The sequence below is a fragment of the Amycolatopsis sp. NPDC051372 genome (genome assembly GCF_040682095.1).
GTDB lineage: Bacteria > Actinomycetota > Actinomycetes > Mycobacteriales > Pseudonocardiaceae > Amycolatopsis.
In genome coordinates this window covers 1-56,709 of record NZ_JBFBAF010000050.1, presented here as the reverse complement: position 1 = coordinate 56,709, position 56,709 = coordinate 1, and the positions used below count along the sequence as shown (strand labels likewise).

General features: G+C 67.1%; 54 protein-coding genes and 3 pseudogenes (1 of these 57 only partly in view). 35 read left to right on the top strand and 22 right to left on the bottom strand.

Annotation, left to right across the window (positions count from 1 at the left end):
* The 8 genes from AB0M56_RS46490 to AB0M56_RS46455 all read left to right on the top strand — a co-directional run.
* Positions 1-434, top strand: partial view of a transporter substrate-binding domain-containing protein gene (locus tag AB0M56_RS46490; protein WP_364188844.1) — the 3' portion only. 367 nt of this gene lie to the left of the window's left edge; the window shows 434 of its 801 coding nt (coding positions 368-801); its start codon lies beyond the left edge, outside the window; it ends in the stop codon at positions 432-434.
* A gap of 22 nt (positions 435-456) precedes the next feature.
* Positions 457-1,116 carry an amino acid ABC transporter permease gene (locus tag AB0M56_RS46485; protein ID WP_364188841.1) on the top strand — a complete coding sequence of 220 codons (660 nt, stop codon included), beginning with the start codon at positions 457-459 and terminating at the stop codon, positions 1,114-1,116.
* Positions 1,117-1,133: 17 nt separating this feature from the next.
* Positions 1,134-1,928 carry an amino acid ABC transporter ATP-binding protein gene (locus AB0M56_RS46480; protein WP_364188838.1) on the top strand — a complete coding sequence of 265 codons (795 nt, stop codon included), beginning with the start codon at positions 1,134-1,136 and terminating at the stop codon, positions 1,926-1,928.
* A 2-nt stretch (positions 1,929-1,930) separates the two neighbouring features.
* Entirely contained in the window at positions 1,931-2,830 is a 900-nt protein-coding gene (locus AB0M56_RS46475) for an NAD(P)-dependent oxidoreductase (RefSeq protein ID WP_364188835.1), read from the top strand.
* The gene (locus AB0M56_RS46470; protein WP_364188898.1) at positions 2,820-3,596 is read left to right on the top strand and encodes an SDR family NAD(P)-dependent oxidoreductase; all 777 of its coding nucleotides are present in this window, start codon (positions 2,820-2,822) and stop codon (positions 3,594-3,596) included. The genes AB0M56_RS46475 and AB0M56_RS46470 overlap by 11 nt, the downstream gene beginning before the upstream one ends.
* A 50-nt stretch (positions 3,597-3,646) precedes the next feature.
* Positions 3,647-5,056 carry an allantoinase AllB gene (allB, locus tag AB0M56_RS46465; RefSeq protein WP_364188832.1) on the top strand — a complete coding sequence of 470 codons (1,410 nt, stop codon included), beginning with the start codon at positions 3,647-3,649 and terminating at the stop codon, positions 5,054-5,056.
* A gap of 224 nt (positions 5,057-5,280) precedes the next feature.
* A complete protein-coding gene (locus AB0M56_RS46460) occupies positions 5,281-5,913 on the top strand; it encodes a hypothetical protein (RefSeq protein ID WP_364188829.1) in 633 nt (210 codons plus the stop codon).
* Between the two features lies 1 nt (position 5,914).
* The gene (locus AB0M56_RS46455; RefSeq protein WP_364188826.1) at positions 5,915-6,160 is read left to right on the top strand and encodes a YrhB domain-containing protein; all 246 of its coding nucleotides are present in this window, start codon (positions 5,915-5,917) and stop codon (positions 6,158-6,160) included.
* Positions 6,161-6,696: 536 nt separating this feature from the next.
* Here AB0M56_RS46455 and AB0M56_RS46450 read toward each other — a convergent pair.
* From AB0M56_RS46450 to AB0M56_RS46435, 4 genes are read right to left on the bottom strand one after another with little or no spacing between them, the layout of a single operon-like run.
* Complete coding sequence (locus tag AB0M56_RS46450) at positions 6,697-7,323, bottom strand: amino acid synthesis family protein (RefSeq protein WP_364188824.1); 627 nt, start codon at positions 7,321-7,323, stop codon at positions 6,697-6,699.
* Positions 7,242-9,260: an ABC transporter ATP-binding protein gene (locus AB0M56_RS46445; RefSeq protein WP_364188821.1), complete on the bottom strand. Its 2,019-nt coding sequence runs from the start codon at positions 9,258-9,260 to the stop codon at positions 7,242-7,244. Before AB0M56_RS46445 ends, AB0M56_RS46450 begins: the two co-directional genes overlap by 82 nt.
* Before the next feature lie 20 nt (positions 9,261-9,280).
* Positions 9,281-10,177: an ABC transporter permease gene (locus AB0M56_RS46440; protein ID WP_364188818.1), complete on the bottom strand. Its 897-nt coding sequence runs from the start codon at positions 10,175-10,177 to the stop codon at positions 9,281-9,283.
* A 25-nt stretch (positions 10,178-10,202) separates the two neighbouring features.
* Entirely contained in the window at positions 10,203-11,150 is a 948-nt protein-coding gene (locus AB0M56_RS46435) for an ABC transporter permease (protein WP_364188815.1), read from the bottom strand.
* Positions 11,151-11,500: 350 nt separating this feature from the next.
* On the opposite strand from AB0M56_RS46435, the gene AB0M56_RS46430 reads away from it, so the two are divergent.
* Genes AB0M56_RS46430 through AB0M56_RS46405 form a run of 6 tightly spaced genes read left to right on the top strand, consistent with a single transcriptional unit; the run spans position 11,501 to position 17,357 of the window.
* Positions 11,501-13,138 (top strand): ABC transporter substrate-binding protein, encoded by a 1,638-nt coding sequence (locus tag AB0M56_RS46430; protein ID WP_364188812.1) that lies wholly within the window; start codon positions 11,501-11,503, stop codon positions 13,136-13,138.
* A complete protein-coding gene (locus tag AB0M56_RS46425; RefSeq protein WP_364188809.1) occupies positions 13,135-14,115 on the top strand; it encodes a Gfo/Idh/MocA family oxidoreductase in 981 nt (326 codons plus the stop codon). The genes AB0M56_RS46430 and AB0M56_RS46425 overlap by 4 nt, the downstream gene beginning before the upstream one ends.
* A complete protein-coding gene (locus AB0M56_RS46420; RefSeq protein ID WP_364188806.1) occupies positions 14,112-14,849 on the top strand; it encodes an SDR family oxidoreductase in 738 nt (245 codons plus the stop codon). Before AB0M56_RS46425 ends, AB0M56_RS46420 begins: the two co-directional genes overlap by 4 nt.
* Positions 14,850-14,869: 20 nt before the next feature.
* Complete coding sequence (locus AB0M56_RS46415; protein WP_364188803.1) at positions 14,870-15,796, top strand: allantoinase; 927 nt, start codon at positions 14,870-14,872, stop codon at positions 15,794-15,796.
* On the top strand, positions 15,793-16,599 hold the full coding sequence (locus tag AB0M56_RS46410; protein ID WP_364188800.1) for a sugar phosphate isomerase/epimerase: 807 nt from the start codon (positions 15,793-15,795) through the stop codon (positions 16,597-16,599). The genes AB0M56_RS46415 and AB0M56_RS46410 overlap by 4 nt, the downstream gene beginning before the upstream one ends.
* Positions 16,596-17,357, top strand: a complete 762-nt coding sequence (locus tag AB0M56_RS46405) for an SDR family oxidoreductase (protein ID WP_364188797.1) — start codon at positions 16,596-16,598, stop codon at positions 17,355-17,357. The genes AB0M56_RS46410 and AB0M56_RS46405 overlap by 4 nt, the downstream gene beginning before the upstream one ends.
* Positions 17,358-17,418: 61 nt before the next feature.
* On the opposite strand, the gene AB0M56_RS46400 is transcribed toward AB0M56_RS46405, so the two are convergent.
* Both AB0M56_RS46400 and AB0M56_RS46395 read right to left on the bottom strand, forming a co-directional pair.
* A complete protein-coding gene (locus AB0M56_RS46400) occupies positions 17,419-18,141 on the bottom strand; it encodes a GntR family transcriptional regulator (protein WP_364188794.1) in 723 nt (240 codons plus the stop codon).
* Complete coding sequence (locus tag AB0M56_RS46395) at positions 18,138-19,496, bottom strand: amidohydrolase family protein (protein ID WP_364188791.1); 1,359 nt, start codon at positions 19,494-19,496, stop codon at positions 18,138-18,140. Before AB0M56_RS46395 ends, AB0M56_RS46400 begins: the two co-directional genes overlap by 4 nt.
* Positions 19,497-19,568: 72 nt before the next feature.
* On the opposite strand from AB0M56_RS46395, the gene AB0M56_RS46390 reads away from it, so the two are divergent.
* Positions 19,569-20,333, top strand: a complete 765-nt coding sequence (locus AB0M56_RS46390; RefSeq protein WP_364188788.1) for an SDR family oxidoreductase — start codon at positions 19,569-19,571, stop codon at positions 20,331-20,333.
* Here AB0M56_RS46390 and AB0M56_RS46385 read toward each other — a convergent pair whose 3' ends face one another.
* Complete coding sequence (locus AB0M56_RS46385; protein ID WP_364188895.1) at positions 20,334-20,705, bottom strand: NAD-binding protein; 372 nt, start codon at positions 20,703-20,705, stop codon at positions 20,334-20,336.
* Positions 20,706-20,822: 117 nt separating this feature from the next.
* Positions 20,823-21,226, bottom strand: a pseudogene (locus tag AB0M56_RS46380) (NAD(P)-binding domain-containing protein); the annotation flags it as partial.
* A gap of 184 nt (positions 21,227-21,410) precedes the next feature.
* Between AB0M56_RS46380 and AB0M56_RS46375 the strand changes: the two are divergent.
* The 3 genes from AB0M56_RS46375 to AB0M56_RS46365 all read left to right on the top strand — a co-directional run bounded on the left by AB0M56_RS46375 (position 21,411) and on the right by AB0M56_RS46365 (position 24,599).
* Entirely contained in the window at positions 21,411-22,976 is a 1,566-nt protein-coding gene (locus AB0M56_RS46375; protein WP_364188785.1) for an MFS transporter, read from the top strand.
* A gap of 67 nt (positions 22,977-23,043) precedes the next feature.
* A complete protein-coding gene (locus tag AB0M56_RS46370; RefSeq protein WP_364188783.1) occupies positions 23,044-23,808 on the top strand; it encodes an oxidoreductase in 765 nt (254 codons plus the stop codon).
* Between the two features lie 266 nt (positions 23,809-24,074).
* Entirely contained in the window at positions 24,075-24,599 is a 525-nt protein-coding gene (locus AB0M56_RS46365) for a general stress protein (protein ID WP_364188893.1), read from the top strand.
* 72 nt (positions 24,600-24,671) lie between these two features.
* Here AB0M56_RS46365 and AB0M56_RS46360 read toward each other — a convergent pair.
* Positions 24,672-24,935: pseudogene (locus AB0M56_RS46360) on the bottom strand (hypothetical protein); the annotation flags it as partial.
* Between the two features lie 698 nt (positions 24,936-25,633).
* Here AB0M56_RS46360 and AB0M56_RS46355 point away from each other — a divergent pair.
* The 4 genes from AB0M56_RS46355 to AB0M56_RS46340 all read left to right on the top strand — a co-directional run bounded on the left by AB0M56_RS46355 (position 25,634) and on the right by AB0M56_RS46340 (position 28,730).
* Positions 25,634-26,173, top strand: a complete 540-nt coding sequence (locus AB0M56_RS46355) for a cupin domain-containing protein (protein WP_364188780.1) — start codon at positions 25,634-25,636, stop codon at positions 26,171-26,173.
* A gap of 144 nt (positions 26,174-26,317) precedes the next feature.
* Positions 26,318-26,461 carry a hypothetical protein gene (locus tag AB0M56_RS46350; RefSeq protein ID WP_364188777.1) on the top strand — a complete coding sequence of 48 codons (144 nt, stop codon included), beginning with the start codon at positions 26,318-26,320 and terminating at the stop codon, positions 26,459-26,461.
* A 26-nt stretch (positions 26,462-26,487) separates the two neighbouring features.
* Positions 26,488-27,588 carry an esterase-like activity of phytase family protein gene (locus AB0M56_RS46345; RefSeq protein ID WP_364188775.1) on the top strand — a complete coding sequence of 367 codons (1,101 nt, stop codon included), beginning with the start codon at positions 26,488-26,490 and terminating at the stop codon, positions 27,586-27,588.
* Positions 27,589-27,797: 209 nt separating this feature from the next.
* The gene (locus AB0M56_RS46340; protein ID WP_364188773.1) at positions 27,798-28,730 is read left to right on the top strand and encodes an NAD-dependent epimerase/dehydratase family protein; all 933 of its coding nucleotides are present in this window, start codon (positions 27,798-27,800) and stop codon (positions 28,728-28,730) included.
* A gap of 461 nt (positions 28,731-29,191) precedes the next feature.
* Here AB0M56_RS46340 and AB0M56_RS46335 read toward each other — a convergent pair whose 3' ends face one another.
* The gene (locus tag AB0M56_RS46335; protein ID WP_364188770.1) at positions 29,192-29,662 is read right to left on the bottom strand and encodes a PHP domain-containing protein; all 471 of its coding nucleotides are present in this window, start codon (positions 29,660-29,662) and stop codon (positions 29,192-29,194) included.
* 610 nt (positions 29,663-30,272) lie between these two features.
* On the opposite strand from AB0M56_RS46335, the gene AB0M56_RS46330 reads away from it, so the two are divergent.
* Positions 30,273-30,866 carry a hypothetical protein gene (locus AB0M56_RS46330; RefSeq protein ID WP_364188767.1) on the top strand — a complete coding sequence of 198 codons (594 nt, stop codon included), beginning with the start codon at positions 30,273-30,275 and terminating at the stop codon, positions 30,864-30,866.
* A gap of 252 nt (positions 30,867-31,118) precedes the next feature.
* Positions 31,119-31,529, top strand: a complete 411-nt coding sequence (locus tag AB0M56_RS46325; protein WP_364188765.1) for a hypothetical protein — start codon at positions 31,119-31,121, stop codon at positions 31,527-31,529.
* A gap of 31 nt (positions 31,530-31,560) precedes the next feature.
* Here the strand turns inward: AB0M56_RS46325 and AB0M56_RS46320 are convergent, their stop codons facing one another.
* The 5 genes and pseudogenes from AB0M56_RS46320 to AB0M56_RS46300 all read right to left on the bottom strand — a co-directional run.
* The gene (locus AB0M56_RS46320; protein WP_364188762.1) at positions 31,561-32,298 is read right to left on the bottom strand and encodes an alpha/beta hydrolase; all 738 of its coding nucleotides are present in this window, start codon (positions 32,296-32,298) and stop codon (positions 31,561-31,563) included.
* A 30-nt stretch (positions 32,299-32,328) separates the two neighbouring features.
* A protein-coding gene (locus AB0M56_RS46315) for an IS5 family transposase (RefSeq protein ID WP_364188890.1) occupies positions 32,329-33,125 on the bottom strand; the annotation gives its coding sequence in 2 pieces (ribosomal slippage) (positions 32,329-32,783 and positions 32,783-33,125; 798 coding nt in all).
* Between the two features lie 274 nt (positions 33,126-33,399).
* Positions 33,400-34,782 (bottom strand): MFS transporter, encoded by a 1,383-nt coding sequence (locus tag AB0M56_RS46310; protein WP_364188759.1) that lies wholly within the window; start codon positions 34,780-34,782, stop codon positions 33,400-33,402.
* Between the two features lie 202 nt (positions 34,783-34,984).
* Entirely contained in the window at positions 34,985-35,335 is a 351-nt protein-coding gene (locus tag AB0M56_RS46305; protein ID WP_364188887.1) for a carboxymuconolactone decarboxylase family protein, read from the bottom strand.
* 162 nt (positions 35,336-35,497) lie between these two features.
* Positions 35,498-36,153 (bottom strand): annotated as a pseudogene (locus AB0M56_RS46300) (alpha/beta fold hydrolase); the annotation flags it as partial.
* A gap of 406 nt (positions 36,154-36,559) precedes the next feature.
* Here AB0M56_RS46300 and AB0M56_RS46295 point away from each other — a divergent pair.
* From AB0M56_RS46295 to AB0M56_RS46275, 5 genes are all read left to right on the top strand, one after another.
* Positions 36,560-36,817 carry a hypothetical protein gene (locus AB0M56_RS46295; protein WP_364188757.1) on the top strand — a complete coding sequence of 86 codons (258 nt, stop codon included), beginning with the start codon at positions 36,560-36,562 and terminating at the stop codon, positions 36,815-36,817.
* Positions 36,811-38,049 (top strand): Rieske 2Fe-2S domain-containing protein, encoded by a 1,239-nt coding sequence (locus AB0M56_RS46290; protein WP_364188884.1) that lies wholly within the window; start codon positions 36,811-36,813, stop codon positions 38,047-38,049. Before AB0M56_RS46295 ends, AB0M56_RS46290 begins: the two co-directional genes overlap by 7 nt.
* A 92-nt stretch (positions 38,050-38,141) precedes the next feature.
* A complete protein-coding gene (locus AB0M56_RS46285) occupies positions 38,142-39,101 on the top strand; it encodes a PDR/VanB family oxidoreductase (protein ID WP_364188755.1) in 960 nt (319 codons plus the stop codon).
* A 194-nt stretch (positions 39,102-39,295) separates the two neighbouring features.
* On the top strand, positions 39,296-40,522 hold the full coding sequence (locus AB0M56_RS46280; protein ID WP_364188753.1) for a GAF domain-containing protein: 1,227 nt from the start codon (positions 39,296-39,298) through the stop codon (positions 40,520-40,522).
* Positions 40,519-41,190: a response regulator transcription factor gene (locus AB0M56_RS46275; RefSeq protein ID WP_364188750.1), complete on the top strand. Its 672-nt coding sequence runs from the start codon at positions 40,519-40,521 to the stop codon at positions 41,188-41,190. The genes AB0M56_RS46280 and AB0M56_RS46275 overlap by 4 nt, the downstream gene beginning before the upstream one ends.
* A gap of 607 nt (positions 41,191-41,797) precedes the next feature.
* Here the strand turns inward: AB0M56_RS46275 and AB0M56_RS46270 are convergent.
* Positions 41,798-42,211, bottom strand: coding sequence for a cupin domain-containing protein (locus AB0M56_RS46270; protein ID WP_364188747.1), 414 nt, complete (start codon positions 42,209-42,211; stop codon positions 41,798-41,800).
* A gap of 667 nt (positions 42,212-42,878) precedes the next feature.
* On the opposite strand from AB0M56_RS46270, the gene AB0M56_RS46265 reads away from it, so the two are divergent.
* From AB0M56_RS46265 to AB0M56_RS46255, 3 genes are all read left to right on the top strand, one after another.
* Entirely contained in the window at positions 42,879-43,835 is a 957-nt protein-coding gene (locus AB0M56_RS46265) for an MBL fold metallo-hydrolase (RefSeq protein ID WP_364188744.1), read from the top strand.
* A gap of 2,769 nt (positions 43,836-46,604) precedes the next feature.
* Positions 46,605-47,246 (top strand): hemerythrin domain-containing protein, encoded by a 642-nt coding sequence (locus AB0M56_RS46260; protein ID WP_364188741.1) that lies wholly within the window; start codon positions 46,605-46,607, stop codon positions 47,244-47,246.
* A 712-nt stretch (positions 47,247-47,958) separates the two neighbouring features.
* On the top strand, positions 47,959-48,435 hold the full coding sequence (locus AB0M56_RS46255; protein ID WP_364188738.1) for a hypothetical protein: 477 nt from the start codon (positions 47,959-47,961) through the stop codon (positions 48,433-48,435).
* Between the two features lie 796 nt (positions 48,436-49,231).
* Here the strand turns inward: AB0M56_RS46255 and AB0M56_RS46250 are convergent.
* The gene (locus tag AB0M56_RS46250) at positions 49,232-49,636 is read right to left on the bottom strand and encodes a nitroreductase family deazaflavin-dependent oxidoreductase (protein ID WP_364188735.1); all 405 of its coding nucleotides are present in this window, start codon (positions 49,634-49,636) and stop codon (positions 49,232-49,234) included.
* Positions 49,637-49,783: 147 nt separating this feature from the next.
* Here AB0M56_RS46250 and AB0M56_RS46245 point away from each other — a divergent pair, with 147 nt between their 5' ends.
* From AB0M56_RS46245 to AB0M56_RS46235, 3 genes are all read left to right on the top strand, one after another.
* A complete protein-coding gene (locus tag AB0M56_RS46245) occupies positions 49,784-50,704 on the top strand; it encodes an NADP-dependent oxidoreductase (protein WP_364188732.1) in 921 nt (306 codons plus the stop codon).
* 13 nt (positions 50,705-50,717) lie between these two features.
* The gene (locus AB0M56_RS46240) at positions 50,718-51,203 is read left to right on the top strand and encodes a cupin domain-containing protein (protein WP_364188730.1); all 486 of its coding nucleotides are present in this window, start codon (positions 50,718-50,720) and stop codon (positions 51,201-51,203) included.
* Positions 51,204-51,439: 236 nt separating this feature from the next.
* A complete protein-coding gene (locus AB0M56_RS46235) occupies positions 51,440-52,213 on the top strand; it encodes a methyltransferase domain-containing protein (RefSeq protein WP_364188881.1) in 774 nt (257 codons plus the stop codon).
* Between the two features lie 78 nt (positions 52,214-52,291).
* On the opposite strand, the gene AB0M56_RS46230 is transcribed toward AB0M56_RS46235, so the two are convergent.
* The 5 genes from AB0M56_RS46230 to AB0M56_RS46210 form a co-directional block, all read right to left on the bottom strand.
* Positions 52,292-52,564, bottom strand: a complete 273-nt coding sequence (locus AB0M56_RS46230; protein WP_364188727.1) for a cytochrome P450 — start codon at positions 52,562-52,564, stop codon at positions 52,292-52,294.
* 331 nt (positions 52,565-52,895) lie between these two features.
* Positions 52,896-53,558 carry a TetR/AcrR family transcriptional regulator C-terminal ligand-binding domain-containing protein gene (locus AB0M56_RS46225; protein WP_364188724.1) on the bottom strand — a complete coding sequence of 221 codons (663 nt, stop codon included), beginning with the start codon at positions 53,556-53,558 and terminating at the stop codon, positions 52,896-52,898.
* A gap of 432 nt (positions 53,559-53,990) precedes the next feature.
* Positions 53,991-54,428 (bottom strand): glycerol-3-phosphate dehydrogenase C-terminal domain-containing protein, encoded by a 438-nt coding sequence (locus AB0M56_RS46220; RefSeq protein WP_364188723.1) that lies wholly within the window; start codon positions 54,426-54,428, stop codon positions 53,991-53,993.
* On the bottom strand, positions 54,386-54,859 hold the full coding sequence (locus AB0M56_RS46215; RefSeq protein WP_364188721.1) for an FAD-dependent oxidoreductase: 474 nt from the start codon (positions 54,857-54,859) through the stop codon (positions 54,386-54,388). The genes AB0M56_RS46220 and AB0M56_RS46215 overlap by 43 nt, the downstream gene beginning before the upstream one ends.
* 191 nt (positions 54,860-55,050) lie before the next feature.
* Positions 55,051-55,884, bottom strand: a complete 834-nt coding sequence (locus tag AB0M56_RS46210) for an LLM class F420-dependent oxidoreductase (RefSeq protein ID WP_364188718.1) — start codon at positions 55,882-55,884, stop codon at positions 55,051-55,053.
* Positions 55,885-56,709: the final 825 nt, after the last annotated feature.

Here is a 56,709-nt window from a genome sequence, read left to right as displayed (position 1 = left end):
TCGGGTACGACGACGCCGTCGCGGTGTATCCGCAGAAGGAAACCGGGATCACCGGTCCGGAGAGCATCAAGGGCAAGAGCGTGTGCGTCGTCGCGGGTTCGTCCAACGGCGAGGCTCCCGTCCAGCGCATCGGCGGAGCGGCGAAGGTGACACGCTACCCCGGGCAGGCTGAAGCGTTCTCCGACCTGAAGAACGGCCGGTGCGACCTGATGGTCACCGGAAGGATCCTTGCGCTGTACTGGATCAAGTCGGGTGACGGTACCGGATACGCGGTGTCCCAGAACGGCACGGACGGGACCGCGCTGGCCGTCGGTGTCCCGAAGGGTTCCGACGCGTTGCTGCAGGCCGTCAACAAGGCGATCGAAGACGCCAAGAAGGCCGGCGCGTACCAGAGCATCGCGCAGAAATGGCTCGGCCAACCGTTCAAGCAGTGAGCGCGACGAAGAGGAATCACCCATGAATCTCGACTTCTCCGTCGTGGCGCAGTACTTCCCATTACTGCTCGACGGATTGCTGGTCACCGTGGAGGTCTCGGCCATCACCTTGGTGCTGGCGACCGTGCTCGGCACGTTCATCGCCATGGCCCGGATCTCGCACCGTCAGTGGCTGCGGGTCCTCTCGGGAATCTACGTGTGGATCATGCGCGGCACCCCGGTGCTGCTGGTGCTGTTCTTCATCTACTACGCGGCACCGAGTTTCGGACTGCAGCTGCCGGCGTTCGCCGCGGCAGTGATCGGCATGACGCTGAACTCCGCGGCCTACAAGGCGGAGATCATCCGCTCCGGCATCGAAGCGATTCCGCGGACGCAGACGGAAGCGGCGCTGGCGGTGAACATGACCTACGTGCAGACGATGCATCGGATCGTGCTCCCCCAAGCCGTGCGGATCGTCATCCCGCCGTACATCAACAACGCGATTCTGCTGGTGAAGAACAGCGCGCTGGTCTCCGTGATCACGGTGCCGGACTTGATGCTCAACGCGCAGCAGATCGTTTCGAGCACCTACCGCGCGGTCGAGATCCTCGGCACCGCCGGGTTGCTGTACTTGGTCGTGACCAGTCTGCTGATGCTGGCGCAGCGTTACAGCGAACGCCGCTTCGCCCTTCCTGACCGATGAGCCGACCGGAGCAAGACATGACCCAGCAGCCGGCCACCGAAGCCGCGCTCCCGCTGTTGCACCTCAGCGGATTGCACAAGTCCTTCGGCACCAACGAAATCCTCCGGGGGATCGACCTCGAGGTCCACGCAGGCGAGACCGTGGCAATCATCGGCCCGTCCGGCACCGGTAAGTCGACGCTGCTCCGATGCGTCAACTGGCTCGAGAAGCCCAGCGCGGGCGAAGTCATGCTCGACGGCGTGCGCCTGCGCGCCGAGATGACCGGAAAGGAAGAACAACAGGCGATACGCGCGCTGCGCAGCCGCGTTGGAATGGTCTTCCAGCAGTACAACCTATGGCCTCACTTCAGCGTGCTGCGCAACGTGACCGAAGGTCAGGTGCGCGTGCTCGGCACCAATCCGGGCGAGGCGAAGGCAAAGGCTCGGGAGTTCCTGGCCCGAGTTCGGATGGAGGCCTTCGAGGACAGGTACCCCAGCCAGCTCTCCGGTGGTCAGCAGCAGCGGGTCGCGATCGCCCGCACACTGGCCATGGGGCCTCGCCTGGTCCTGTTCGACGAGGTGACGTCGGCGCTCGACCCCGAGCTCGTGGGTGAGGTGCTCGAAACGATGAAGCAGCTCGCGGACGACGGACTGACCATGCTCGTCGTGACGCACGAGATGGGCTTCGCGCGGCGAGTGGCTGATCGCGTCGTCTTCATGGACGGTGGTCACATCGCCGAACAGGGTCCCGCAGAAGTGGTGTTCGAGAACCCGGTGCATGACCGCACGAGAGCGTTCTTCGACCACGTGCGCCGATCGTCCTGGACCGTGTGATCGTGGCCGGGACGATCGTGACGGGCAGCACCGGGTTTCTCGGGGCTCACCTCGTCCGGGCTCTGGCCGCGCGGAATGGCCCTGTCGTCGCGGCGGATCTGGCGGAGCCGCCGCCAGACGTCCGGGCGCTGTGGGCTGATCACGTCGTCGAATTCCGCGAGCTCGACGTGCGGGAGCCGGCGGCGGTGTTCGCCGACGTGCGGCCGGACGTGGTGGTCCACGCGGCAGCCGTGACCAACGGTGATCGCCGGATCCTCGACGAGGTCAACGTCGGTGGCACGGCGGCGGTGCTCGCCGCTGCGGCGACGGCGCGGGTCGTTTACGTGTCGTCGGCATCGGTGTACGCGGACGGTGCCGTGCTCGACGAGGACAGTTCGGTTCGGACCGATCCAGGTGGCTACCCGGCCTCGAAACTCGCGGCCGAGCGACTGGCGGTGAAAGCCGGAGCCGTGATCGCGCGGGTGGCGGCGTGTTACGGACCGCTCGAACGCGACACCGGGACCCGTCAGGTGATGTCGTTGCCCTACACCGCGATCCGGGCGGCGCTCGCCGGCCGCGCAGTCCAGGTGGAACCGGGGCAGGCGGGGCGGGCTTTCGACCCGACGTGGGTCGGGGACATCGCGGAAGGCATCGCCGCACTCGCCACGGTGGACCCGCCGCACCGGCTCTACAACGTCGGCTCCGGAACCGCGATCACCCTGGCCGCCTTGGCCGACGCCGTGAATTCCGCGGTCGGGCCAGTTGAGCCGACAGACCCCCCGTTTTTCCTCAGCCTGCCGCCGGAGCACCGCAGCGGTGTCCTCGACGTGACGAGGCTGCGCGAGCTGTCCGGACGCGCGGCAACGCCGCTCCCCGATGCTTTGGCCGCCTACCTTGAATGGCTTCGTGACCATGCTTGCTGAAATTCCGATCGCGGCGAGGTTCACCGGTCGGCGTGCCGTGATCACCGGAGGAGCGGCCGGTATCGGCCTGGCCATCGCCCGGCGACTCGCGATCGAGGGCGCCTCGGTCACCGTTCTCGACCGTGATCCCGCCGCCTTGAAGGTCGTGGTGCAGGAGCTCCCGGGCGACGGCCATCGCGGCCGGTTGCTCGACCTCGCCGATGGAACCGCGACGCGACAGGTGGTTGAGGAGACGGCTGCGGACGGTGGACTGGACGTCCTGGTCCACAGCGCAGCGATGTCTGTCGGTGGCACCGCGCCAGAACTCGCGCCTGAGGAGTGGAGCGGAGTGCTGTCGGTCAACCTGACCGCGGCGTTCCACCTTGCCGCGGCTGCCATTCCCCACCTCGCCCGGTCCGGTGGCGGAGCGTTGCTGCTCATCGCCAGCCAGCTGGGACTCGTCGGCACTCGCGGTTCCGTCGCGTACACGGCCAGCAAAGGCGGCGTCGTGAATCTGACTCGGTCGCTGGCGTTGGACCACGCAGGTGACGGCGTCCGGGTCAATTGCCTCTGCCCAGGACCGACGGAGACGCCATTCCTCGAACGCAGTTTCGCGCGGACTGGCGACGCTGCGGCGGCGAGGGCGACGGCGCTCGGCCGGGTCCCACTCGGCCGCTTCGGGCGGCCGGACGAGATCGCCTCCGCCGCGGTGTTCCTGTGTTCGCCCGAGGCGTCCTTCATCACCGGCGCCACCCTCGTTGCCGACGGCGGCTACGTCGCACAGTGACGGCAAAACCGTTTGCCGGCAAGACTTTTGGCGGATCGACAAGGAGTACTGTGGAATACGACTTGGTCCTGCACGACGTGCAGCTGGTGAGCACAGACGGCGTCCGCAGGGCGACGGTCGCCATCTCCGGCGGGCAGGTCGCGGACGTACTGGATGCCGGTACCCGGCCCTCCGCGACCGAACACCTCGACGCCGGCGGGCTGCACCTGCTTCCCGGCCTTGTCGACACGCACGTGCACCTGCGAGCGCCGGCACGGCCCGATCGCGAGACGTTCCGCACCGGCACGGCGGCTGCCGCGGCCGGGGGAGTGACCACTATTTGCGAGATGCCGACGTCGGATCCGCCGGTCAACTCCGGCGCCACGCTCGCCCGGCGCGCGGTCGAGCTGCGGCCCGATGCCCTCGTCGACTACGCGCTCTACGGCGGCGCGGCATGGGAGAACCGCGACGAGATAGCCGCGATGGCCGACGCCGGCGCGGTGGCGTTCAAGACCTGGCTGCACGCACCGGCGCCAGGACGAGAAGCGGAGTTCCGCGGGCTGTCCTGCCCCGACGCCGGGCGGCTGCACGAAGTCATGCGCGACGTGGCGCGCACCGGACTGGTGCACGCCCTGCACTGCGAGCACGAGCAGATCCTGACCGTTGCGGGTGAAGCCGCCCGCCGGCAACACGGCTTGCCGGGCGCGGTCCACGCGGCGGCTCGGCCGGAAATCGCCGAAGACGCCTCGGTGGCGACGGTGCTGGCGCTCGCGGCCGCCATCGGCGCCCGGGTACAGCCCGTCCACGTGTCCAGTGCCGAATCGGTGGTGCTCGCCGCCGAGGCGCGGGCGCGCGGGGTGCAGGTGACTGTGGAAACGTGCCCCCACTACCTGCAGCTCGACGAGAAAGCCCTGTTCGAATTCGGCCCTTGGGCGAAATGCAATCCGCCGCTGCGCAGCGCCGCAACGGTCGAGCGGCTGTGGGACGAGCTGCGCGCGGGCCGGATCGACGTGATCGGCACCGACCACTGCCCGTACCGGCCAGAGGAGATCGCCACGGGTGAGGAGGACATCTTCGTTTCGCCACCCGGGCTTCCGGGGTTGGAGACGATGCTGCCGATCATGCTCACCGCCGTGCACGAGGGCCGGCTCACGCTGCCCGACGTAGCCAGGCTCACGTCCGGCCGGGCCGCGGAGATCTTCGACCTGCCGGCCAAAGGCCGGATCACGCCGGGCGCGGACGCGGACCTGGTGCTGGTCGATACCACCAGCGAATGGACGTTTCGCCCTGAGGGATTCTCGAAGGCCGCACCGAACGCCACGTTCCTCGACGGCTCCCGGTTCACCGGGCGCGTGGTGACCACTTTCGTACGCGGGCAGCGTGTTTTCGATCGAGGGCAGATCGTGGCCGAACCCGGCCACGGCCGGTTCGTCAGGCCCGATCGGGCTCGCGTGTCAGCTCGCCGCGCCGCGGCGAGCTGACACGCGAGCCCTCAGCTGAGCCCTGCGGCGACTCCTCGTCAGGAGCAAGGACGGGACCTGATGGGTAGCCAGGCCACAAGTTGGTCCGGTAGACATTGCCCTGTGCCAGAAGAACATGATCGGCCCTGGGTGCAGGCGGTTACCGCTGCGGTCGCCGGCTCGCTCGCAGGGCTCGCGGACGCAACTGGCTCGCCCTTCGTTGTGGGCGCGGCAGCCTCGCCAGCGTGGGTATCGATGCCGGGCTGCGGAAGCTGGGAGAGCTGCGGGCCAGGCGTGCGATCGACACCTGTGATGACGCGGCGGCGATGGCCGGCATCCCAACTGACGAAATGCTGACGGCGATTCTCGCGACTGAGGGGCTGCTGGATTTGTTCGGAGTGTGTGTTGAGGCGTCGGCTCGGACTCCGCTGCGAGTCAAGCGCCGGATACTGGCCCGGCTGCTGGCCGAGGGTTACGGCGAGGCGGGCCAGTCGAAGCTGGAGAACAGGGTCTACATGGCGCGCATCCTCAATGACCTTGAACAGCCGCACTTCGCTATCTTGAGTGAGTTGGCGTCGGTTGAGACCCCGACGCTGGTCGGCCTGGCCAATCTTCTCGATCCGCCTCAGTTCGTGGACTCCACGCTCAGCGTCCTGATTAGCAACGGGCTGGTCCGCGGCGTGGACCAGTTCCTGTCGCCGCAGTACCCCACGTCCTACTCGAACCTAGATGACGAACCCAGCGTCGCAGGGCGGAAGCTTCGCGATCACAGTTCTGGGCCGGGACTTCTGCCGGTGGGCGGAAGATGCGACCGAACAGCTGTGAGCCCGGCCTCCTTCAACCAATGGGGCAGATTCTACTCCGCGAGGACGAACTAACGTGGTACTTCAGGACGCATTCGAGGCCGCCCAGCGATTTCTCGATGCCGGGATTCGGGCCCAGAACGACGCCGAGATCGTGATCAGCGAGTGCAAAGAACTCGCCGACGCATGGTATTTCGACTACAACAGCCGCGCCTTCCTGGAACAGGATGACATCTCATCGGCGCTCGTCGGCAACGGCCCTGTCGTCGTTCCCAAGTCTGGGGCGGAGCCCTACATCGGCTCTGTTTTCGGACCCGCTTGACATGCGACGTGACGGCCTCGAGCCCTGCTCACCCTCACCGGACTCGTCCTGAGTCGGTGCGGTGTCGTTCAAGCCGGGGAGGATGCCGCCGGCTCGGCATCGTCAGGCGTGCCAAGCCTATGATGGCCACCGCTGCACCCTCTCCGCTCACGCATACAACGATCGACCGCAGAACACCTGCGGCGAGCGATCGATTCACCATCAACGACACCATCGAGCGCTCTGTCGCGCGGAGCTTCGGCTCGCCAGGATGCCTCCAGCAGCGGAGCCCCAACGACCGGACCGAATGTGGAGCACCTGTTCTCTGCACCGTAGGCGAGTGGGAGCTCCTGGCGGGGGTCGGTGGACATGTCGGCGCAGTGGAGCCGCTGCGCTGGCGCGGGCCGGGTATAAGTGCCGACGCTTCTGCTTCGGACAGCAAAGTGCCGAGGACGAGTGCTGGATGTTCTTCGACGTCACCGACCTGGCTTGGGAGCTGAAGATCCGTGCCAGGTCCCGGCGATCGCGCCCGACACTCACGCGGTCGGCGACCGCCGCTAGTTCGACGAAGCCGGAGGGCTGGGGGTGATCCGGTGCCCCGGCCGGCCCCCGACGGAGAGGGCGAGCCCGATGACGATCTCGTCGGGGTGCGGCGCATCGGGGATCGTGATCTCGGCGGCGTCGAAGTCGTCGGCAGCCCAGATCTCCTCCTTGTTCGCGAGCGGGATCAGGAGGGGCGAGCCGGGCGCGCCCGCCTTGGCGCTGCTGCTCATGATCGCCTTGCCCGGGGAGACGAGTGCGCGCACCGACCTGCCGAACCGCGGGTGCAGCACCGCAACTGCGTGTTCGATCGCGCCGCCGGTCCCGACGACCGCGCCCTTGCCGTAGCCGGCGACGTCAGCAGGCTTGACGCCGAGCGCATCCACGGCGCGCGCGACCAGGAGCGCCCCGAGGTCCTCACCGGCTTGGATGAGCTCGTCGAGGTCGTCGTCGGCACGGCGGGCGAACGGGTTGGAGATGACGGCCGCGACGCGGAGCGCACACCGGGGGACAGGCGGCTCCGGCCGGGGTCGGGGGTCGGCCGGAACCGCCTGAGTCTGTCCTACTCGGACTTGATCCTCCGCAGGAGGTCCTCCGGCGCGATGTGGCAGCGGTATCGGTTGCCCTTCCCGGTGTCCTGCCACGGCGGCTCCTGCGTGCGGCAGACGTCGCCGAGCGCCCGGGGGCACCGGGTGTGGAACCGGCACCCGCTCGGCGGAGCGGAGGCGCTGGGGTAGGTGCCGTCGAGGCGGATGCGCTGGCGGGTCTCGTCCGGGTCGAGGTCGGGCGCCGCCGAGAGGAGTGCTTCGGTGTAGGGGTGGTGTGGTGGCTGGAACACGGCGTCGGCCGTGCCGATTTCGACGAGCTGGCCGAGGTAGAGCACCCCGATGCGGTCGGCGAGGTACCGGACGACGGACATGTCGTGCGAGATGAACAGGTACGCGACGTCCTTGGCCACCTGGAGTTCGACCAGCAGGTTCAGGATCGCCGCTTGCACTGAGACATCGAGTGCGGAGACGGGCTCGTCGCACAGCACGAGCGAGGGTGACCCGGCGAACGCCCGCGCGATCGCCACGCGCTGCTTGAGTCCGCCGGACAGCGCGCTGGGGCGCACGTCGAGGTGGCGCGGTTCGAGCCGCACCGACGACGTGAGCTCTTCGACGCGGTCTTCGCGCCCCCGGCCGCGGAGGCGGTCGTTCAGCAGGGTCACGGCCCGGCTCAGGATCCGCCGCACGGGGTGGCGGGGGTTGAGCGCGTTGTCGGGGTTCTGGAAGACCATCTGGATCTTCCGGCGCATCGTCTGCTCGGCGCGCCCAGGCCTCTTGGAGAGCGTGACGTCCTCGAACTGCAGCGTGCCTTCGGACGGGTGGGTCATGCCCGCGATGCACTTGGCGATGGTGGTCTTGCCGCTCCCGGATTCGCCGACCAGACCGAAGACCTCGCCGCGGTGCAGGTCGAAGGAGACGTCGGAAACGGCGGTGAACTCGTGTCCGCCGGTGCGGTAGCGCTTGGTCAGGTTGCGGACTTCCAGCAGCACTTCCTCGGTCGTCCGCTCGGTTGCGGAGAACTGTTCGACTTCGCCCACCGTCCGGGTCCGGTCGTGGTGGAAGCAGCTGACCGCGTGGTCGGTGCCGAGTGATTCCGCCGGCGGCATTTCGGTGTGGCAGCGGTCGGTGGCGAGTTCGCAGCGCGCGGCGTACGGGCACCCGGTGAGTGCGGTGCCGGGCGCTGGGAGTGATCCGGGGATCGTCGCGAGAAGACCGGCCGACTTGGTGACGCCGTGGCGCGGCACCGAGCGGAGCAGGTCCCGGGTGTACGGGTGCCGAGGAGAGGCGAACAACTCGTCCGCGGGAGCTTCCTCGACAAGCCGGCCCGCGTAGAGAACGCCGACGCGGTCACAGATTTGCGCCACGATGCCGAGGTTGTGGCTGATGAAGAGCACGGCGGTGTGGAATTCTTCGCGCAGCTGCTTGATGAGTTCGAGTACCTCGGCTTCGACGGTCGCGTCCAGGCCGGTGGTGGGTTCGTCGAGCACCAGGAGATCGGGGTTCCCGGAGAGCGCCATCGCGATCATCACGCGTTGCTGCTGGCCGCCGGAGAGCTCGTGCGGGTAGCGGCGGGCGCACGCGGCCGGGTCCGGGATCCGGACCTTGGCCAGCATCTCGAGGGCCTTCTCCTTGCATTCTGCAGTGGACAGTCCACTGTGCACCCTGATGCCTTCGGCGACCTGCGCTCCGATGCGCATGGACGGGTTCAGGGATGCGCCCGGGTTCTGGTACACCATGGCGATCCGCCCACCACGCCATTGGCGGAGGAGGCCCTTGCCTGCGGACAGGGCATCCTCACCGGCGAACGTGATGCCGCTGCCGTCGCTGACGACCGCGTTGTCCGGGAGGTACCGCATGATCGACATGGCGACGGTGGTCTTGCCGCAGCCTGACTCGCCGACGAGGCCGTACGCCTCGCCCGGTCGGATCGTGAACGACACGTCCCGCACGACCGGCGACACCCGCGAACCCCTCCGGTAGCTGATGTCCAGGTTGCGCACGGCCAGCGTCGGCTGCTCCAGCGTGGTGGTCATAACGGTGCCTTCCGGGGGGATCAAGCGTCCAGCACGCGCTGGAAGCCGTCGGCGACGAGGTTGACGGCGACGACGAGCGTCGCCAGCGCCAAAGCGGGGAACAGGACGATCCACGGCGCGACCTGCAGGTAGACCTGGCCCAGCGAGATCGTGAGACCCCAGTCCGGGGACGGCTGCTGGATGCCGAGCGTGAGGAACGACAGCGTTGCCGAGGTGAAGATGGCGTAGCCGAGCCGGACCGTGCCCTCGACGATGATCGGACCGGTCACGTTCGGCAGGATCTCGGTGAACATGATCTTCGGGCCCGACGCGCCGGCCAGCTTGGCGGCGGCGACGTACTCGAGCTCCCGCTGGGTGAGCACCGCCGCGCGCACCGTCCGGGCGACGCCGGGGACGAAGGTGACCGCGATCAGCAGGATCACCGGCAGCTCGCCGGAGCCCAGCACCGTGAGCACGAGCACGGCGATGATCACGAGCGGGAACGCGAGCACCGCGTCGACGATGCGCATCGCGACGTCGTCGAGCACGCCGCGGTAGTACCCGGTGAACAGGCCGAGCGCGACGCCGCCGGCCAGCCCCAGCGCGGTGGCCGCCGGGGCGACGGTGAGCACGGGGGAGGCGCCGGCGAGCAGGCGCGACAACACGTCGCGGCCGAGGTTGTCCGTCCCGAACAAGTGGGCACCAGACGGCCCCTGCAATGTTTGCGGGAAGATCTGTTGCGGATCGTGCGGGGCGAAGGACTGCCAGAAGATTGCGTCGACGACCCAGAACAGCAGGATCACCGCACCGATCAGGAACGTGGGGGAGCGCAGCAGCCCGCGCACGATCTCGCGTCGGCGGGCCTTCGCGGCCGTGGAAGCCTGGCGGGGCGCCGCCTGCCCGGTGGCAGGTGCGGCCATGGTCTCCGTTGACGTCATGAATGCTCCTTCTCGTCCGGCCGGGTCACGCCGCAGCGAGCCGGATGCGGGGGTTGAGCACGCCGTAGAGGAGGTCGGCGCACAGGTTCGCCACGGTGTAGATCACCGCGATGACGAGCACGGCTGCCTCGAGGACCGGGAGGTCGTGCCCGGTGGCCGAGGTGTAGATGAGCTGGCCGATCCCTGGGTAGTTGAAGAGCTTCTCGACCACGACGAGGCCGCCGACGGCGTACCCGACCTGGGCGCTGACGACCGTGATCGCCGGCAACAGGGAGTTGCGCAGAACGTGCTTGCCGATGACGCGGCCCGGTTTCAGTCCTTTGAGGACTGCGGTCCGCACGTAAGCGGAGTCGAGCACGTCGACAGTGCCGGCCCGCGCCATGCGCGAGATGTAGCCGAACAGGACGAACATCAGCGGGATCGACGGCAGGAGCAGCTGGCGGAAGACGTCCGTGATCTCGGGGAGTGGCACCGACGACGACACCGGGAACCACTTGAGCGAAACGCCGAACACCACGAGCAGCACGGTGCCCGCCACGAACTCGGGCAGTGCGATGAGGGACAGTCCGGTCACGGAAATCGCGCGGTCGGTGAACTTGTCCCGCCTCAGGGCTGCCACCACGCCGAAGCCGAGGGACAACGGCACGGCGATGACGAGCGCGAACCCGCCGAGCAGCAGCGAGTCGCCGAGGTGCCCGAGTACGAGGCCCGTGACCGGTTCCTGCAGGAGGTAAGACTTGCCCCAGCCGCCGTGGAGGAAGCCCCACATGTAGTCGAGGTAGCGCACGGGCAGGGGCCGGTCGAGCCCGAGCGTGTGGTTCAACTGCGCGACCTGGTCGTTGGTCGCGTACGGTCCGAGGATCGTGCGTCCCACATCGCCGGGGAGCACCTGCGAGACCGCGAACACGATGATCGACACGAGCAGGAGCGTCAGCACGCTCAGCCCGAGCCGTTTGGTGATGAATCCGATCATGTCTGAGCCCAGCCTGTCGTCTGGTGGGGCGCACCCGGGGAGAACGCCGGGGATGGCTTGTCACGGGCGAGCAACACGCCCTGCCCGTTGATATTCTGTATAGCGTATCTGTCGCCCAAGAGGGAAGCAACGGGCTGCTGCGGTCTCGCCGTGTTACGTTCTTGTTGCTCCCGGTGTAACAATGCTGCTGGTCAAGGCGAAAACGTGCATTGCAAGGGGACGCTGCCGCGCGGGGGATTGTGCTTTGCGGGCTCAGGGAGCTAACTTATATGGAATATCAAATCCCGATCTGAAGCTCAGGATCGGAACCCGGTGACGCCGTTCGGTGCGCCCCGAGTGAGGAACTGCCGATGGACGACTACGAGTACCACCTGTTCGAAGAGGTGCGGGCCCGGCGGCTGAGCAGACGCGGATTCCTGCGCCGGGCCAGTGTGCTGGGGCTCGGCTTGCCGGCCGCGTCGGCCATCCTCGCGGCCTGCGGTCAAGGCGGTGGCATCAACTCCGTGCCGGCGGTGGGCCCGCCTCGCCGAGGTGGGACGGCGAATGTCGCGATCACCCGGCCGGCCTCGCTCGTGGACCCGGTGACGCTCTACAACCAGGGCGGTCAGACGACAGCGCAGATCGCCGGTGAATACCTGTGCTTCCCGCGCGCCGACTACACCCTGGACCCGCGGCTCGCGGTGTCGTGGTCGGCCAAGCGACCGGACACGTGGACCTTCGTACTACGTCAGGGGGTGAAGTGGCACGACGGCAAGCCCTTCACCGCGGACGATGTCGTGTACACGATGAATCTGCTGACCGATCCGAAGGTCAACTCGTCGGCGCTGTCGGCGTTCAAGGGGATCTTCTCGCACGGCAACATCGAGAAGGTCGACGACCACACGGTCACGTTCCATCTCGACCAGCCGTTCGTGGACTTCCCCTATCTCGTCTCGGCCTTCAACTTCAACGCGATCATTCTGCCGAAGAACTACCAGATCGGCGATTTCGCGAAGGGGCACGTCGGGACTGGCGCCTTCGTGATGACCGGCTACCAGCCGGAGACCGGCGCCACCTTCGCGCGCAACCCGGACTACTGGGACAAGCGCTACCCCTACCTGGACAGCCTGCGCCTCACCTACTACGCGGACGACAGCGCCATCGCCCTCAACATGCAGGGCGGCAGAGAAAACGTGTGGCCGATCGCGCCCCACCAAAGTGCGCAGGCCCTGCAGGAGACCCCGAACCTCAAGATCATCAAGAGCCCGTCCAGCGAGTACCGCGGCTTCCATATGCGGACGGACCAGGCGCCGTTCGACAACCCGCTGGTGCGGCAGGCCGTCGCCGCGTGCTTCGACCGGCCCGCCCTCGTTCAGGCCTTGCTCGGCGGTGACGGCGAGCTCGGCAACGACCACTCGTTCGCACCCGTCTTCCCGGTCTCGAAGCAGGCGATTGCCCAAGTCCCCCAACGGAAGCAGGACTACGCGCTGGCGAAGTCCCTGCTCGCCCGCGCCGGGCACCCGAACGGTTTCCCGGTCACCCTGACCACCGAGCAGTACCTCGAGATCCCGCAGTACGCGGTCCTCGCGCAACAGGCCCTGAAGCCGGCGGGAATCAACCTGCAGCTCAACGTGCAGCAGCAGAGCGCCTACTACGGCACGGGAAACAGCCAGCCGTGGCTCGAAGTGCCGATGGGCATCGTCGACTGGGGTGCGCGCGGCGTGCCGAGCCAGGCGATCCTGCCCGCGTACACCTCGGGCGGCATCTGGAACGCTGCGCACTGGAAGAACCGCGACTTCGACCGCGCCTTCGCCGACCTGAACGCCTCGCTCGATGAGCAGACCCGGCTCAAGGCCGCCGCGCGGATGGCCGTGATCCAGCATGACCAGGTGCCGGCGATCATCGGCTACTGGATCAAGAACCTGCGTGTGACCGGTGTGTCCATCGGTGGTCTCGCCGAAGGACCCGCGAACCACTTCGACCCGCGAACCCTCTGGAGCGCAGTATGAGCACGGCGATCGGCCTGGTCGGCCTCGGCTGGATCGGCGACAGCCACCTCACGGATCTCGCCGCTCGTGCGGACGTGGAGATCCGCGCTTTGTGCGATCTCGATGCCGGGCGAACGGCGGAGTTCGCGGGACGCTACGACGCACGCGCTTGCAAGGACGTCGACGAGCTGCTCGCAACGGAACTCGACGCCGTCTGGATCTGCACTCCGCCGCAACACCACCTGGCGCCTGCGCGGCAGGCGTTCGCTCGCGGGATCCCGGTCTACTTGGAGAAGCCCGTCGCCCGCGATCTCGCCGAGGCGACAGAGCTGACTCGGCTCGCGGAGGAGTCGGGGGTGGTGTGCGCCGTCGGTTACCAGTGGCGCGCGCTCGAGCTGCTCGATGCTGTGCGCTCGGAGCTGAAATCTTCCGACGTCGTGAGCCTGTCCGGCTACAGCGTGGGCCCGACCGCAGCCCGGCCCTGGTTCCTCGACCAGGCCCAGGGCGGTGGCAACCTGCTGGAACGCGGGAGCCACCAGATCGACCTGGCCCGGGCCGTGGCCGGCGAGGTCGAATCCGTTTTCGCCGTCGGCAGCACCGTGCGCGTTGATCGGCCCGGCGTCGCCGCGCGCGACATCGACGATGCGCTCACCCTGGTGCTGCGCATGACCAACGGTGCAGTCGCGACCATCGTCATCGCCTGGACGCCGGCGGACGTCTCGGGCCGCTATGGCCTGGACGTTGTCACGGACTCCGGCTTGCTGAGGGTGGCGCTCGACCCGGAGTTCAGGCTGACCGGACGCAACCGCGGCCTGGAAGTTTCCGCAGGGGTGGCCGAAGAGCCGTTCAGCGCATCGAACTCGCGGTTCCTCGCCGCGGTGAAGGCGGGCGACCCCGCTGCGGTGGCGTGCACCCCTGCCGATGCCCTGGCCACTCTGCGGGTCGCGCTCGCGGGAGAAGAAGCGCTCGCGACCGGACGAACGGTCACGTTGTCGTGACCACACCGAACGTCGTCGTCACCGGCGCGGCCTCGGGAATCGGGCGCGCCGTGACGCAGATGTGCCTCGCCACGGGCGCGCGCGTGGCCGGCCTGGACCTCGGCGCAGGTGCTGCGCATCCCGGTTACGAGGATGCCTACTTCGCACTGGCGGCCGACGTGTCAGACGAAGGCTCGGTGAGCGCGGCGGCAGAGGCGGTTCGGACCGAGTTCGACGGCGTCGACTGGCTCGTCAACTGTGCCGGGATCGGCGGGTACACCGGCGACGTGACCGAGACGTCACCGGAGTCCTGGCGGCGAACTCTGGACGTGAACCTGACCGGCGCGTACCTGGTGTCCCGTGCGGTGTTGCCGCTGATGCGCGGCAGGGCGGGCGCGGCCGTCGTCCACGTGAGTTCGCAGTACGGAATGGTCGGCGGCGCCGGGTTTCCGGCGTACTGCGCGGCGAAAGCCGGCCTGATCGGGCTCACCCGGGCAATGGCCGTCGACCACGCGCCGGACGGGATCCGCGTCAACTGCGTATGTCCGGGGCCGACCGACACCCCGATGCTCGCGCGCAGCGGCCGGGACGAAACCGGTGGCCGCGAAGCCGAACGCGTACGGGAACGGAACTTGTTCGGCACCCCGGCGCCGCCGCAGGACGTCGCCGAGACGATCGCGTTCCTGCTGGGGCCGGGATCGGCCTCGATGACCGGTGCCGTCGTCCCTGTGGACGGCGGCTGGACCGCAGGGTGAATCACGAGAGGGAGCGGAAAGTGGCAGAGACCACGCGCGTACGGGATTTCGTCGGGTACGGGCGGAACGCCCCGCGGGTGCGGTGGCCCGGCGAGGAGAAGCTGGTCATCAACATCGTCGTCAACTACGAGGAGGGCTCGGAGTACTCCGTGCTCGACGGCGACGACCACAACGACGGTTGGGGGGAGTACGACTACGAGGTCGACCCGGCGATCCGGGACTTCGGCAGCGAGACGCACTACGAGTTCGGCAGCCGTGTCGGCATCTGGCGGCTGGCCCGGCTGTTCGACCGATTCGACGTACCGGTCACGATCGGGGCGTGTGCCACGGCGCTCGAGCGCAATCCCGAAGTGGCCCAATGGGTCCGGGAGAGCCGGCACGATGTGATCGGCCACGGCTACCGATGGCTCGAGTACAACCGCGTGGACCGCGAGGTGGAACGCGAGCACCTACGGCTGGCCATCGAGTCGCTGGAGCGCACGACGGGGGAGCGGCCACTCGGCTGGTACCTGCGGTCGTTCCCGAGCGAGCACACGCTCGACCTCCTCGTCGAGCAAGGCGGCTTCCTCTACGACTCCGACGTGTGCAACGACGAGTTGCCCTACTTCATGGAAGTTTCGGGGCAGCAGCTGCTGATGGTGCCCTACTCGAAGGTCTACAACGACACTCGTTACCTGTTGAACCCGACCTACGGCTCGCCTTCACAGTTCTTCGAGAGCATGCGACTGGGTATCGACTACCTCTGCGAAGAGATCGACCACGGGCTCGGGCCCCGGATGCTCACGGTCGGGCTCCACCCGCGGTGGAGCGGGCAGGCCAACCGGGCGAGCGCCGTGCGAGATCTGCTGGAGTACGTGTCGGGCAAGGAAGGTGTGTCCTTCATGCGGCGCCTCGACATCGCGCGCTGGTGGCTGGACCACCACGACGAATGGACGGGTGCTCGATGACCGCGGTACCGCTCGCCGTCGCGAGCGCCGCCTTGCCGGACCTGGATCCGCGGCGGCTGTGCGCGGTCGCCGCGGAGCACGGCCTCGACGGCGTGGAGTGGGGCGTCGGGGTGGGGCACGCCCTGGAGCTCACCGCTTCGGACGCTCAGCTCGCCGCCGTGGCCGGCGCCGCAGAGGAAGCCGGTATTGCCTGCGCGGGGGTGGCGGTGCACGAACCGGACGCGCTCGCCTACCCCGGCCCGCTGTGGCAGCGGGTGTGCGACCTGGCCGTAGCACTCCACGCTCCGCACGTGCGGGTCTACGCGACAGGCCACGGCACCGACTTCGACACTGACTTCACCCGCCTGCGCTCGCAGCTGGCGGGCAAAGCCGCGGAATGCGCTGCGCGCGGTGTGCGGCTCCTGCTCGAGCCCGCTCCCACCACGCTGGTGCCGGATCCGTCGCTCGCGTGCCGCGCGCTGTCCGAAGTGGACGTCGACCGCGTCGGCATTGTCTACGACCCGGGCAGCCTCGCCCGCGAGGGGTGGCAGGATCCGTTCCTGGCCACCGGTGTGCTGGGGCCGCTGTTGCGGCACGTGCACGTGAAGAACGTAGCGCCCGAACGGGCCGAGGACGGTACTTGGCTGTGGCGGCGCACGGCGCTGGACACCGGGATCGTCGACTGGCCGCGGGTGTCGGACGCGCTCGAAGCGGCCGGCTACTCCGGTTGGTTCGTGCTGGATCACCTGAGTTCCCAGGAGCCTGGCAGTCTGGCCGCCGATCTTGTCCATCTGAGGAAACTGACGGAGATGAGCCGAACGTGAGCGACCTCAACGGGCGTGTGGCTGTGGTGACCGGGGCGGCTTCCGGGATCGGCCGCGCCATTGCGTTGTGCTTCGCCGAAGCTGGCGCACACGTCGTGGTCGCGGACCGGGTGCGCGAAGCATGGCACGGCGGCGAGCCGACCGACGAGCTCGCCGAGGGCGCCGTCTTCGTCGAGTGCGATCTGGCCGATCCGGTCGCGGTGGACGGCCTGGTGCCCGAAGCCGTCGCGCGCTTCGGGCGGCTTGACGTGCTCGTGAACAACGCCGCGACGAGCGTTGGGCACGAGCTCCTCGAGACGACGGACGACGAGTGGAACCGGGTTCTCGCGGTCAACCTGACGGCGCCGTTCGTGCTCAGCCGCGCGGCGGTGCGACAGATGCTGACCCAGGAAGGGCGGTCGGAGGTCCGCGGCCGCATCGTGAACGTGACATCGCAGCACGGGATCGTGGCGGCCCGCGAGGACACCGCGTACGGGGTGTCGAAGGCCGCCTTGAGCCAGCTGACCCGTCAGACCGCGGCCGAGTACGCGGGGCATGGCATCGTCTGCAACGCCGTGGCGCCCGGCAAGATCGAAACCGGCCCGAGCCCGCGTGCCGGCGACCCGGTGTGGCAGGAGTACTGGACGAGCCGCACTCCGTGGCCGCGCCTCGGCAGTCCCGAGGACGTCGCCCGCGCCACGCTGTACCTGGCCGGCGACGACGCCAGCTACATTACGGGCACGACGTTGATGGTCGATGGCGGCTGGACCGCCCGCTGAGGCGGACCGGTGGCTCGGCGATCAGCCCGTCACGCCACCGGTCCACCCCACGAGGACGTGGTCAAGCGTGCTGCGGAGCCCCGTGGTCGGTCAAGTACGCCACCACGTTGTCCCCGACGGACCGCACGTGTTCTTCCATGAGCTTGCTCGACAACTCGACGTCGCCGTCCAGCAGCGCCTTCGAAATGGCCATGTGCTGGCTCGCGCACACCGGCGAGGCATCGATGCCGGGAAGGTCACGCTGGCGCAGCGCGATGATCATCGCGTTCGCGTCGTCGATGAGGCGCGCGAGCCGGGCATTGCCGGTGGCCCGAGCGATCGTCGTGTGGAAGGCCTCGTCAGCGGCGCGGTACGCCGCGAAGTCGCGCTGGTCCGCGGCGACCACGGTGCGCTCGGCCTCGTGCCTCGCGGCGAGGAGGACGTCGCGATGACCGCGTTCGGCGGCCAGTCGCGCGGACTTCATCTCGAGCGCCTCACGCACCTCGTACGCGTCCCGCAACCGGACCGCGGACGGGGTGACGATGCGGTCCGCGCGAGGGCCGTCGGACTCGACCAGACCGACTTCCTTGAGGCGCAGCAGCGCCTCGCGCACCGGTGTCTTGCTGACACCGAGCTGTTTGGCGAGGCCGGCTTCGGTGACACGGCTCGTGGCGGGCAATTTCCCGTCCACGATGGCCTGGCGGATTGTGTTGTAGACCGACATCGCGAGGCTGTCCGGACGGGGCGCGAGACCGAGCGAAGCCTCGGCCTCGTTCTCCTCGGTCCTGTGCGTGAGCTCCGTCATCGCGTCTTCCCTCCCCTTTCCGGAATCAGTTGCCGTCCCGGCTCCCCGGTACCGGTGAACTCGCCTTCGTGCACCAGTTCGCGCCCGCGCGTCCAGACCGACCGGATCCTGCCGCGCACAGCCGTGCCCGCGTATGGGCTGATGCTCGTGCCGTCCGCGAACGAGGACTCGTCAGCCACCCACCTCGCATCAGGATCCCACAAGACCAGGTCGGCGTCGGTGCCCGGCGCGATCCGGCCCTTGCGGTGGTGGCCGAACGCGTCGGCCGGACCGGTGCACAAAACGTGCACGAGGCGCTCCATCGGGACGCCGTTGTCCAGGCCCCACGACAGCATCAGCGGCAGTCGCGCCCCGATCCCGGGGATGCCGTAGTGAGCGTCACCGCACGGCGAAATCCGCCGGTCAACCTCGGTGCGCTCCTGCGAATGGTCGGAGCCGATCGTGTCCAAGGTCCCGTCACACAGCGCTTCACGCACGGCGGCTACGTGGTCTTCTGCTCGCAACGGGGGAGCGACGAGCAGCGCGCCCGCGCGCGGCCCGTCGTACTCGTCCTCGGTGAACAGGAGGTGGTGCAAGCAGGCTTCGGCGGTCACCTCGGTCTCGCGCGCGGCGCGCGAGGACCGCACGTGGTTGATCGCCTCGCGGCTCGACAGGTGCGTCACGTAGAGGCGCCCGCCGGCGAGCCCGGAGATCCCGAGCGCCCGGCGCACGGCGACCTCCTCGAGCACCGGTGGCCGCACACCGCCGAACGTGCGCGGCCCTCGGCGGCCCTCGGCCGAAGCCTCTTCGACGAGCGCTTCGACCATCTCGCCGTCCTCGCAATGGACCTGGACCGGCAGGCCGGCGGCCTTCGCCGCCAGCATCGTGCGGTACAGCCCGTCCCCCGTCGCCATGATCCCCAGCTCGGGGTAGGCGAGGAAGACCTTCACGGCGTCGGCGCCGAGCTCGGCCAGTTCGGCCACGTCGGCGGCGGTGAGCTCATTGGGGCGGTAGCACATCGCGTGCAGGCCGAGGTCCACGGCCGCGAGGCCTTGCGCCACGAGGTCCTGAGCCCGTTTGAACGCGGACACGGTCTCCTCGCCGTCGTCCGGCAAGGAGAACGACAGCGCTGTGGTGGTTCCGCCGAGCGCGGCCGCGCGGGTCGACGGGGTCAGTCCCGCCATGAGGTGGCAGTGCGGATCGACTCCGCCGGGCAGGACGTGCAGGCCGTCGGCGTCCACGACCCGCTCGGCGTTCACGGTCCCGGGCTCTCGGATCGCGACGATCCGCCCGTCGGACACGGCCACGTCGGCGAGCTGCGTGCCCGTGGGTGTGGTCACCAGGCCGCCGCGGAATGCGAGCTTCACATCGTGCACACCCTGAGGTTAGCATGACGGAACTTCATACAGCGAATATGTTATGCGCTGTCCCCACTGTGAGAGGTGCCCATGGATCTCGGCCTTTCGGAACGCGTGTACGTGGTGACCGGCGGTACGAGCGGGCTGGGCTACGCCACGGCGGAAGCACTCGTCCGGGACGGAGCAAAGGTCGTCGTGTCGTCACGGGACGAGGAAAAGGTCGCGAAGGCCGTCGCTTCGCTGGGAGACACGGCGACCGGAGTCGCGGTCGACAACGCCGATCCCGACGCGCCGCGCCTGCTCACCGAAACCGCACTGGCGGCGTTCGGCCGCGTCGACGGCGCCTTGGTGAGCGTCGGCGGGCCGAAGCCCGGGGTCACCACAGCCGTCAGTGACGAGGTGTGGCGGCAGTCGTTCGAGAGCATCTTCCTCGGTACGGTCCGCCTCGTGCGTCACCTGGCTCCACTGCTCGCGAAGGGCGAGGACCGAGCCGACGGCGGGGCGATTGCCTTCGTTCTGTCGAGCTCGGCCAAGACGCCGCTGCCGCGGCTTTCGGTGTCCAACGGGCTGCGCGCGGGCCTGGGCATGCTGGTGAAGGATCTGTCCGACGAACTCGGCCCCCAGGACACCCGGGTGCTGGGTCTTCTGCCCGGCAAGGTGCTGACGGACCGCACTCTCGCACTCGAGAAGGGTGACCCGGAGGCGCGAACCCGAGCCGAAACTGCGATCCCGCTGCGCCGCCTCGGCGACCCGGCGGAGTTCGGACGCATGGCGGCGGTCCTGCTGTCGCCGGCCGCGTCGTACGTGACCGGGAGCTTGGTCTCCATCGACGGTGGAGCCATCCGCGCGCTGTGACTACTCGGGCCGCAACGGCCTACCGGCGAGCTCCTCGAGGAGGGCGACGGCCATCAGCTCTCCGTCCACCGGCCCGAAGCGGGCGAGGGCTTCGCGATGGACTCGGGTGACGACCTGCGACAGCTCCGACGGCACTGCGAAGCTGTCGAACAGGTCGCTCACCACTTCAAGTTCCTCGGTGCATCTGTCAAGCCCGAAGAGGAGCAGGTAGTCACCGCTGAAGACGCGCTGCACATCGTGGTGCAGGAACTCGCTGCCGGCCGCACTGCCGGCCAGTAGTGAGCGCAATGCTTCGACGTCGAGGCCCGCTGCTTGGCCGAGCAGCATCGCCTCGGCGGTTGCCACCGCCTGCCCGAACCACAGCAGGTTCACCAAGAGCTTGGCGCTGTAGCCAAGGCCTGAACCGCCGACCAGCGCGATCCGGTCCGCGTCCGCGACCGCCTCGAGGATCGGCAGAACACGACTGAACGTCGTGGCGTCCCCCGCGGCGAACAGTTGCAGAGTGCCCGCCTCTGCGGCTTCGGGCCCACCGCCATCGGTGCTTCCAGCACCGCGATGCCGCGAGCGAGGGCGTCCTGCTGGATCGGCTTCATGACCAGCGGGGAGCTGCTCGTCATGTCGATCCAGATCGTGCCCGCCGTCAGCGCCTTCAGCAACGGCTCGGCGCCGTGCATCAAGTCCGGGATCTCCGGCACGCCCGGCATAGCCGTGATCAGGACTTCGGCGCGTGCCACGGCTTCAGTGATGTCGGGCTCCCAGCTCGCACCGCGGGCGACCACGCCTTCCTCTGCCTCAGGTCGCGCGTCGCTCGCCACGACGTCGAAGCCGGCGGCGAGCAGATTGCCGGCTATCGGCAACCCCATCCGACCGACTCCGACCAGCGCGATCCGGGCTCCTCTCGGGAGTGCTGTCGTGGCCGTGCTGTCGTCGTCCTGCCCTGCTCGCGCTCACGCTGGCTCCGATGGCTCGGGTACTTCTCTGCTCGCACTGCGTTTGAAGTAGAAAAACGTTCAACTATCGAGCCTGCCTTCTCCCGCTGTCCCCAGGTCAAGGGGATGTCTCGGCGGTCACCTGTGGTTGACATACTGGACCCCGCTAGTAGTTTTAGTGAGTAGCGCCAGTAAATTGGCGGCTGGTTCCCCGGCGGTAGGAGAAGGTGTGAGCACCGAGAACGTGAGGAGCGTGGACCTCTGCGAGGTTCCGCAGGCGCCGTATGCGCGCCGCTGGCTTGCGCTCGGTGTCCTCGCCCTCGTGCAGTTCATGCTCTCGATCGACAGCACCGTAGTGAACGTGGCGCTGCCGTCGATCCAGGGTGACCTGGGGTTCCAGCCGGCCGGTCTCGCGTGGGTAATGAACGCCTACAGCCTCACCGCGGGCGGTTTCCTCCTGCTCGGGGGCCGGGTATCCGATCTGGCCGACCGGAAGCGGCTCTTCATGATCGGTGTCGTCCTGTTTGCCGGGGCTTCGCTGGTGAGCGGGGTCGCGTCCAACCCTGGGACTCTGGTGGTGGCGCGGTTCGCCCAGGGTCTCGGGGTCGCCGTGGTGAGCCCCGCTGCCCTGGCGTTGGCCGTGCTGATGTTTCCGGACGCCCGGGAACGAGCCCGTGCCATCGGCATGTGGGGCGGGTTGGCCGGCCTCGGCGGAACCTTCGGTGTGGTCATCGGCGGAGTTGTCACCAGCGCGATCAGCTGGCGGTGGATCTTCCTGATCAATCTGCCGATCGCCGTCGTTGTGCTCACCGCATCGGTCCGGCTGGTGCCGCGCAGCCCGGTCGAACGGCGTGCGCGGATCGAGCCGTGGGGTGCGGTCCTCGGCACGGCGGCGATGACGACCCTGGTCTACGGCCTGCTAAACGCGAGCAGCCACGCGTGGGGTGGCGCGGCGGTCCTCGTGCCCGTCGTTGCGGGAGTGGTCCTGCTCGGTGCCTTCATCGCGTCGCAGGCGCTGGTTCGTGATCCGCTGTTGCCGCTCGGATTCTTCCGCGACCGCACCCGGTCGGCCGCGAACGTCGCGGCGATCCTCGGCATGGCGTCGTTCATGACGATGTTCTTCGTGCTGACGCTGTACCTGCAGGACTTCGGGCACTACTCGGCCCTGCGGTCGGGGCTGGCCTACCTGCCGTTCGGGCTCGCGATGCTCGTCGGCATCTATGTGAGCACCAATCTCTTGCCGCGAATCGGCATCAAGTTCGGTGTGGCCGGCGCGTTCCTCATCGGCGCCGCAGCGATGCTCTCCCTGGGACAGATCGGGGGCAGCCTGCACTACGCGCAGCTCGTGCTGCCGGCGACGCTGTGCTACGGGTTTGCGCAGGGGGTCATTTTCCCGGCGCTGCGCTACGCCGCATTACACGGTGCCACGCCGTCCGAGGTCGGGCTGGCCGGCGGCGTGCAGAACACCACGCTGCAACTCGGGGGAAGTCTCGGCCTCGCGGTGCTGGTGACCGTCGCGTTGCGGCACGCCGGGGCCTTGGCCGCCGGCGGGGCGAACCCGCAGGAGGCCACTGTGGACGGTTACGTCCTGGCCTTCCGCATCGGTGCCGGTGTGATGCTCGCGGCCGCGCTCCTGGTCTTGTTCTTCTTCGAGCACGTCGCCGCCGCTGCCCGGCCTGGCGCACTCGGAGCAACGCGAAAGGAAACGCCATGACGTTCATCCTCGCCTGATTCGAAACCGTCCTTGTACAGCAAGAAAACATCCGTGAGAGGTAGCAACCATGTACACCCCCACTTCCGCTCTGCCTGACGAGTTCGTCGGCCGCCGCGTGCTCGTCACGGGTGGTTCCCGCGGCATCGGTGCCGCGATCGCGCAGCGCCTCATCGACGGCGGCGCAGTCGTCGCCACCAGCGCCCGCACCAAGACCGACGAAACCCCGAAGGATTCCACGTTCCTCACCGCCGACCTTCGCTCGGCCGAGGGAGCGCGGGAGCTCATCGAGCGTGCGGCCAACGTACTCGGCGGCCTGGACATCCTGGTGAACGCCGCCGGTGCGGCGCGCACCCACCTGGCTGGGCCTGCGGCCGTGCCCGACGAAGAGTGGCTGGATTCGCTCAACATCAACTTCCTCGCCGCGGTGCGCGTCACCAACGCCGCGCTCCCGGCGCTGAAGGAATCCGGCCGCGGCGCGGCCGTGGTCAACATCAGCACCGGTGTGGTCAAGGACGTCCCGCCGCCGGTCGCGCACTACGCCGCGGCGAAGGCCGCGCTGAACGTCTACAGCCGTGCGCTGGCCAAGGCCGTGGCCCCGGAAGGCATCCGGGTCAACATCGTCAGCCCCGGCCCGGTCGAGACCGAAGGCGGACTCGACGTCCTGCGGCCGATCGCCGAGGCGATGGGCGCGCCCATCGAGGCCGTGGGGCAGAGCATCCCGCTCGGCCGCTTCGGCGACTCGCGCGACATCGCCGAGATCGTCGCTTTCTTGGCCTCCGCTCGCGCGCAGTGGATCACCGGGGCGGACTTCGACATCAACGGCGGTCAGTGATCAGCCATTGGCCCTCCGCTGATGTTGCCCTAGAGAAAGCTCTCCAAGGCGGAATCCGCAGGTGCCTGGACATCGGCGCTTGTCCAGCCTGGTGGGCCCGCTCACTGGCCGGCCATCGCCGCCGTCGGGGTGGGTGGTCCTTGGCGCTCCAGTCTCCGCCGTAACGGCCGATCGCGTGCTTGCGCTCAGTAAGACGGTTGCGCAACGCGTCGCAAAGTCAATCGACCCCGTCCAGACCCTTAGCGCAGTCGAACGAAGCACAGGTGATGTTCGTGACCAATCCACTCTCGCCGGGACGGCTGACGCCGGGCCTGCCCAGCCTGCCGACGCCACCATCGGGTTGGCCGATCGGCTCATACGGCACCTATGAAGAAGCACAGCGCGCGGTCGAGTATCTGGTCGACAACGAGTTCACTGTTCAGGACCTGACGATTGTCGGCGTCGACCTCATGCTCGTCGAGCGTGTCATCGGAAGGCTCACTTGGGGCAAAGTGCTGGGCACTGGTGTGCTGTCCGGCGCCTGGTTCGGGCTGTTCGTCGGCCTGCTGCTGGGTCTGTTCAGCAACACCAACGGCACGGCTGCGGCACCGATGGTCGTCGGCCTCGTCGCCGGGGCCCTGTTCGGCGGCGTATTCGCGGCGCTCGGCTATACCGCGTCGCGAGGGCGTCGCGACTTCTCCTCTGCCAGCCAGCTCGTTGCCGGCCGCTACGACGTCCTGTGCGAGCCGCGTAATGCGGAGAAGGGCCGGGAGCTGCTGACCAAGCTCGCTGTAGGGGCTCACCGCAGTTGAGGACGGGCGAGGCTCGTAGTCGCGGTGGTCGAGCAATGATCGTGCGATGTAGTGCGCTTCCCGACAGACTGATCACACTCGCCACCGATGGACCCGTCGCCATCGGGAGTGGGGGTCGTTGACCTTGAGCGGGTCTCCGGTGTCGGACACGAACACGACCAGCAACCGCGCGCGGGCCGTCTGGCTGGTGTTCTGTGTGAGGACGTGGTGGGTGCCCGGCTGCTCGACCCAGTTCTGGCCTTGGTGGAAGGTGCTGATGGGCTTGTCGTCGAGTTGGCTGCGCACGGTGCCTTCGAGCGCGTATGCGTAGACGAACGCCTGGCCGTGCCGTCGCGGCGCAGCGACCGCGCTGGTTGGCCTGGTGCAGCCTCGTCAGCGGGTGTGACGCGGCCGGGATTGACGAACGCCAGGGTCGCCGGGGCCAGGGTGAAGAACGGGAACAAGTCCTCCCGGCCGATCTCCGGGAACTACCGCACCCTCCAGCTACTCGTCCGTGAACACCGTAGCGCCGACCGGCGACTTCCCACCCGAACCCCGAAGGCCCCTGGCCAAGGGCCTACCCAGCCATATCCGCCGGAGTTTTCCTGAGTACTTCGTGGACCCTCGTTGTCGGCGGGGACGCGGTAGAGCGGCGCGACTGAAGGATGTTGGCCGACCCGGCGCAGGCCCCGACGGACTTGCCCGTGGTCCGGCTCCAGTGACGCGGAGCGGACCGAGTACGGCAAAGCACCCCGGCGCGCGAGCAGGTGCCTTGCCCGGATGGGCACCCCACGGGGACCTTCGGGGCGAGTTTTCGCCGACCCCCCGAAAGATTCGCCGTGCGCTTACGCCAATCAAGGACGAGGGCGGCGAACGGTGCCGCAGCCCCTACGGCGATCGGAGCCAGCGATGTCGGTGGAGACCACCGGACGGAATTTCTACCCAGACGACCCGGAGTACTTCATCGCTCAGCTCGCTCGCGCCCGCGAAGCCGTGCCCGCTGAGCCGGACTCGCCACAGAGTGAGTCGGACGACGCCTGCGGCAAGTCAGATCGATGACAACGGGAGAAGCTGCCATGGACGACACAACGCCTCCACCGCTGACGATCGTGCAACCAGGAGAGGGACGGACCGAAAATCTCGGAACTACTGGAGTGGCCTTCAAGCTCTGGAGCCACGAGACAGGAGGTGCTGTGTCGATCGTGGAGCACCCCTTCCCGGTCGGTGCGCTGGTTGCTCCGCATCGGCACACCCGTGAGGACGAGTACTCGATCGTGACCGAGGGGGAGATCGGTTTCCGGTCGGGCGACCGCGAGGTCGTACTCGGCGCAGGTGGGTACATCGCCAAGCCCCGTGGAGAAGTTCACACGATGTGGAACGCGGGCAAGATGCCCGCGCGGATGATCGAGGTGATCACCCCGGGCGGTTTCGAAGGGTTCTTCCACAACCTGTCCGACATGCTCGCAGGCGGCCCGCCCCCCGAAGGCGAGCTGGCACGGCTCGCGGCCGAGTACGGATTGGAGTTCGCCACCCCCGATTGGCTGCCGGACATCGTCGCGCGGTACCAGCTCAAACCACCGCCCAACCGTACCTAGCCCTGTCACGGTGGGCGCGCCGCCGCCGAGTGTGGCCCACTGTCCAGGAGCCGACCGGCGGCAGCAGCCGAGGTCGAGAACCCCCATCCCGTCATCGGGCGCGTACTCGTGCTCGAGTCGAAGAACTGGAGACATGTGATTACCATGCAAAGCCAGAAGGTCGCCGTCATCGCCGGACCCTCGCAGGGCATCGGCGCCGGCCTGGTCGAGGCCTACCGCAAGCTCGGCCACGCCGTCGTCACGACCTCACGCACCATCCCCTCCGGCGAGGACGCGGGCCTCCTGTGATCATGATTATGAACAGGATCCCGCGAATGTCGGTGGTGCTCACCGGTGCGACAGCGGCACTTATGGCCACGGCGATCACAGTGCCTGCCTCCGCCGCCGCGGTGGGTGCTGCCGACGGGCCGGGAACCGGCCCACGGTGCTCCCCGCGGGTGTCCGCGCTCGGTTTCAGCGACGCCCTGGACAAGCGCGTCGTCAATGGTGCCGACGTCGGTGGGCTGTCCTCGCTGGCCTTCGACGTCCGGTCGCATTCCTGGGCGTCTGCTGTGGACAATCACGCCAGTGATCCAGCGCGCATCTGGTTCTTCCGCAACCTCGGAGACCCGAAGCCGGTTCGTGACCCGTTGGTGCTCAGGAAGCCGGACGGCACGCCGTATACCGGGACCGGCTCTGACAATGAGGGGCTCGCCGTGCTCCCGGACGGCGACTACGTGGTCAGCTCGGAAACCGAGCCGTCGATCCGGATCTTCGACCGCGACGGTGTACAGAAAGAGTCGCTGCCGGTTCCGGCGCGGTTCGCGGTCGCCGGTACCACCCCCGACGGTGAGGCAGCCTCCAACGCCACCCTCGAAGGACTGACAGTCTCGCCGTCCGGGCGGGAGATCATCGCCTCCATGGAGGACGCACTCTCCGGCGACGTCTCTGCAACCGGCGACGCCTCCCTGCACCGGTTTCTGGTGTACACCGTCGACGGCACCGGACAATGGCACCTCATCAAGCAGGTCGGATACCGGGCCGAGCCGGATATGCGCATCCCCGAGGTCGCCGCATACCGCGATGACGCGATCCTGGTCGAGGAGGCCGCCTTCGACAGCACCGCCGGCAACAGTGTCGACCTTTTCACCGTGACCGGTCTCAGAAAAGCTGCCGATGTCGGTGCGCTGCCGAACCTTTCAGACGCTCCGCGTGCGGACATCGTCGCCAAGCAACACCTGGCCGATCTGGTGAACTGCCCCACGCTGGGCGCACCTACGAAAGAGGCCCAGGCCAACCCTCTGCTGGACAATTACGAAGGCATGGCCATCACCGGCAACGGCCCAGGCCTGATCGGCGTGAGCCTGATCAGCGACGACAACTTCTCCGCGATGCAGACCACGCGCGTGCTGAACCTGGCCGCACATCTGCCCTGAGCCCGGACGCCCCGATGTCAAGGACGAAGCGTGCGCGACGTTGGCTGTAATAGTCCGCATTTGGGCGAGTCACGTATCCTCCGCTGGGTGAACAGGTAGGACGCCGGGCTGTCCCCTTGGCCCGGCGTCCGGCGGCGGTCTGCAGTAGTGGTCGTTCAAACGAGCACTGAGCCAACGACTGATCACTGCTGGTAGGGCAAAGTCGCCTGATGCACTGCGAGTATTACGGTGATTCCCAACAAACGTCAGCAACGAGGATAACCATGCACGTACTGCTCACTGGTGGTACCGGCTACATCGGAGCCGCGGTGCTGGATCGGCTCGTCTCCAGCGGCCACCAGGTCACTGCCTTGGTCCGCTCCGCCGAGAAGGCCGAGTTGGTACGGGCCAAGGGCGCCCAGCCCGCGATTGCCGACCTGGCAGACCGTGACGCATTGGAGGGACTCGCCGCGACGAGCGACGGTGTGATCCACTTGGCGTCGCCAGGCGACCAGACCAGTGCGACCGTCGAAGAGGTGGCGGTCACCAGCTTCCTGCGCGCGCTGCGGAACACCGACCGGCCGTTCGTGTACACCACCGGCGTCTGGCTGCACGGCAGCGGTTCGGGAATCACTGAGTCGACCGGCATGAACGCCCCGCGGCTGATCGCCTGGCGCGTGCCGCTCGGCAAGCTCGTGCGCGCAGCGCAGAGCGTCCGGACCTCGGTTATTGCGCCGGCAGTGGTGTACGGCCACGGCGGTGGTTTGCTGAACCGCGTCGCCGCTGGCCCTCGAACCGCCGGAAACGCCCCGGCGCTCACCATGATCGGTCCGGGTGACCAGCACTGGAGCACCGTGCACGTGGACGACCTGGCCGAGCTATACGTGCTCGCGGTGGAGAAGGCCCCACGCGGTTCGTACTTCATCGGCGCCAGCGGCGCGAACCCGACCGTACGGCAGATCACCGAAGCGGTAAGCCTCTCTCTCGGCCTGGCCGGACGCGTCGAGCCCGAACCCGTCATGCAGACGCTCGACCGGCTCGGGCTGCTCGGCAAGGCCCTTCTCCTCGACCAGCAGGCTTCGGGCGACACGGCCCGGCGTGTACTGGGCTGGTCTCCCGTGGGACCGTTGGTCCTCGACGACATCGCGCATACGGACTTCTGAGAGACCCGCGCCCGTCTGTCACTGGGCGAACCGGTCCGTTGCGCAGACCAGCACGTCTTGCATCGAGGCGGCGGACGTCGTGTGTCCGACGTTGTCCAGCATCACCAGGCCCCCGGCCGGGCCAGGCATCGTGCAGCAGCCATGGCGTGCCGACGATGTTAACGATGTCGAGCACGCCCTCCGTGCGGCGCTGATGGGGGGCCGGTGGGCGTGAGTGGGTTCTTTCGCTGTGGGGCTGGAAGGCTTCACCCCCGCCGTGGCACGGGAAGTGTGTACGACCGGATCGCGTACTGAACGTCGTTGGTGACAGCAACCTGGCCGAGCGGTTGCGCGAGACATCGCTTGGGTTTCGTGGCTTGCTGTATGTCCCGGTGGTGCGCGACGCGAAGCCCTGTCCTGCCTCGAGACCGGGACACGACAGGGCCTGTTCGATTGTTACTGTGGCATACCCGCTGGGGCGTTCAGCAGGGCCGCTGTTCGCGTCGTCCAGCGGCTGCCCGTGGTCGGTCAGCTCGACGGCGACGTGCTCGCGGCCGAACTGCTCGACCAGTCGTCGCAGCTGGTGTGTCGCGGTCGGCGAGGGCCTGGCGGACGGTGCCCTTGCGGCAACCGGTGAGCGCCAGCACGTGCCCGCGCAGCTCCTCCACCGTCTCGTCGGGGTCGTAGAGGGGGCGGCCTTCCTCCCCGCCGGCGAGCTGCGCGCGGGAGATCATCCGGCACAACCGCTGATACCCGGTCAGGTCGCGGGCGAGGGCGAGCAGGTGAGTGCCGACCGGGTCGGCGGTGCCGCCCTGCGGCTGCGGCAGGCCCAGGGAGAGCTCGACACTGTGACCGGTGCGGATGCCGAGGTCGCGGCCTGCTTCGGCGAAGCGCACGGCGCCGGACATGCCGTCGTGATCGGTCAGCACCACCGCATCCAGGTCGAGGCGCACGCTTCCTCGACCAGAGATTCGGGGAGGAGACGCCGTCGAGGAAGGAGAAGAACGAGTGGGTGTGCAGCTCCGCGTTGAGGACGCGCTCGGTGCCGGCCTCTGCCGCGGGGTGGCGCAGCCCCTCGGGCGGGCGGTAGTCGTCGCGCTTGCGCGACCACGCCGGCGAATCCCCGCCATCCCCGTGCACCGTCGGCGCGTTGCGGCCGGAGGCGATCCGTTCCAGCTCCGACCACGGCATCGGCGGGTTGTTGAACGCCACGACGAACTCCCACAATGACTCCTTCGCCGTGGGAAGTCCAGCGACCAGCGACTATCGAACGCGTGTTCGTATACTCCGCCTGACGTGCGCTGATCGCAACAGGCCGACCGTCACGATGTCTCAATGGGAAATGGGATCCGCCGCTATCTGCCGGTATCGGAATGCCGCTGGCCGTCATCTAGTCCGTGCAAGGTCACACCGCCGTGGCCGGGCGCTGGACTGGGGTCGAACCCCATCAATCTTCCTGCTGAGTCCGACCCCTGCGACAATTCCGGCATCTGGGGCAGGGGGTTCACCGTGTTCGTGGGCGCGCTTCGCCGCACCGTTGGAACTGCGGTCCGGCGGTGGATCTTGGTTGTCGCTCTTCTTCTCGGTGTGCTCGGCGCCGTCGCCGTTTCGGTATACGGCTCGCCGACGTTCGCCGCGCTGTCGGATCCGGTGCAGAGCCTCATGTCGGTGCTCGTGCCCTTCACGGGCGCCCTCACAGCAGGTGACGTGCTGCGGTCGCGTTTTCCCGTCCTGCCCACGCTCCTGGCGGCGTCCGCGCTCGCCGCCGCCGTCGGCGTATTCGGCGCCGTGGTGTGCGCTCTCGCCACCACGACGTCGTCCGCTGCATTCGTCTGGCACGACACGGGACCCGTGGTCGCCGGGGGTGTGCTGGTGCAGGTGGTGGCGCAACTCGTCGGTACCGGTCTGGGTCTGCTGATCCGCCACCGCGCTACGGCTTGCTTGGCGAGCATCGTGCTCCCGCTCGGCCTATGGTTCGTGCTCGGCGTGGTCTACCCGCCTGTGCAGGCCTGGCTCACGCCTTACCCGTCCGTGCGCAACCTGCTGTCGGGCTCGATGAACGGGCTGGCGTGGGCGCAATGGAGTGTCGTAGTGGTGCTGTGGGCCGTCGGGCTGAATGCGGCCGGGATTGTGCGCGTGCGCCGGGTCCGCACCTGATCCGTGGTGCGGCGATCGACGCGATCCTCGACGGGACCGAGAAGATCACCAAGGCCCCTCGACGCGATCCGCCTCGACCACGCCGCCCAGTCCACGCCCCCGCCCGCGGCGAAGTTCGCGAAGCGCCGGGCGTCGACGTGCACCGGCGCCGCATGAGGGCGGTGGGGCCGGAGCTGGCCACGCCGCTGCGGCGGCTGCCGGTGCCGATCCTGCCGGTACGCCAGGACACCCTCGATTCGTTCCTTCGCCGGAATGAACACCGACACCGAACACCGCGCCCTGGCCGAGGCCCTGCACGTTTGCGCCGCTACCGTGGCGCGCGCCGGCTATGTCAGCGACCTCGACGACCACGAGCTGTATGCGAGTGGCACCGGCACGAACTGCCTGCGTCCACCAGCTAGGGCGGAACCTGGGCACAACCGCACGGAGGTTCTCTGGTCCAACCGTCCACTCCGGGCCACCGACACAGACGACGCGACGGCTGACCTGTCCACCCTCACCGAGTTTCGCAACGAGGGCAGCGAGAACAGGGGCGAATGTAACGAAACCCGTTGTCCTGCAACGGAGGGCGGCCAGGCCGTCGACAAGGTCGCGGCGGCGTTCGGCGTCAGCCGCGCCACCCACTACCGCAACCTCACCGAGGCGCAGACGTCAGACAGCTGACCCGCGGCTACCGACCCTTCGCGGCAGCTTTCTAGCGTATTCCGGTCTCACTCCTATCGGAGCTGTCGGACGGGGTGGCGGCGGAGAAGGACGTGGATCGGAGTAGCTCGGCGGTGACCGCCTCAGGTCGGGACAGTGGTGCCATGTGTGCGGCATCGATGCGGGTGACTATGTTCGCGGCGGTGGACATGCGTTCCTGGTCAGCCACGAAGATCGACCGATCCTGCTCGCATACGACGTAGCTGGTCGGGTGTGTGCGTGCCGGTGCGTTGCTGGTGCAAGTGAAACTCGCGCGCGACTGGAGTCGCAGGTTCCGGTGAAATTCGGCGTAGTCGTCGCCGAGGTCGGCGCCCATGATTTCCTGGGCGATCGCCATGTCGTCGGTGACCCGCAGTGCGCCCTCGCCGTGGGGCACCAGCCATTCGTGTGGGTGCGCCGAGCGGATGTCGAGCAGTGTCTCGCCTTTTTTCGGCCAGAACGCGGCGAGGTAGACACTGTGCTGGATCCGCGGATGGTCGGCGACCTCGGTGATCACCATGCCACCGTAGGAGTGCCCGACCAGCACCACGTCCTCGGTAGCCGAGTCCAGAATGGACCGGAGGTAGGCGGCGTCGGCGTAAAGGTCGCCGAGTGCGCCGGGTTCATCACCGACGCTGGGCAGCTGGTCGATCACGCGGGCATCGTGGCCCGCGAGGCGCAGATCAGCGGCGACGTGCCGCCACATCGAGCCGTCGCACCAGGCGGCGTGCACGAGCAAGTAGTTCGCCATGGGATTCCCCTTTGAATCTTAGAGCGTGTCTCACTTGGTGAGTTTCTTGTAGCAGGTGATGCTGGCGGCGAGGGTGAGGAAGGCGAGGTAGTGGCTTGGTTTGCGTTCGTAGCGGATGGTGAGTCGGCGGTAGCCGAACAGCCAGGCGATGGCCCGTTCGATGACCCAGCGGTGTTTGCCGAGTTTGTTGGTGGATTCGATGCCTTTGCGGGCGATGCGCGGGAGGATCCCGCGGTGGCGGAGCCAGTCGCGCAGGGCGGGGATGTCGTAGGCCTTGTCGGCGTGGAGCTTGGCCGGTTTCCGGCGCCGGGGTCCCCGGCGGGAGCGGATGGCCGGCAGCGCGTTGATCAGGGGCCTGAGTGCGTGACTGTCGTGGGTGTTGGCCGCGGAGATTCCGACGGTGAGGGGCATGCCGGCCCGGTCGGACAGCACGTGGATCTTCGAGCCGGGTTTGCCCCGATCAACCGGGCTCGGCCCGGTCAGGCCGCCCCCTTTTTGGCCCTGACGGTTGCCCCGTCCAGGACCGCGCGTGACCAGTCGATCAATCCCCGGCCGCCCAGTTCGTCCAGCACCGCTCGGTGCAACTGCCGCCACAGCCCGGCCTCGGTCCACTCGGTGAACGTTCGGTGCGCCGTGGGCACCGACACTCCGAACGACGGCGGCAGATGCCGCCACGCACAACCGCTGGTCAACACGAACACGACTGCCGTGAACACCGCCCGCGGATCCGTCCGCGCACGCCCACCACCCTGCGGACGCTCCTTCGCCGGCGGGATCAGCGGTTCCACCAGCGCCCACAACTCATCGGGCACCAACCGTTGCGACAACGAGTCGATCACAGCACAAGATCATCGCAGACTCGCCAGAAGATCCAAACGAGACACGCTCTTAGTCAGACTGAACTTTTGTCAGACCGTGGTGACCGGCCGGACCCTGGTGATTGGATCTGCCGCCGCGGGAACGGGCGCGTCAGGGTGGGATCCGTCTTCGATGAGAGATTCTTCCTTCTCGGAACACGGTGGTGATCGCGCCCGTGGCCATGGCCTCATGGCCGAAGGGTCAAGCTGCTCGGCGAAGGTGACGTGCTGAAAGGGTGGCCGGTCAGTCCTCGGTGCTCGCCACCGGTGACGGTGCGTCGGGGCCGGCCGTGACCGGTGAGGTGAGGTCTGCTCGTGGAGCGCGGGTTCGGGTGGCGCGGGAGATTCTGGCCAATGCAAGGACGGCGACGCTGGCGATGAGGAGCACCGCGCCCATAACCAGGAATACGGTTTGCGGGATTACGCCGTCGCCGAGGGCGTAACCGATCAGTAATGGGCCCACGATCCCTCCGACTCGGCCGATGCCCAGCGCCCAACCGACGCCGGTGGGTCGAATCTGTGGCGGGTAGAGCACGGTGGCGAGTGCGATGACGCTCATCTGGCCGCCGGTGATACACGTACCGGCGAGGAACGCGGCGCCGAGCACCACCCAGTTCGCTCCAGTGAGGGCGAACGCGAGCGCGGAGACGAACAGTGCGCCGAGGAGGTAGACCACCGCGAGTGTGCCGAACGGGCCGCGTCTGTCCATCGAGGGCCCGATCACGATGGCGGCGACAATCCCACCGATGGTGGTCAGGGCGGTGGCGAGCACGGCGGTGGAAGGGGCGTGTCCGAGTCGACCCAAGATCGCAGGCAGCCAGCTCTGGACGGCGTAGAAGACACCGAGGTTGAGCATGAACGCGATCCACAGGAGTGCAGTGCTGGCCAGCCATTGACGGCGGAACAGCTCGACCATCGGGGAACGTGTCGTGGTCTGCGCCCCGGCGTCGCGGCGTTCGGCGGGGAGAATCCGGATATTCGATGCGAGGTCGGGGTCGAGGCGGCGGAGGGTGGAGCGGGCGCGGGAGGGGTTACGGGGCAACAGGTAGCTGGGGGAGTCCGGCAGCAACCACAGCAGGACCAGAACCAGGAGCAGAGGCAGGAGGCCCCCGAGCACGAACATCGGGCGCCATCCCCACTCCGGGATGACCGCTCCGGAAATCAAGCTGGCGACGACGAATCCCAGGGCCAGCCAGCAGTAGATCAGCATGACGAATGACGAGCGACGACGGGTGGGGGCGAACTCGCTGGCCAGGGCAACGGCGCTGGGGATGGTCGCGCCGAGTCCGACGCCGGTCAAGGTGCGCAGCGCGATCAGCTGGGTCCCGTTCACGGCGGCTGTGCACAGCAGGGTGGAGACGGCGAACACCACGGTGGAGCTGATGATCAGTCGGCGGTGTCCGATGCGGTTGGCCAGTGGTGAAAGGGCCAGGTAACCGATCATCAGTCCGACGATGGACGCGGAGAATATCGGCCCGAGGGCGGCAACCGGGAGGGACCATTCCTTGGCCACGGCCGGGGCGACAAAGCTGATCATCTGGGTGTCGAGACCGTCGAGGAACATGACCAGACCGGTCAACGCCAGGACCAGGTAATGGAACCGTCCCACCGGTCGATGGTCGATCATTTCGTCCAGGCGTACCTCGGGCCCCTGGTCTGCTACTTGAGACATAGCGATATCGCCTTTCGTTGAATTACGCGACCGCCGCTTGCGCCAGTTCGAGCATTTGTGAAATACCTGGTGGATCTTCTTAGGTGAATGTGGCTGTGCCGGCCCGCAAATCTTCCCAGGATGGGCGCGTTCGTAACTTATAGTGGCTCAGATCGGATCAGTTGTCGTATTCCTGGATAATTTTATTGGCAATGGAAAACGCGGTGTTCGCCGCGGGAACGCCGCAGTAGATGGCCGACTGCAGCAGGACTTCCTGGATGTCGACGGGAGTGAGTCCGTCCTGTAGTCCGGCCCGGATGTGCATGGCGAGTTCCTCGTGATGGCCGTTGGCGATCATTGCTGTCAGGGTCATGCACCGGCGGGTTGTTCGCGAGAGGCCGGGACGGGTCCAGACTTCCCCCCAGGCGTAGCGAGTGATGAAGTCCTGGGAGACGGAGGTGAACTCGGTGGTCCGGGCGATCGCCCGATCCACCTGGGCGTCGCCCAGGACGACCCTGCGTACAGCCATGCCGGCCGCATAGCGGGAGCCGTCGTCACCGGGGGCAGCCCAGTCGCGTGCCTCGGTGTCGTTGTCGAGATGGCTGCGCAGCGCTGTCAGTACGGAGCCGGGACGTTCGACCGTGATGAGGTGCGCTGCGTGTGCCACCTCGGTGAGGCTCGCTCCAGGGATCCGGTCGGCGAGGAGGCGGGAGTGGTCGACCGGTGTCGCGAGGTCTTCGCGACCGGCTACGACCAGGGTGGGCGCGGTAATGCGGCCCAGTTCGGCACGGAGGTCGAACGAGGCCAGCGCGTCGCAGCTCGCGGCGTAGGCCGTGGCGTCGGTGGCCCGTAGGTCGGCCACCATCGTCCGGGCCGCAAGATCGTCCACGAAGGATGGGGTGAACCATCGGCCGGCTGCGGTGTCGGCAACGGGACCGATGCCCTCGGTTCGGACGAGGTGTGCCCGTTCGCGCCAGCCGCCGGGCTCCCCGAATCGGGCCGAGGTGCAGATGAGCATCAGCGAGGTGACGCGCTCGGGGTGGTTGACTGCCAGCCACATGCCGACGGCGCCGCGAAAGAGATCCCGGAGTACGCGAAGCGGTCGATGCCGAGTCGGTCGGCGAGAGCGAGGACGAGACCGGCGACGTCACCGACAGTGGGGACGGCGGGTAGTAGTCGGGCGAGGGAGCCGCCGTGCCCTGGTAGGTCGTACCGGATCACCTGGCGGCCACGAGCCAGGGCTGCCGCCTGCGGCTCCCACACGGCCAGCGAGGTGCCGAGGGACGGTCCGAGTATCAATGGGGGCGCGCTGCCTGCGCCGGCTGCGCGATAGTGCAGGACGGTCATGTTGTGCCTCTCGGACTGGGTTTTCAGGGTGGCGTGCCGGACGCACCTGGCCACTGACGAACCGTGAACATATTTGGCACCGTGCGATTTGCACGGCAGAGCCAGGGCGTTCCTCGCGCCGGAGCCGGATTTCCCAAGAGCGCCGTACTCGGCCGGCGCATTGGTGGGACCGGGCGAGTTGCGTGATTCTGAAACGTCACGACTGTCGGTGTCAATGCACGGTTCAGATTTCCCGGGGGATCTGCGGTCTGCGCTGCCGCAAGGGGTGGGCGAACAATCGATCGTCTACGTCAGATGACGTAGGCAGTATGTCGAATGACCTAGTGCGCTCTGGGGGGAAAGACCGATTGCTGCGTCCACGAGCGCGCCGTAGGTTCGATCCAGTAGGTGATAGGAGGGACTCAAATTGACATCGATCGTCCATCTGCTGGATGACGCGTGCATTGCGATCCTCAAGGGATACCGAGACGGGTGGACGAAGCCGTCGGAGTTGCGCGTCAGTCCCTCCGGGTACGAATCCGTTGCGCTGGTGAAGCGCTTCGAAGTGTCCCGCGGAAATCCATTGGTACTGCTCGATCTCGATGTTGTCGTCGATCGCTCACTCGAGGGCGACAAGACGGCCATCACGTGGGCGGGAACGCCGGAACAGGAGTCTCAATGCTGAGTGCTGAGGAGAACGCGTATCTCTGCCGGGTCGGGCCAGGCACGCCGATGGGTGCGCTGCTGCGCCGGTACTGGCTCCCGATCTGCCTCTCGAGCGACGTGGCCGAGCCGGACGGACCCCCGAGGAAGTTCCGCTTGGTCGGCGAGGATTTCGTGGTGTTCCGTGATTCCTCTGGAACCGTCGGCGTGCTGGACGAGAAATGCATGCACCGCGGCGCTTCGCTGGCGATCGGCCGCGTGGAGGACTGCGGTATCCGTTGCCTGTACCACGGGTGGAAGTTCGGGGCGGACGGGTCGATCCAGGAGACGCCCAACCTCCCGGACTCACGGTTCCGTAGCCGCCTGCGGGCGCCGGCTCACCCGGTGCACGAGGCCGGTCAGATCGTGTGGGTGTACCTGGGCCCGGCGGACAAGCAGCCCCCGCCGCCGAGCTACGTCTGGATGAACGTGCCGCGCGGCCACCTGGCGACGACGAAGGCCGTGCAGCGGGGCAACTTCATCCAGGGGGTCGAGGGAGAGATCGACTCATCCCATGTCGGCCTGCTCCACCAAACCGAGATCGCCCTCGCCAGGACAGGCGAATACGACCCGGACGGTATCGGCCGGGACCGCTTCCCGACGACCGACGACGCTCCCCTGCTCGAGGTCGAGGACACGAAGTTCGGCTTCCACTATGCGGCGATCCGGAAGCTCAAGGGTGAGCACGAAGGCCAGTCCTACGTTCGCGTGACGCCGTTCATCATGCCGTTCCAGGCGCTGATCCCCCCGATGAACCTGGGTTTCATGTACGTCCCGATCGACGACACGCACACCTGCACGTATGTGGTGACGGGCGATCCGGCGAAGCCGATCGACAAGGCGGAATGGCTGAAGTGGCGGAGCCTCGAGGATGTCCGAGCGCCGGACTACACCCTGAATCCTAAGCAGGATCGCGAGGCGATGGTGGCGGGCACCTCGTTCTCGGGCGTGGCCGGCCTCATTCCCCAGGACGCACTGGTGACCGATTCGATGGAGCCCATCGTCGATCGGTCGAAAGAACACCTCGTCGCGGCGGACATCGCCGTGGTGCGCATGCGACGCCTGCTGATCGACGCGGCGCGCCGCGTCGAGGCCGGCGGCGATCCCGAAGGCCTCGACGGCTCCGTCGACTGGGCCAAATTCACCGCCGGATCGGGAATCATCGCCCAGGGGGTTGCGTGGCAGACGCTGGTCCCGACGAACGTCACTGATTGATCGAACCGCCATCGCTTCCGAAGGCCGTCCTACCGTCGCTGGTCGGCCGGCCTTCGGAAGTGACAACGATGTGGAGTTGAACGGTGCCTGAGATGGACACGACGCGGCGAGAGGTCGAACTCGACCTTGTGGTGCGGAAGCGGACCGTCGTCGCCCAGGGTGTCGTAGAGCTGGTGCTGTCGAGCCGGTCGGGAGAGGGTCTTCCCGCGTGGGAAGCCGGGAGCCACGTGGATCTTCTCCTCGATGACGGGCTCGTGCGGCAGTACTCCCTCTGCGGTCGCCCGGCGCGCGACGAGTGGAGGGTCGCGGTGCTGCGCGAGCCCGACGGGCGCGGCGGGTCCGCGTACGTCCATGATCGGCTGGCCGAAGGCGCCTCGGTGCGAGTTCGGGGGCCGAGGAACAACTTTCCGCTGCTGCCCTCGCCGCGCTACCTGTTCATCGCCGGCGGTATCGGGATCACGCCGATCCTGCCGATGGTCGCCGCGGCCGAGGAGGCCGGCGCTCAGTGGCGGTTGGTGTACGGCGGGCGCACCCGCGCGTCGATGGCGTACATATCCGAGCTGGTATCGAAGTACGGGGACAAGGTCGTCGTCTGCCCTGAAGACGAGACCGGCCGACTCGACCTGGACGAGTGGCTCGGGACTCCGGCCGACGACGTCCTCGTCTACTGCTGCGGACCGGAGTCCTTGCTGCTCGCCGTCGAGGAACGGTGTGCGAACTGGGCGGCCGGCTCGCTGCGGCTGGAGCGGTTTGTCCCGAAGGCGGTACCCGATCCGGCAGACCACCAGTCGTTCGAGGTCGAGCTGGCCCGGACAGGCGGTACGGTGACGGTATCGCCCGGCGAGACCATTCTCGCGGCGGTCGAACGCGCCGGGGCCCGGCCTCCCTATTCGTGCGAGCAGGGTACGTGCGGGACCTGTGAGACGAAAGTGCTTTCCGGGACGCCGGAACATCTCGATTCCATCCTCACGGATGAGGAACGCGAAGAAGGCAAGACGATGATGATCTGTGTTTCTCGAGCCGCGTGTCCCAAGCTCGTGCTCGATTTATGACGTCACGCAACCAGCCGGTCACGGATCCGATCTGGTCTCCGGGGTCCACTGACATTTGGCGTGGTAACCTTCAAGGTCCACTCAGCGTGGTGAGGTTGCCCTGCCGCGGGAGGAGATCGGAACTTTGGCTCTCTTGTCAGTCAATGCGGCAGGCGATGATGGCTGTTGATCGAGGTTTTCATGCAATGTCGCGAGTGGCGGCGACCCTGGCGGGATCGGGTTCGCTGCCCGACACTCTCGCGGCATTGGCGAGCGAGGTTCGGCAGTTGGCCGGACTTGCGGCCGTTCATATCCGCCTCAGCGACGCAGGCCGGAGCGCACTGCCCATCGGTGCCTTGTCGGGTCTACCCGGAACTGCGGATGAATTGCGCGACCGGCTCATCCAGTGCGAGGCTCTCGGCGCCGAAATGGTCTCCCTTAATGCCATAGCGGAACGCAGGCCCGTCGTCGTATCCCGTCGCTGGGAAACCTTTCGCAACGATCCTTCGTGGGCGCCGATCATGTCGATACATCAGGCGATCTCCTGGGAGAGCTTCGTGGCCGCGCCTTTGATCTCGCACAACGGCGTGCTCGGTTACCTAAGTGCCTTCTATCCGCCCGGGCGGAACCCAGACCCCGACGAGATCTACTTCCTGTCGGCCGTCGCGGACCAGGCCGCGGTGACCATCGACCACGCAGGGATGATCGTCGACAGCCGCGCCCGCGCGGCGATGGAAGAGCGCCGTAAGTTGGCCAGTGATCTGCATGACTCCATCGTGCAAGAGATGTTCTCGTTGTCGATGCACGCCCGGGCCATCGGGCTCACCAACGAGGCCTCCGGGGCCGAGGCGGTGGCCAAGATCCGTGCCGACGCCGCCCGGGTGGTAGATCTGTCCCAGTCGGTGGTGAAGTCGTTCCGTGCGATGATCGCGGAATTGCGGCTACCTCAGCCCAAGGAGAGGTCCGTGGTGACGTCGATCCGCGAGTGGGTCGCGGCGACGAGTCGCGACACCGACCTTGCGGTGAAGGTCGTCGACGAAGTCGGCGAGATCGACCTGCTTCCCGACCAACAGGAGGAAGTGTGGTACTTCATTCGTGAGGCGTACCACAACGTCACCAAGCATGCCCGGGCGAAGAACGCGGTGATTCGATTTGCGCAACGTCGCGAGGAATCTCGAACGCTCCTGGTCATCGAGACATCGGATGACGGGGTGGGATTCCAAGAACGCAGTTCTCTCCCCGGCCACGTGGGTCTGATCTCGCTGAGCGAGCGCGCAGGGCGGCTCGGGGGGAAACTCACCATCGTGACAGCTCCCGGCAACGGCACCCTCGTACGTCTCGAGTTCTGCCCTGCCGACACCGGAAGCAGGGCACGCCCCACTGAGGGAGCCGCCGAGATCGAATGGCAGGAGCCGAGCGACCCGACGGGCGAGGAACCGTGAACGAGCCGCCCTCCGAGCAGATCCGGCTGATGCTCGTCGACGACCACGCGGTGGTCAGGGCCGGCCTGCGTTCGTATGCTGACGCGGTTCCCGGGTTCTCGGTGGTGGGCGAGGCCGTCGATGGGGCGGACGCGCTGGGGCGCCTGGCGGAACTGGCCCAGGAGGGCCGGCTACCGGATGTAATCCTCATGGATCTGGTCATCCCGGGTGTCGACGGGATAGAGGTCGGAAGTCTGATCACTGCGCGGTATCCCAGAGTGAAGATCCTGATCATGACCAGCTTCAGTGAGATAGCGAACGTCCGGCGGGCCATCGATGCCGGCCTGTCCGGTTACCTCCTCAAGGATGCGGGGTCCGACGAGATCGTCGCGGCGGTGCGGGCCGCGACTCGCGGCGAGCTGTATCTGGACTCCGCGGTCACCCGCAGCTTGACCGATCCAGTCGAACCAGATGGCGCCGGCCTCGACGGACTGACGCCGCGTGAACGTGAGGTGCTGATCCACCTCGCGGCCGGGCAGTCCAACATCCAGATCGCGCAGAAGCTGCAGATCAGTGAACGCACCGCCCGCACGCACGTCAGCAACTTGTTCGCCAAGTTGGGCGTTGTCTCACGGACCCAGGCAGCGCTCCTTGCCGTCCGTGAGGGCCTGACGTCGGAGTCCGCCTGATCTGGCTTGTGGCGTTCGGGTAGCAGACCTCGTCTGCGCCAGTCGCCTGCGAAACTCCGATCGACAGGTCCGTTGGTGAGGCGTGCTGCAAATGGCCAACCCGGAGAAGAACACGGCCTCGCCCCGTCCGCCGTGACCGACCGAGCGAACAGCCGGGGTCCGACCACTGAGGTCGTGCGGGCCCCGCGCGAGCGCGTCCAGCCACGCAAGGTACGGCGTGAAGCTCTTGAGCCGCTGGCTGACCTGCAGCTCGGCCCGCGCGTCGGGTTGGTCGGCGTCGACCTCGGAGAACAGTGACAGCATCGCACCGGCCGCCGCGCTGGCCCGCAGGTAGCATCCGCCGTTCACATAGTGCTGAACATCTACGGCTGGTCACGTCGCGGTGGTTAGGCGTCGGATCCAACGGGTTCGGTGTGGCGGTCGACGGGGAGAAGATGTCGTTGGCCGGGGGCGCAGTTCCTCGGCGAGTTGGCCGATGAGGCCGGCGGTGCGGGCGAGCAGGGCGAATCCGCGCATGAGTGTCAGCCGCACACCTTCCATGCAGTTGGAGTTCGAGCATGTGCGGCAGCTTCAGCGCGCCGCTCGGTCGCCTCAGGGTTTCGCCTGCTTACGTCTTTTGCGTGGCGCAGTCAGTCATGCCTTGCAAGTCGATCACCACGCACGGCTCGTCGCCCACGACCCATCCGGCGTGTCCTGGCGGGATGAGCATGAAGTCGCCGGCCCCGAACGTCTCTTCCTCCCCGTCGTTCATCCTGACAGTCATACGCCCCGAAATGACGTAGCCCCTGTGTGGCACCTCGCAGCTCTCGGTTCCCGCGATCGGCTTCACATGATTGGACCACTGCCAGCCGGGCCTAAACGTTGCGCGCCACCGCACCTTTGTCGAGGTTGCCATCTCCAGTTGACCGCCGTCATCCTGGAAGCGCCGCACCTCTTCCGGGTTATCCGGACTCATTCTGCGGATTCCCGCTATGACGACCTCCTTTTCTCCTTCACGCAAGGGTTGCCGGTTGGAGTCCACTCAGGTCATCGTCCGCAGCTACAGCCGGTGCAGACTAGGGCCTGGAGTCACCGCTTCATAGGGCGGAATCGGCGAGCTAATTCGGCCCCGAGTGCGCCGGATCCGGCGCCCTGGCATCGCCGCTGAGGCAATAGGGTCTGTATCGAAGTTGTCTTGGCCGGTTGAGCTGGAGCTGGTGTCGCCGGGAAGTGCCGACCAATGCCCTGCGCACGCACGACGACGGCTCCTCACCAGGAACCAGCGTTATCGGTGCGGACCTTCGTGGCGCCGGTGCGCATCCTCCGTGTACGGCACGGGCCTGCGACGGCCCTCGACAGACAGCGGAGCATTACGGTGGTGCACGGACGGGTCTTTCTCTCGGCGGATGTGTTGGTCGCACTTCCATCCTGCCGCCGAAAGACCCGTCCCTCGCCTCAGGCCCCGACAGCCGACACCAACGTCACGACCCACAACAGCTAGGAATAGCCGGTGCGCACCCGCCTCAACCGTGAGCACCAGTCGGCGGATGCCGCCTTGCGGTACCAGGCGGGTGGGGCCGCCGGAGTGGAGGCCGAGGCAGCCGGTTCGGCCCCCCGGAGGACTCGAGGTAAGAAGCTGCTCACCGAAGGCGCTCATTCTCTGAAGCGACCTAATCTGCTACAGCCGGTACTTAGCGAGGGAGCCACACGTGTCAAAGCCATTTGCCTCTGCCGGCGACACCGCCCCGAAGGCCGAGGCTCTGGAGTCCATTGGAGACGGCATTTGGGCTCTCACCGAGAGTGACAACAACGTCGGTGCCATCGAAGGCGAGGACTTCCTCGTAGCGTTCGATGCGCGTGCGACGCCGCTGATGGCGCGGCGGTGGCTTGAGGAGCTGCGCCAACACACTGACAAGCCGGTCAAGTTCCTGGTGCTGTCGCACTACCACGCCGTTAGGGTCCTCGGCGCCACAGCATTCCAGGCCGAGCAGATCGTGGCGTCCGCTGAGACCGCGCGCCTCATCGCCGAGCGTGGGAAAGAGGACTGGGACGTCGAGCTCGGCCGCCTGCCCTGGTCGTTCGACGGGCACGAGGAGATCCCGGGGCTGACGTGGCCGACGATGACCTTCGACCGGAACCTCAGCATCGACCTCGGCGGCAACCGCGGCACGGTGGAGCTGTCCTGGCTCGGCAAGGGCCACACCTCCGGCGACATCGTCGCCTATGTTCCCTCACAGAAGGTCCTGTTCACGGGTTGTATGGTGGAGAACGGTTCGGTCGTCTACAGCGGCGACGCCTACCATCGCGACTGGATGACCGGTACCCTGGACAAGATCGCCGAACTGGATGTCGAGGTACTGGTCGGCGGCGGTGGCCAGATTGCACACACCAAGGCTGAAGCCCAGCGCGCGATCGACCTCACCAGGGACTTCATCACCAGGCTGTTCAGGGCCGTGGAGAACGTGAAGAACGCCGGCGGCGATATCAGGGACGCTCACCGGGCCGCCCGTGAACAGTTGCTTCCGGACTACGGTGGTATGCCAGTGTTCGAGCCCGCGATGGTCTTCGACGTCCAGCGCGTGTGGGAGGAACTCGACGGCAAGGCTCCCGCCATCTGGAGCCTCGAGCGGGACCACGAGGTCCGGAGCCAACTCACGAAGGACTGATTCTCTCTCCTTTGTCGGCTGGGGTTGGCAGGGCGAGGATGTTGTGGGCCCGACGTGGGCCGGGCGGTTCCTGTGTCAGGAAGGAGGCGCCGATCTGTCGGGGACAGCGGTCTTCGTCCACAGCTCGTCCCACTCGGCGTCCGGTTCCGACGACCAGGTGATACCGCCCCGGTCTCGTACGCCGCGTAACCCGGGCGGGTCGAGATCGTGAGGCTGCGGATGCCAGCGGAGGACCTCATGGGCGAGACCTTTCCGGGTTGGCGAAACGCCACAGCGCCGCAGTACACGCCCCGCGGCCGTCGCTCGATCCTGGCGATAGGTCCGGCAGCCTTGGGGCTCCAGTAACCGAGCCGGCCGGGAAGAGCCCATGGAAGAAGACACTCCACCATGCCGATTCCGGGGCGGGCCAGAGCCTGGACTGTCGAAGTCACCGGGCGCGGGGCGGTTGTTATGGAGATCCCTAGATCCAGCCTCGGCGCCGTTCGGGCGGTCGCTGCCGAATCGGCCGGACTTGGTGCGGCGGCCGTCTATGGCGGGAGCCGCGCGGCCGCGTCGAGCCTGGCTCGCCCCCTGTCGGCACCAGCACGGGGGTCAACTTTCAGAGTCCTGCCCGGGGGTCAATTCTTAGAGACCGTTGACATGAGGGGCGAACTTCGGGACTCAACGCGCGTAACTGCTCTCGTCGGCCTCGCGCGCCACGCAAGGGCGGGCACCCAGAACCGACGCATGTTCAAACTTCGAGGTCCTGGCCACGACCTCGAGTTATTATTGACTTCCCAGTCGCGGTAGCGACGCGTCACGTCGCGATTGAGGCTGGGTGGCGGCGAGCCGCCAGCTGATCTGCTGGTTCGCCCAATCATGGCATTCAGGTTGTCTCTTGCCAGGAGACGGAAGGATGTGATTTCCCTGAATGTAACAGTCTTATCATCGGTCAGCTCCCTGCCGATCACAGAGCGCCTGTGAAGGCGGCGGAAGCGAGTGCGTGCACTTCGGCCTGCCGGTTTCCTTGCAGGATCAGATTTTGGTTAAAATTTCCTGGCGATCGGCATCAAAGGGATCCACGAAGTATCGTTTCGATCGCCTGTGTGCAACGCGTCCGCATATTCGATCAAGCAACGAAAACGCTAGGCTTCTACTTCGGCGGAAAATTCGTCTCATGCCAAAACTCGAGCACTCAGCGCAGAGTCGGTCACACCCGTTGATGAAATGCGGGATTGGTCAGGATTGGTGTAGTTCGGGGACCGCCAGCGCGGCGTGCCGAACACTGATCCCAATCGGGGTCACCACCGGCCGCGTGGGCGGCGGTCGCCGAGCGGCCCTCAAGTGGCGAACGCACGTTTTTTGTCGGCCCAGGACGCCGATTAAGAACCGTCGACCTTGGCTCATATCGGCCCAAAGTATCCTCGAGCTTGGCATAGCGCGCTAGAACCACGTTGACTCCCGGATCGTCCACTTGACTGCTCGTTTCCGCGCCGAATCCGTCCACCGGGGCGTCGGCGACCAGCTCAAACGGCGTCGTCTGATAAGAGGTACTATTTGCATGTAGAAGTAGATATCGCATCACGCTGATCACCAATTATTTCTCAAACCAAGGGCGTCAGAAATTGCGAGGAAAGATCACCCTGCATGCCCTTTATCGTATTGGCTATTCAATAAACACTTGACGAGCGACGCCTGAGACTCTGAATGAGACTTTTTCCTTCCGAAGTGAGGGTGGCCGATTCAGCGGTGCGGCGGCCGGCGCTAGCTGTCAAAGTTTCAATTACCTTCCTAGCAAGACGGGACCATAAAGTCCAGAAGGAAATCAACAACCGGGTAAGACGGGTAGTGGATCCGGAGTTGGCAGGCAGGGCTGGCGTGGCAACACGGTGGACGAGTCGATCATGTCGGCGTAGAGTGCGCGGATCGATTTCAATCTCATCGAGTGTTGAACACGGTGGACCCGTGATCGAGGTGTAGATCACAGCGAGGTCACTGCTGAACCCGCTGCGGTCCGAAGTTTCGCGTCGTTCTGGGGTTATTTGTCGCGTATTTCCCTTCCGCCGGTCTCGGTGCAGCGCGCAACGGTTTCCCGGACTCGGGCGGCGGGAATGATGATCGTCACAGGACGAATGACACCCGCCTGCTGCCGTCACGGAGCCGGATCGTCACGTGTGATGGAGCAGGGGAGCCTTCCGACCGACGGTCCCGCCAGGCTCACAGCGTTCCACGCGTTCAAGTCGGCGTCGCGCGTCCGGCGCTGCGGTGCGGGATAGCCGCCGAAGGGCACGAACGAACGTGCTGGCGGACACCTCAGCAGGCCGGACTGGCAGTGGGTCGGTGAGCGCGTCTTCGTGCCGTGCGCCGAGGAGGTGCTGGGTCTCCGCGGCGCCGGCTGGGTGGTGCGCCCGCCGAGGCGGGTGGCGCCCGCGGCGAGCCCCGCGGCGCCGGCCCTGGGCAGGGCGAGGAATCCCGCTGGCCGCCTTTCGGTTCTCCGCGCGCTCGGGCATGCAGGCTTCGTTCCCCGATCCTGACATCGGTGCCGGCAGCCTTGCCGATGATGGTAGAGACGAAGATCGGGCCGTCACCGGCGAGAGAAGGGCCTGTCCCGTGATGGCGCCGATCGCGTGCACCTCGTGCGCGGCGCCAGAAAGATCCGCCGTCCGTGGTCGACGGGTCCCGCAGTGGAACGGTTCACGAAGGTCAGCGCAGGTGTCGGGCGGGCAGACGTGCGGTTCGAAGGGGCAATCAGATTGATTGGAGAGCCCTGTACTCAGCACAGTGGAGGCCATGAGCGAAGCCCTGACTGACGTCGTGGCGGTCGTCGAGACCCGCCTGACCCACGACCTGCACCGCCGCGCCACCACGCTGCTGAGCGACGCTGCCGCCGATCGGGCGGTGCCGTTGTCAGCGCTGGCCGAGCTGCGCGATTTTCTCGTGCAGAACCTGCACCACCACCACGAGTCCGAGGACGACGAGCTGTGGCCGCTGATCACGGCCGTCGCCCCGGACGCGGGCAAGGGCCTCGCGGACCTCGGCGACGAACACGACGAACTCGACCGCAAGCTCGACGCCCTGGCCGCCGTGCCGCTCGAGAGCGACGACGACCGCGCCGCGCTGCACGGAACGGCAGTCGCTGTCCGCGACCTCATCCACCAGCATCTTGAGCATGAGGAGCCGGTGCTCTTCCCTGCTCTGCGCGAGCACCTGCCCGCCGAGTCCTGGGCAAAGTTCTCCCAGCACGTGATCGCCACGGCCCCGCCGATCGCGCCGCACTTGATGGTCGGCTTCTTCGACCAGGTCGGCACTCCCGAAGAGGTCGACGTCGTATTGTCCGGGCTGCCCGAACCCGTGCGGCCGTTGCTGCCGACCCTGCGGCAGCAGGGCGCGGAGGCCCTGCACGTCCTTGCGGGTGCCGGTGCGCCAGCCTGATCGCCTCGTCAAGGCCCGGTCCGCAGCGCGGGCCGGGCCTGATTGCGTCAGCGCACCCGCCCGGCGGGCGGCGTCCAATACGTCCTGGCGCGCTACAACGATTCGCCCGGTCCGTAGCGAAGCGCAAGAGCCACGGGTGGCTGAACGCCAGCTGCGCCACCTAGAACGGCACGCACAACGTCCGAAGCAGCGCCGTCGGGATCGTCCACGCCGAAGCAAGCGCGCCCACCACCGCGAGGCCGAGAACCCGCGTGCGTGAGGTAGTTGGTGAGCGCCCTGCGGCCGTATCGCTGCGGCGGCAGCAAGGCGGCGCGCAGCCGAGCAGAGGCAGCAGGGGCGCCAGACCCTGAGGTACGCGACGGCCGGGACGATTGCGAGGTTCTCCTCCAGCGCGTGCGTCAGGTTTGCATCCGACAGCGGCTGGGTCCGAGCCCGCAACGCGATCGTCGCGATCCCGGAACCGCGGACGCGACCTCGGCGACCCGACTGGAGCCTCGTGCGGTCCGACGTGGTGCTTGCTCCTGAGAGCCAGGCGAGTCCGGCACCGGACGTACACGCCGCGCTCCTGAACCTCTCCGTCCTGCCGTCGAGGGGGTGTAGTCCACACCGGCCGGAGCGCCATCGTCGCAGGTATGCGATTTGTGCTCAGTGAACCGGAAAACGGTGTGGCGCCGGACCCGACCCGTCGCGTTTGTGGCTGGGCGAACACCGCTTGCTGCTGTCGGTGGCCCGGTTGAAGAAGATGTTCGCCGAGGCGAACGGCCGACGCCGGATGGCTGGCCTGCGGACCGTAGTGCACGCCCGTATGCTGCGGCACTCGTTCGCGGTGATCACACTGGCGCAGCTGCAGCGCAGCCATCTGACAGCCACGGGGACGCTGGACGAGGCCGGACCAGGGCAGTACGTGCAGGTGATTGGGGATCCTCTCGGTTGGGTACGGCCGCACCTGGGACATCGGTCCGTCACCAATACGCAGATCTACGTGCACACTCTGGCCGAGCTGGATATGCAGACGCGGCTCGCGTTGGCGCCCGAGACGTGGACTGATGGCGAACCTGAGTGGGGTGCTTTGGGGGACGCCTGGTGCGCCGTCGAGGAAGGACCGGTCCGTACTGGCCCCCACAGCTGCCGGGCTGCGAGTACGCACTCCCTCGTCAGTTCCACGACGTGGAAGGCGATCTGCGTGTGACGTATGTCGGGGACGAGTGCGCAGCCCCACATTCCGGGGCGGGGCGTTGCCACTGCAGGGCTGGTGCGACGCGCTCGCCGCGGTGATGGCGAGGCGAACGGGCCCGCAAGACGGTTCACGGACCCGGGAGTCCGCGAACAGCGCGTACACGATGGCCGCATGTCACCTGCGGTTCCTCGACGAGCCGCCAGCGCTACCGCGGGAGCCCTCGGCCTGAGTGAGCAGACCGCAGAAATCGGCCTGACCGGTGTTTCTGGACGATAAGGTCCAGTTCCTGTCGGCAGTGTTGAAGGATGAGTTGTTGCTGACGGCGGCGGCACGGTATCTCGTCGGCGGAGACGGGGAACTGGCAGGACCTGGTCGGACATGGGGCTGTCCCGGGCTCCGTCTGTCGATGGTGAAGCACGCAAGTGAGACGTCGCTGGGTCGAAGCCCGCGTGTTCCTCTCCGCTGTGGGCCAGGGGCCGAAACGCCGAACGCTACGTCCGCTTCGCCAAGATCAAGAAGGCTGACAACGCGACCGATCTGTGCCGCCGAGCCACAACATCCCGATCTCCTGGCCGAATCGGCGTCTGATACCTCGGATACTCGTGGAGGCGGCCTGAGGGAGAATCCCGTCGCCATTTCGACGCACATGTGGCGGAAGGCTGCCAAACCTCCACTGCCTTCCGCCACGGAGTCCGGTCGATATCGGGCCGAGCGCGACTCGAAGCCCGCTTGCTGCGACAAGGCGTCCTCGACCACCGGCGAAATCACGGAACCGCGAACGAGGGCGGGGCCACGCGTTTCCTCGTGTTCACACCCGTTCGAGCACCACCACGGGGATCTCGCGGTCGGTCTTCTTCACGTACTCGTTGTAGTGCGGCCACACCTCGGCCATCTTGTCCCACAGTTTCGCGCGCTCGTCGCCGACGGCCGTGCGGGCGCGGGCGGTGAACTTGTCGGCCTTCACCTGCACGCTGACGTGGGGATCGGCCTGCAGGTTGAGATACCAGCTCGGGTGCTTCGGGGCGCCCCCGTTGGACGCCACGATTACCGGGTTGCCGTCCACCTCCTGGTAGATCAGCGCGAGCTTGCGGTCCGAACCACTCTTGCGGCCCTTGGTGATCAGGACCAGCGCCGGTACCCCCGGCTGCCAGTCGTGGCCGACTGCGCCGTCGGTCTCCTCGTAGAGGTGGACGTGCTCGTCACCGTTAAGCATTCGTGTTTCCTCCTGATTCGTTGACCATGTACACGGCGTCCCCGGGCGCCGAGCTTCTTACCCGGCGATCCGATCCCGGTCACATCTTGCGGGGCTGCCTCGTCTCACTGATGATCATGCACCCGGAGAGCAAGGAAGGATCTGTCATTGCGAGCCATCACTGTTCGAGACCGCGACGCGGGCGTCGCCGGGTTCACCCCGGTGGAGCTGCCCTACCCGCACGCTGCCGAAAACGACGTCATCGTGCGGGTGCACGCCGCCGGCTTCACGCCGGGGGAGCTGAGCTGGCCGGCCACCTGGACCGACCGCGCGGGCCGCGACCGGACGCCGAGCGTGCCCGGTCACGAGCTCTCGGGTGTCGTCACCGAGCTGGGGTACGGCACCACCGGCCTGAGCATCGGGCAGCGGGTGTTCGGGATGGCCGACTGGGCGCGCGACGGCTCGCTCGCCGAATACACCGCGGTGGAAGCGCGGAATCTCGCGCCGCTGCCCGCGGAAGTCGACCACATCGTGGCCGCCGCGTTGCCGATCTCCGGGCTGACCGCGTGGCAGGGCCTGTTCGACCACGGCCGGCTCGGCACCGGTCAGACAGTGCTCATCCACGGTGCCGCCGGTGGTGTCGGGTCGATCGCAGTGCAGCTGGCCCGGGAGGCCGGGGCAAAGGTGATCGGCACGGGCCGGGCCGCGGACAGGGAGCGGGTGCTCGAGTTCGGCGCCGACGCGTTTCTCGATGTGCAGTCCGATCGGCTCGAAGACGTCGGTGAGGTCGACGTGGTGTTCGACGTGATCGGTGGCGACGTTCTCGCCCGTTCGGCCGCGCTGGTGCGCGCCGGCGGCACGCTCGTCACGATCGCGATGCCACCCCAAGTCAAGCCCGCCGACGGGCGAGCCGTGTTCTTCGTCGTCGAACCAGACCGTGTCCGGCTCGCCGACCTCGCCGAACGCGTGCGCGCCGGACGCCTCAAACCGATCATCGGCACTGTAGCGCCACTTGCCGAGGCACGCGCCGCGTTCACCTCGGGCGTGCGCACGCCCGGCAAGACGATTATCCGAATCACCGAAGACTGAACAGGACTCCCTCATGATCGCAAAGCGGATCACCGCAAGTGCCCTGGCGCTCTCGGTGCTGGCCGGAGTCACGGCCTGCACCGCTGCCGACGAGCCGACCGACCAGCCCGCCGCCACCTCGATGGCCCCGAACCCGAAGGACACGGCGGGAGCAAAGCCGCCCGCCGAATCCTTGACCCCCCTGATCCAGCAGGCGCTGCCGGACGTACAGGGCAAGACGTTCACCTCGGCGATCGTCGACTTCCCACCCGGCGCGGTCGCTGCGCCGCACCGGCACGGCCAGGCGTTCGTCTACGCATACGTGCTCGAAGGCACCGTGCGCAGCCAACTCGACGACAAGCCCATCAGCACCTTCCACCAAGGCCAGAACTGGGTCGAGCAGCCGGGCACCCACCACGTCCTCACACAGAACACCAGCCAGACGGCCCGCGCGCGGTTGCTGGTCGTGTTCGTGTCCGACACCGGAGACCCGCTCAAGGTCAACGACCCCCACTCCTGACGACTTGGCGCGGACACGGCGTGCTTGACAGTTCGCTCCTGCGGAAATGACCGAACACTGGTTCCGCAGGAGCGAGCCGCCTAAGGGGCAGGGAACCGGAATCGTCACGACGTCGAGCAGTGAATTTGGGGTGGAATTTCGGCCCTGGCGAGCAGTATCACGCGACAAATAGTTGTTTTTTGGGCGCTCGCTACGGAAGGCTGAAGTAGATCGAAGGTCGATTGACGGAGGTAAGAATGAGTACTGACTACGCGCTGACCAACGCGTGGGAATGCGCGCAACGCAGGCTCAAGGGGTTGGAGGCTACCTACGACCCGACGACCCGGCGGCGCCTGAGCTCGCTAGGGCTTGCTCCCGGCTGGGCGTGCCTCGAGGTTGGAGCAGGTGCGGGATCGATCGCGCGCTGGATGGGGGAGCAGGTGGGTCCAACCGGGTACGTCAGCGCGGTGGACCTCGACATCAGCGGCCTGCACCACCTGCCCGCGAACGTCGAGGTGCGCCAAGCCGACGTTCGCGTCGACCCGCTGCCCGAGGTCGCGTTCGACGTCGTGCACGCCCGCCTGCTGCTCAACCATCTGTCCGAACGCGACGAGATCGTCGGCCGACTCGTGGCGGCCCTGCGTCCGGGCGGATGGCTGCTGCTCGAGGAGGGCGACATGTTCTCCAGCGGTGTCGTTGACGAGGATCCTGACCACGCTCGCGCCATGCGCACCTTACGCGACCTCCTCGCGAGTGCTGCCGACGTCGACTACGGCCGCAAGCTACCCCGGCTGGCTGTCTCCTATGGCCTCACCGAGGTCGGAGTCGAATGTGAAGTTCCATTCTCCGAAGGCGGTTCGCTCGGGACGGAATGGCTGGCATTGACCTTTGACCAGTTGGCCGAACGCGCCGGCGGCGACATCCTCGACCCCGAGACGGTCGGGCGGTGGAAGGAGAAGCTGACACGACCGAGTTTATGGTTCGCTTCGCTCGGCGTGGTGGCAATGAGGGGCCGGCGCCCGGCGGCGTGAGCCGTCATTTTCGGCTGCTGCGGGCACGCGGGGAGGGCCCGGCTTCTCGGGTGTACAATTGTGCTCGCCGGCGGCCGATCAGGTGATGTCGAAGCGGTCCGGGTCCGGGAACACCGACGCGTCGCGGTTGGTCGAGAGCGCCGACAGCAGCCCTGTCTCGCTCTCGGGAATGGTCACGTAAGCCAGCTCGATCGCCGAACCGGCGAAACGCGTCGGCAGGATGTTCACCGGGGACTCGAACCGCAGCACCTCTTCCACGACGTTGTCCACCAACGAAAGATCGGCGCGCGAGGCGGCGAGCTGGTCCGGCGAGGTCAGCAAGCGCAGCCCGGCGTTGGCGATGAGGTGCACCGACGTGTCGTGCCGGCGATCAACAGCAGCACCGAAGTGGAGACCAGCTCGTCCGCGCTCAGCCGATCACCGTCCTCATCGGACGCCGCGACGAGTTCGGAGAGAGCAGGTCTGCCCCGGGATTCGCACGCTTGCGTTCGATCAACGCGGTCAGGTACTCGGCGGCTTCCGCCCGCGCCTGGTAAAGCCCGTCGCCGATTTGGGCATCGTTGATTTTGCTGGGCCCAGCCCCAGAACACGCTGCGGTCCTTCTGCGGGATGCCGAGCAACCCGGTTCACCAACTTGTGCAGCCGCGTGCGGTCAGGCGGGTCGCGATCTTTGGCGGGCCGACTACCCGTCGCGCCCGGCCCGCGCGGTCGAGCGCCGATTTGCGCTCGTTCGACGGCCAGCGATCGTCGGCCACAGAACAGTGACAACGTCTTCAGGGATATGTGCGTCCATCTCGCCGCGGTAGTAGCTCGCAAAGTAGGAGCCGAAGCATAATGTCGAGATGGTGTGGACGTCGATGTCGGCTCTGACGGCGCCCCTCGCCCGCAGCTGTGTCAGCACGATTTGAATGAATTCCACGCGTGGTCGGACTACGTGCTCGCGCAGGATATTCATTAACTCTGGCGTGCGGATGGACTCGGCGGCGAGGTTCCCTATCAGCATCATGGCGTCGGCGCTATAGCTAGCGGGGTCGACATAGCGGACGGCTTCTATGAGCGCGTCGATTGGCTCAAGGCGATCCAGATCAACCGCGGATAAGTTGCCCTGCGTGCGGAAACCGTAGTCCAGGGCGTCCACAACCAGGTCGAACTTGTTCTTCCACCGTCGACGCAGAGTGTTCCGACCGACCTTGGCATCGGCAGTGATGTCTTTGATGGTCATTTTGGAATAGCCGTCCACGACCAGCCGTCGGCGGGTGGCCCGGAGGATTGCCCCATCCAAGGCGGCGTCGCGAGGCCTACCGCCAGGGCCAGTACGGTCTGGTTCGTCCAAGTAGTCCGTCATGCGACGCCGCACTCCACCTTCCATATGCGTGTTGACCGGTGCCTCTAAGAAATATCTGTGCGTCTGGTAGCGGGTATCAGCCGGCAAGTCAACTCGAACTGCGTCGCGAGGTAGCGACCGTTCAGCGCGGACGCTTCGTGGGTACGTTTGTGGGGGAGGCGAGCGCGCCCAGGCCTCACTGCATGTACACCCTCGTTGATCTCGTCCGGGCTGCAATCCAGCGCGGTGTGTGGTTGTAGCCGCGCAGCGCGAACAACCGCTTACACCCTCCTCTACGTTCACCGTCCTATCAGCGTCAGTCAAAGATCGGTTCTTACTTCGGCTGAGGGCAATCCGCCAGCGTGAACCTCAAACAGACGGTAATCCAGCTTCGACCGGGCCGAACGCGAGAGGCCATCGCCCGCAATCCTGCATTCGCCAATCCGGGCCGGGTCAGCTCCGCATGGCCCGGCGCGCGTTCGCCGCGTCGTCGTCGGAGGCCGCCGCGAGCGCGCGCCGGTCGGCCTCCCGCGCCGACTGATACCGCGCCACCTCCGCGGCTTGCCGGTCGTCGTCCCAGCCGAGTTCTTCGGCCAGTACCTCGGCCACGTACGGCGCGGCAGCCAGTCCTCGGTCGGGAGTCTCCATGAAGATTCGGGTGCGCCGCTCCAGCACGTCGTCGAGATGCACCGCACCTTCGTTCCGGGCGGCGTAGTGGAGCTCCGCCGTCAGATAGTTCGGCGCACCCTTCACCGGGCGAACCCACTCGGGCCTGTCGGCCATCACGTCGAGAAGGTCCAGCGTGAGCGTGCCGTACCGGCCCAGGAGATGGTTGATCTGGGGCTCGGTCAACCCTGCCTCCGCCGCCAGCGCGCGCCGCTGGTTGAGCAACGCGGGGTAACCCGAGGCACCCAGGATGGGCAGTCTTTCGGTCTCCGAGGGGGGACGGTGCGTCCCCCACCAGCGGTAGCGGCGTCGACGGCGTCCCTGGCCATGATCCGATAGGTCGTGTACTTGCCGCCGACCACCGTGACCAGGCCAGGCGGCCCCGTGATCACCGAGTGGTCACGAGACAGGCCGGCGGTACTGGAAATGCGTCCGCTGACCAGCGGGCGAAGCCCGGCGTAGACCCCGACCACGTCCGCGTCGCGCAGCGGCCGCCGCAGCCAACGGTTCGCCTGGTCGAGCAGATAGTCGATGTCGGCGCGAGTGGCAGCGGGGTCGTCGCGAGCGTGCGCCCATCTCGTGTCCGTCGTCCCCAACAGCCAGAAGCCGAACCAGCGCCGGATCATGAAGATGCTGTCGTCGGTCTTGGCGATCAATCCGGCTCGCGCCTCGAATGGCAATATGCCAGCTCCACTTTTCAGTCTGATCCGTGCTGGCCGATGCGTGCACCGGCCAGCGCCCGAGCCCGCCTCCCTCTGGGCGTGCTGGGATGTGTGCGCGTGGGAGTGAGGCCCTCGTCCGTGGCGAGTTGAGGTTTTTGAACTTCATGCGCTCGTTGAGTCTCGGTTCATCGGTGGTCCGACGCGAGTCGGGCGAGGTTGTCGAGTGCGGTGATCGTGTCGGCTTCGGGCATTGTGGGTAGCAGGAATGTGTAGCGCTCGACGCCGGCTTTGTCGAATCGCTTGATCGCGTCGGTGTCTGTGGAGCCGTCGCCGAAGACGGTGAACGGTACGTTGGTGCGGCCTTGCTCGGCGAGCCATTCGCGGACGCGGCGGATTTCGTCGGCGGAGGTTTGCTGGGTTGGCAGCCAGGCGTCGCCGTGGCGGGCGAGCCGGCGCAGCGCGGCCGGGCTCCCGCCGCCGATGTAGATGGGCGGGTGTGGGGTCTGCACGGGTTTGGGCCAGGCGAAGATCGGGTCGAAGTTCACGTGTTTGCCGTGATACTCGGCCTGCTCCTGGGTCCAGATCACCTTGAGCGCCTCGATCTGCTCGTCGATCCGCGCACCGCGGGTCTTCGGGTCGATGCCGTGGTCCTCCGTCTCTTCGCGGTTCCAGCCCACGCCGACACCGAATACCACCCGGCCGCGTGACACGAGGTCCAGTGAGGCGACCTCTTTGGCCGTGTAGAACACGTCGCGCTGGACGAGTAGCGCGATGCCCGTGCCCAGCACGAGGTTCGACGTGTTTACCGCGGCTGCGGTGAGTGCCACGAACGGGTCCAGCGTGCGGTAGTAGTGGCGCGGGAGCTCGTCGTAGCGGGGGTGCGGGCTCTTCCGGTCCACCGGAATGTGCGAATGCTCAGCGAGGAACAACGAGTCGAATCCGCGCTCCTCCAGTGCCTCTCCCAGCACTGTGGGGCGGATGCCTTCGTCGGTTACAAACGTGGAGATCCCAAATTTCATATCTTCCTTCTACCAGATGGGCCACGGAAATGCTTCCCCGCGAGACACTTGCGGGTACTGCTGGTTGGCACAAAACGCGGCGCTCTCCCCTTGGGCGCTTGAGATCCTCGACCCACCGGTTTGAGCGACCAACCCATCCCCCTCAGTGCGGGCACGACTCATCGTCTGGAGCCGCCGTTTGCGGTTGATCCAGTTACGATTCCAGATATTCGGGCGCGGCTGGATATTGCCTCGTCGCGTCAGCGGCCGCCCTGTTCGGACGAGGAATTCGGCGGTCACGACCACCACTTGCGACGTAGCCGTCGTCAAGGCGTTCGGGAGCTGGACCGGTAAAGGCGTCGACAGTACCTGATCCTGAACGCGACTAGCGTCGAGAACGTGTCAGTGGGCCACCGAGGCTCACGAATTCGCCATGCTTTCGAAGGTCTTTTGCAGTCGCTACCCAATCCGTTCTGTGTCGAGGTTCGAGGGTGCCTATGTCGACCCTGGAATGCTCACTTGTATCCATGCCGAGCGGCTTCCCGCCCGCTTGATAGATGCTGCAAAGCTGTGCCAGTTGGCACATTTTATCGTCAATGTGATCCGAAAGTCGGACTGCGGCTTGCTTAGTAAAGACCGCCTATATTTTTCGGAAGGATGGTCCGCGAAGGCCGACCGCCCGCATGCGCCCGCGGCGAACGGTCGGCTCGAGGAGCAGCGCGGTCGGTCGGGCGGAGCTTCCGGTCGCGCCGTCCGGCCTCGGCCCTTACTGGCCCTCGGGGTCTTCGCCGGTGGTGTCCGGGTCGAGTTTGGAGACTTGGTAGAGGGCGATGGCCCAGCCGTTTC

Excerpts from the sequence above, each read along its gene's own strand:
- AB0M56_RS46370 (WP_364188783.1), top strand. The coding sequence starts at position 23,044 with ATGTACACCCCCACTTCCGCTCTGCCTGACGAGTTCGTCGGCCGCCGC.
- AB0M56_RS46355 (WP_364188780.1), top strand. The coding sequence starts at position 25,634 with ATGACAACGGGAGAAGCTGCCATGGACGACACAACGCCTCCACCGCTG.
- AB0M56_RS46250 (WP_364188735.1), bottom strand. The coding sequence starts at position 49,636 with ATGCTTAACGGTGACGAGCACGTCCACCTCTACGAGGAGACCGACGGC.
- AB0M56_RS46480 (WP_364188838.1), top strand. The coding sequence starts at position 1,134 with ATGACCCAGCAGCCGGCCACCGAAGCCGCGCTCCCGCTGTTGCACCTC.
- AB0M56_RS46325 (WP_364188765.1), top strand. The coding sequence starts at position 31,119 with ATGAACACCGACACCGAACACCGCGCCCTGGCCGAGGCCCTGCACGTT.
- AB0M56_RS46445 (WP_364188821.1), bottom strand. The coding sequence starts at position 9,260 with ATGACCACCACGCTGGAGCAGCCGACGCTGGCCGTGCGCAACCTGGAC.
- AB0M56_RS46210 (WP_364188718.1), bottom strand. The coding sequence starts at position 55,884 with ATGAAATTTGGGATCTCCACGTTTGTAACCGACGAAGGCATCCGCCCC.
- AB0M56_RS46390 (WP_364188788.1), top strand. The coding sequence starts at position 19,569 with ATGGATCTCGGCCTTTCGGAACGCGTGTACGTGGTGACCGGCGGTACG.
- AB0M56_RS46260 (WP_364188741.1), top strand. The coding sequence starts at position 46,605 with ATGAGCGAAGCCCTGACTGACGTCGTGGCGGTCGTCGAGACCCGCCTG.
- AB0M56_RS46305 (WP_364188887.1), bottom strand. The coding sequence starts at position 35,335 with ATGGCTGTACGCAGGGTCGTCCTGGGCGACGCCCAGGTGGATCGGGCG.
- AB0M56_RS46340 (WP_364188773.1), top strand. The coding sequence starts at position 27,798 with ATGCACTGCGAGTATTACGGTGATTCCCAACAAACGTCAGCAACGAGG.
- AB0M56_RS46320 (WP_364188762.1), bottom strand. The coding sequence starts at position 32,298 with ATGGCGAACTACTTGCTCGTGCACGCCGCCTGGTGCGACGGCTCGATG.
- AB0M56_RS46285 (WP_364188755.1), top strand. The coding sequence starts at position 38,142 with ATGGACACGACGCGGCGAGAGGTCGAACTCGACCTTGTGGTGCGGAAG.
- AB0M56_RS46440 (WP_364188818.1), bottom strand. The coding sequence starts at position 10,177 with ATGACGTCAACGGAGACCATGGCCGCACCTGCCACCGGGCAGGCGGCG.
- AB0M56_RS46225 (WP_364188724.1), bottom strand. The coding sequence starts at position 53,558 with ATGACGGACTACTTGGACGAACCAGACCGTACTGGCCCTGGCGGTAGG.
- AB0M56_RS46400 (WP_364188794.1), bottom strand. The coding sequence starts at position 18,141 with ATGACGGAGCTCACGCACAGGACCGAGGAGAACGAGGCCGAGGCTTCG.
- AB0M56_RS46435 (WP_364188815.1), bottom strand. The coding sequence starts at position 11,150 with ATGATCGGATTCATCACCAAACGGCTCGGGCTGAGCGTGCTGACGCTC.
- AB0M56_RS46310 (WP_364188759.1), bottom strand. The coding sequence starts at position 34,782 with ATGATCGACCATCGACCGGTGGGACGGTTCCATTACCTGGTCCTGGCG.
- AB0M56_RS46240 (WP_364188730.1), top strand. The coding sequence starts at position 50,718 with ATGATCGCAAAGCGGATCACCGCAAGTGCCCTGGCGCTCTCGGTGCTG.
- AB0M56_RS46290 (WP_364188884.1), top strand. The coding sequence starts at position 36,811 with ATGCTGAGTGCTGAGGAGAACGCGTATCTCTGCCGGGTCGGGCCAGGC.
- AB0M56_RS46350 (WP_364188777.1), top strand. The coding sequence starts at position 26,318 with ATGCAAAGCCAGAAGGTCGCCGTCATCGCCGGACCCTCGCAGGGCATC.
- AB0M56_RS46235 (WP_364188881.1), top strand. The coding sequence starts at position 51,440 with ATGAGTACTGACTACGCGCTGACCAACGCGTGGGAATGCGCGCAACGC.
- AB0M56_RS46345 (WP_364188775.1), top strand. The coding sequence starts at position 26,488 with ATGTCGGTGGTGCTCACCGGTGCGACAGCGGCACTTATGGCCACGGCG.
- AB0M56_RS46365 (WP_364188893.1), top strand. The coding sequence starts at position 24,075 with ATGTTCGTGACCAATCCACTCTCGCCGGGACGGCTGACGCCGGGCCTG.
- AB0M56_RS46410 (WP_364188800.1), top strand. The coding sequence starts at position 15,793 with ATGACCGCGGTACCGCTCGCCGTCGCGAGCGCCGCCTTGCCGGACCTG.
- AB0M56_RS46430 (WP_364188812.1), top strand. The coding sequence starts at position 11,501 with ATGGACGACTACGAGTACCACCTGTTCGAAGAGGTGCGGGCCCGGCGG.
- AB0M56_RS46470 (WP_364188898.1), top strand. The coding sequence starts at position 2,820 with ATGCTTGCTGAAATTCCGATCGCGGCGAGGTTCACCGGTCGGCGTGCC.
- AB0M56_RS46485 (WP_364188841.1), top strand. The coding sequence starts at position 457 with ATGAATCTCGACTTCTCCGTCGTGGCGCAGTACTTCCCATTACTGCTC.
- AB0M56_RS46425 (WP_364188809.1), top strand. The coding sequence starts at position 13,135 with ATGAGCACGGCGATCGGCCTGGTCGGCCTCGGCTGGATCGGCGACAGC.